Genomic DNA, 54227 nt, shown 5'->3' on the forward strand with positions numbered 1-54227 from the left:
GTAGTAGCCGGTGCCGTAGAACGGACCGCCGCCGATGCCACTGAAGCCGCCGAGCAGCGCGATGACCAAAATGATCAGAATGATTGTACCGATGGACATGCAAATCTCCTCCAGCCCTCGCAAAGAAGGGTCGTTGTCTTGACCAATTTTCGTCGGGGCAACTTGCCGTCGTAGCGAAAGTTCCTCGCTCGGATCATGATAAGAAGGCGTCAAGCAGGGGAACCTTTGTGTTCGAACGCGGCCTGATTTACATCAGTCGGCAGAGGACAATGTCATGTCAGCACCGCTCGTCGTTTCGATCCCGCACCGTCTCGGTCGCGAGGAGGCCGCGCGTCGTTTGAAATCCGGGCTTGGCCGCGCCGCAGCGAGCATTCCGGTGATGCAGGTCGAGGAGGAGCGCTGGGAGGGCGACCGCATGAATTTTCGCATCCGCGCGCTCGGGCAGGTCGCGACCGGTTTGGTCGATGTCGGAGAGGATCAGGTGCGGGTCGAGGTGATGCTGCCCTGGCTGTTGCAGCGCTTCGCCGAACTGGCGCAAGCCACGATCCGCAAGCGTGGGCAATTGTTGCTGGCAAAGGGCGATGGCAAGTAGAGTCTTGGCGTCAGGCGGGCGCGGGTTGCCGCGCGGCTCTTGCGGCACGCGCAATGCGAGCCTTCAGGACGGTTGCCGGAAACGAGCCAAAGGCCTGTGAGAGCCGCAGATCATGACCCTCGTGACCGGCGATCGCATAGCCCTTCGCGTCAATAATCGCATCGAGCGCTTCGAATGACGGCCATTCGCGGCCACCTTGCGTGAACGGTGCAAAGGCTCGCCCGACCAGGACGATCGCTGCGTCGCGTCCGTGGCGCCGCGCGAAAGCGATGACATGGTCGGCGTGCGGTCCGCTCACCACCAGAGGCTGGTAGTCGCCACGGGTAAAGACGTCGGCAAGCTCGGAGCGCAGCTTCAGGAGTTGCCGCGTCCAGGCGAGCTTCAGTCGACCGTCCGACCAGTTCCGGGCAAGACCGTTCCAGTCGGGGCGGTCCAGCGCGTCGAGCGCAACTTGTCGCTGGACAAAATCAACCGGACGGCGATTGTCCGGATCGACCAGCGACAGATCCCAGAATTCGGTGCCTTGATAAAAATCCGGCACGCCAGGGAGCGTTACCTTCAGCGTGAGCTGGCTCAGCGAATTCAGTGCACCGAGCAGGGCGAGGCGTCGCCCCAGCGTTTGAAGCGCCTCCAGGAATTCGGCGGAAACGGTGGGATCGAGAATCCTCGCAATGAAGTTCTGTACGCCTCCCTCATAGGCCTCGTTCGGATTGAGCCAGCTCGTCTCCTCCTTGCCTTCGCGGGCCGCTTTGAGCGCGTAGGCCTGGATGCGGTCGATGAAGCCCGCGTCAGGCGGCCCGGACATCCATGCGCCGAGCAGCGTCTGGTAGAGCATGTATTCGAACGTCGCCGACGGCGCGCGCATCTCGCCATGCGTTGTTATGTGAGGCACGTTCAGCACCTTCCAGCGTGCTACCGCGCTGGTCCATTCACCCGGGATTTCGCTGAGCGCGGCGAGCCGGGCCCGCGCATCCTCGCCGCGCTTGGTGTCATGCGTGGCCGTGGCCGTCATGCCATGCGGCCAATCCCTGGCGCGTGCCTTCATGGTCTCATGGAGGGCGGGTAATGCGAGAGCCTTTGCGGCGGGATCGCCGCCGACTTCGTTCAGCGCGAGCAGGCGGTGATAGCGATAGAAGGTCGTATCCTCCAGCGACTTCGCCAGCATCGGCCCGGTGAATTGCTGCACCTTCAGCGCAAAGCGTCGCACGCGCGGGGTACTGTGCGGCGGCCGATCTGGCTTGAGCAGATCCATGGTCAGGGCATCGCGCAGGAAGTCGAAAATGCCGTCGTCAGCCGCAAACCATTCCGCGCGAGCGCGCCCGATGGCCTCTTCGATCAGCCTGCGGTCGTGCGCCGTCGATCCGCTCGTCGTGATGTAGGTGCGGTAGACCGGGAAATGCAGCACGTAGAGCTCGAGCGCCTGCCGCAGGCTGTCGGCGGAAAAGTCGCGCGTCGAGTAGTGCCCGTTGGCGATGCGGGCGAGCAGGCGCGTCAGCACGGTGAATTCGCTCGTGAGAAGCGTATCCAGCACGCGTCGCTTGGCTTCCATCAGATAAGGTGCAAGCCGCGGCGAGCGGTTGCTGATCTGGCGCCAGGTTTCGTCGAGCGCGTCGAGCCCCTTGGCATCGACCAGTACCTGGGTGATGACGTTCATCCATTCATAGCCGGTCGTGCCGTGAACGCCGGCGAAGCGCGGCAGCCGTTCGTGCTCGCACAGGATCTTTTCGATCACGGTGTAGAACGGCTTTGCGGGGCCTTGCGCGTCGCGGACGATCCGGCGGAGCCGCTGGCAATATTGTGCGGGATCGCGCAAGCCGTCGATATGATCGAGCCGGATACCCTGCAGCCTGCCGTCCGCGACCAGCTGCTTGACCAGCCGGTGCGTGGCAGCAAATGTGCTCGCGTCCTCGACCCGCAGCCCGGCGAGACCGTTGACGTCGAAGAAACGGCGATAGTTGATATCGCTGGAGGCGAGCCGCCAATGGCCGAGCTTGTAGTGCTGGCGTTCGAGCAGATGATGCAAGGCAAGCGTTTGTGTCGGGCGGTCCTTGGCCGAACGATAGGCGGCAAGGCCTCGCTCCATGATTTCGGGCGCACCGGTGATCGCCCTCAGTTCGAGCCTGAAGGCCGGTGCCTCATCGCGGTTTGGATGGCGCAGTCCCTTGTAGCGTTCGGCGAGCTCAAGCAGACGCTTTCCAGCCTCGCTGCCGGCGGCATCCGCCTCCTTCACGATCATCCGCAGGACTTCGCCATAGCGCTCCGGCGCGATCGGCAGGCGATGCTCGAAGTACCACGCCGAAAAGCTGCCTTCGCCTGCATCAAAGCGCAGCTCGATCTCGCCACGCTCCAGCGCCTCGCCGTAGGCCGAGCCGAGGATCGGCAGCAGCACGCCGCCGCGGGCGCGATAAGGCAACTGGTCCCAGTCGATGTCGAAGGAGGCCGCGTGCGGCGACGCCTGTCCCCATTCCAGCACGTCGAGCCAGTACGGGTTATCCGCGAAGTGGACGCCGACATGATTCGGGACGAAGTCGATGATCAGGTCAAGGTCATGCTGCTTTAGGGTGTCGCTGAAACGGGTAAAGCCGGCCTCTCCGCCGAGCTCGGGATTGAACTGGCTGTGGTCGACGATGTCGTAGCCGTGGGTCGAGCCCTTGCGCGCCTTCATCAGCGGCGAGGCGTAGACATGCGTGATGCCGAGAGCCTTGAGATAGGGTACGACCCGGGCGGCGTCGTCGAAGTTGAATTCGGCCGTGAATTGCAGGCGATAGGTGGCGAGCGGAACGGCACGAGGCATGTTCACCTCACAAGGCGCCAGACCACGAACCAGGGCGGAAGTCGATCACCGGCATCGTCACCCCATATTGGCGTGCCAGTCATGTTTGGTGAGGTGACATCGCGATCCGACAGATTGGCGGTCAGGCGCAGAGTCGCGCCGTCCCCCAAGCGCCAATGCGCGGTCAAGAGGCCGCTCTCCTCAACTTTGGCGTCGCCAAAGGCCGCGCCGGAAAGCCGTGGCATGATTTCGGTGCGGCGAATGCGCAGGAGCTCGCGCACCAGCGACAGCCGCGCGTCGTGCTCCGGGATACGCGAGTCCCAGTCGAGCACGGCGGATTGCGGCGTCGCCGGATCGAGCGGATCGGGCACTTCGTCGCCATATTTCTCGTAAGCCCAGGCATATTCCTGGCGCCGTCCGTTGCGAACGGCATCGGCGAGATCGCCGTGGAAATCGCAGAAGAACGGGAACGGCTTCGTCGATCCCCACTCCTCGCCCATGAACAGCATCGGCACCATTGGCGCGAGCAGGGTAACGGCGAGGGCCGCCTCGATCGCTCGGGGGTTCGCGATGCTCTCCAGCCGATCGCCAAATGGCCGGTTGCCGATCTGATCGTGGTTCTGCAGGAAATTGACGAAAGTGTCCGGGGGAAGCTGGCGGCTCGGCTCGCCCCGCGGCTTGTTGCCCCAGAACGCTGAGACCTCGCCCTGATAGACGAAGCCCGACGCCAGCGCGCGGGCGAGGTCGCCGCGCGGCGAGCGCTGATAATCGCCATAATAGCCAGAGGATTCGCGCGTCAGCATCACGTGCCAGACGTGATGATAGTCGTCGTTCCACTGGCCGCGATATTTTCCATTTGGCGGCTCCTCGGTGGGATCGAGCAAGCTCGCGCGATTGTCGCCATTCTCCAGCACGAGATGAATGTGCCGCCCGGTCGCCGCCGCAAGCTGGCCCGCTGCAATGCTGAGATCGTGCAGCACCGACTGCTCGCCCGGGATCGCCATGATGTGATTGGCGGCGTCCAGCCTCAGGCCATCGAAGCGGTAGTCGCTGAGCCAGCAAAGCGCGTTCTCGACCGCGAAGGCGCGGACCTGCGGCACACGATAATCGATAGCGCTGCCCCACGGCGTATGCGCATCGGTGAAGAAGTTCGGCGCATAACGGCCAAGATAGTTTCCCTCGGGGCCGAAGTGGTTGTAGACGACGTCGAGAAAGACCATCAGACCGCGCAGGTGCGCTTCGTCGATCAGCGTCTTCAAGTCTTCGGGCCGGCCATAGGCGCTGTCGGGCGCATACCACAGCACGCCGTCATAGCCCCAGCCGCGCTTGCCGGCGAAGTCCGCCAGCGGCATCAACTCCAGCGCGGTGATCCCCGTCGCGACGAGGTGATCAAGCTTGCCGATCATGGCGCGATAGTTTCCTTGCGGCGTGAAGGTGCCGACATGGGATTCCAGCAGCACCGTCTCATGCCACGGACGGCCGCGCCAATCTCTGGCGCGCCACTCGAAACTGTCGTGGTCGATCACTTCGCTCGGCCCGAACACATCCTCCGGCTGGAAGGCGGAAGCCGGGTCCGGTACGTCGAGTTCGTCGTCGATTCTGAACCGATAACGGGTTCCCGCCGTCAGCCCGGGAATGTCGGCCACGTACCAGCCGTCCTCGCCGCGCCGCATCGCATGGCGCTTGTCGAGCACGAGGTCGACGTGCCTTGCACCGGGCGCCCAGAGCCGGAACGATACGCCCTCCTTGCTCGCCTTGGCGCCGAAGGATGGCCTCATAGCGCGCCTGCAAAGGCGAGCACCGAGCGCGGCGGCGCCTTGCTGTCGGTGCCGGGCAGGAAATCGACAGTGTTCAACTTGGCATCGGTCGTATTCAGGATCTGCTGCCAGCTCTTGTAGTCGGCCATCTTGGGCAATTTGAATCCGATCTCTTCCGGTGCGGCGTTCAGGACAATAAAGATCGCGGGCACGCTGGGTTCCAGCGGGCCGAGCACGTAGGCGAGAAATCTCCCTTCTGGGAAATTCCAGTCGCCCTCCTTCATCTCCTCGGCTGCCGGCGTCAGCCACAAGACGCCATAGGAGCCGTCGGCGCGGCGGCCGTCGAGCCAGCGCTGGCTGCGGAGCTGCGAGAAGCGACGGCGGATCTCGGCGAGCTGGTTGACGAACTCAACCATGTCCTCACCGTCCTTGCCGAGATTGTCCCAGAGCACCCAGCCCACCTCATTGTCCTGGCAATAGGCATTGTTGTTGCCAGATTGGGTGTTGCCGACCTCGTCGCCGGCAAGCAGCAGCGGCGTGCCCTGTGCAAGCATCAGGCAGGCGAGCACGTTCTTGCGGAGCTGGCGGCGCAGCGACAGGATTTGCGGATCGTCGGTCGGGCCCTCGACACCGCAATTGTTGCTGTGGTTGTCGTTGGAGCCGTCGCGATTGTCCTCGCCATTGGCTTCGTTGTGCTTCTGGTTGTAGCTGAAGAGGTCGGCGAGGGTGAAGCCGTCGTGCACCGTGATGTGGTTGATGCTGGCGCGCAGCTTGCGGCCGTCATGGTGGAACAGGTCGGATGATGCCGTCATGCGGCTCGAGATGTCGCCGATCAGGCTGCCTTCGCCGCTCCAGTAGCGACGCATGGCGCTGCGGTAGCGGTCGTTCCACTCCGACCATTGCGAGGGAAACGCGCCGACCTGATAGCCGCCGAGGCCGAGGTCCCAGGGCTCGGCGACGAGCTTTACGCCCTGGAGCACCGGATCCTGGCGGACCGCGGTCAGAAACGAGCTGCCGCGGTCAAACCCGTTCGGTCCGCGTGCGAGCGTGGTGGCGAGATCGAAACGGAAGCCGTCGACATGGCAGACCTCGACCCAATAGCGCAGCGAATCCGTCACCATCTGGAGCACGCGCGGATGGGTGAGGTTGACTGATGAGCCGCAGCCGGTGAAATCGTCGTAGTAGCGCGGGTTCTCGCGGTTCAGCCAGTAATAGGAGGCGTTGTCGATGCCGCGGAAGGAAAGCGTCGGGCCGAGATGGTTGCCTTCGGCAGTGTGGTTATAGACGACGTCGAGCATCACCTCGATCCCGGCGTCGTGCAGGCGCGCTACGGTGGTGCGGAAGGAATCCAGCGGATTGTCCTGCGCGTAGCGCGGCTCGGGCGCGAAGAAGGCAAGTGTGTTGTAGCCCCAGTAGTTGGCGAGCTTCTTCTCCACCAGCACGCGGTCGTCGATGAAGCCGTGGATCGGCAGCAATTCGACGGTGGTGACACCCAATCGTTTCAGGTGCTCGATCATGGCCGGTGAGGACAGTCCGCCAAACGTGCCGCGCAGGTTCGGCGGCACGTCATCGCGCCTTTGCGTCAGCCCCTTGACGTGGGCCTCGTAGATGATCGTCTCGTCCCAGGGGATGTTCGGGCGGATTTCGCGCCGGCCCCAGTTGAAGGTCTCGTCGACGACCACGGCCTTGATCATGCCGCGCGCATTGTCGCGCCGGTCGAAGGACAAATCCTCGCGCGGGCTGCCGGTGCGATAGGCGAAATGCGCATCGCTCCACACCAGGCGTCCGGCGAGCCGCTTGGCGTAGGGGTCGAGCAGCAGCTTGTTGGGATTGAAACGGTGGCCGTGCTCGGGCTCGTAGGGGCCATGCACGCGGTAGCCGTAAAGCTGGCCTGGCGAGACGTCGTTGAGATAGCCGTGCCAGACGTCCTCGGTGCGCTCGGGCAATTCGATGCGCTCGAGCTCGCGCCGTCCCTGGCTGTCGAACAGGCACAGCTCGACCTTCTGCGCGTTGGCGGAGAACAGCGCGAAGTTGGTGCCGCGTCCGTCCCAGCTTGCACCGAGGCGTGCGGGCGTTCCGGCGGTCAGTCGCATGCGTCAGCTTTCCGGAACGAGGAAGATCGCGGCTAGCGGCGGAATGGTCAGGCGCAGCTCCGGCGTCTTGGCGTCAACCGCCAGCACCTCTCCGACGTTCCCGACGTTGCTGCCGCCATAGTGAGCGGAGTCGGAATTGAAGACCTCGTGCCATTTGCCGGCGAGCGGCACCCGGACGCGATAATTGCGATAGACGTTCGGCGAGAAATTCACGATCACGAGACAGCGCGCACGGGCGTCGAACCCCTTGCGCAGCCAGGCGAACACATTGCGGTTGGCATCATCGGTGATCAGCCACTCGAAGCCGGCCTGATCGCAATCCATCTGATGCAGCGCAGGCACGGCGCGATAAAGCCGATTGAGGTCGCGAACCAGCGACTGGATGCCGGAATGGTTCTTGTATTCGAGCAGATGCCAGTCGAGCGACTGGTCGTGATTCCATTCCTTCCCCTGCGCAAACTCGCCGCCCATGAACAGCAGCTTCTTGCCGGGATGGCCGAACATGAAGCTGTAATAGGCGCGCAAGTTCGCGAAGCGCTGCCATTCGTCGCCCGGCATGCGGCCGAGAATCGAGCGCTTGCCGTGCACGACCTCGTCGTGCGACAGCGGCAGGATGAAGTTTTCCGAGAAGGCGTAGTGCAGGCCGAACAGGATCTCGCCGTGATGGTGCTTGCGGTGGATCGGATCCTTGCTGATGTAGTTCAGCGTGTCGTGCATCCAGCCCATGTTCCACTTGTAGCCGAAGCCGAGGCCGCCATATTCGACGGGCCGGGAAACCTGCGGCCAGGCGGTGGATTCCTCCGCGGCGGTCGTGGCTTGCGGAAAGCGCGCGAACACTTCCGTATTGAAGCGCCGCAGGAACGCGATCGCCTCGATGTTCTCCCGCCCGCCATACTGGTTCGGAACCCACGCGCCCGCAGGGCGGCTATAATCGAGATAGAGCATGGAGGCGACGGCGTCGACGCGCAGTCCGTCGATGGCGTAGCGCTCCAGCCAGAACAGCGCGTTCGACACCAGGAAATTCGTCACTTCGGTGCGGCCGTAGTTGTAGATCAGCGTGCCCCAGTCGAGATGGCGACCCTGTAAGGGATTGGCATGCTCGTAGAGCGCGGTGCCGTCGAAGTGGCCGAGCCCGTGCGGATCATCGGGGAAGTGTCCGGGCACCCAGTCGAGCAGCACTCCGATGCCCTCGCGATGGCAGGCATCGACCAGCGCGGCGAAATCGTCCGGCGGCCCGAAGCGACTGGTCGGCGCATAGAGGCCTGTCGGCTGGTAGCCCCAGGAACCGTCAAAGGGATGCTCGCTGACCGGCAGGAATTCGAGATGGGTGAAGCCCATGTCGCGCGCATAGGCCGGAAGCTGCTCGGCGAGCTCGTGATAGGTCAGCCATTCGTTGTCGCCCTTGCGTCGCCAGGAGCCGAGATGCACCTCGTAGATCGACATCGGCGCCGAGAGCGCGTTGATGCCGTCGGGCGCCGGCCGCGGGCGCGGCAGGTGCGCTTCGTCGAACACGATCGACGCCGTCTTCGGCCGCAGCTCTGCGGCAAACGCCAGCGGATCGGACTTCAGCGGCAGATTGTGGCCGTGCGGTCCGACCATGTCGAACTTGTAGTGATCGCCGGCCTTTGCGTGCGGGATGAACAGCTCCCAATAACCGACACCGCGCACGCGCATCGGGTGGCGTCGCGCGTCCCAGAAATTGAAATCGCCGACCACGCTGACCCGCCGTGCATTTGGCGCCAGCACGACGAAGCCGACACCATCGACCCCGTCGAGCGTCATCGGATGTGCGCCGAGCTTGTCATAGAGCCGCTGATGCGTGCCTTCGCCGAGCAGATAGAGATCGAAATCGGTCAGGATCGGCGGAAAGCGATAGGGATCTTCGAGCTCGACGACATTGCCGCCGAACGTCGCGCGCAACTGGTAGCGCTTGGCACCATTGGGCAGCGCGCCTGCGAACAGGCCGGACTCGTGAATGCGATCGAGTTTCGCCACCTCGCCATGCTCGCCGACGGCCTCGACATTGGAGGCCTCGGGCAGGAAAGCGCGCACCACGCTTTTGCCGCCTTCGGGATGGAGCCCGAGATAATGGAAGGGATCGGAGTGGCGGCCCTCGATGATCGCATAGGCCTCGGCGGACAATTTAGGCATGTGCTTCGCTCTCCGCATTGGACAGAATGCGAAGCAGCCCGGTCAGCGGCGCACTGAGCGCCTCCGGCCGGTGGGACAGTTCGTACTCCACCTCATCGAACGCTCTATCAAGCAGGAAAAATCTTAACAGGCCATCCGCCGAATGTGGATGATTTGTCCGCAGGCGCCGGTCGGTCATGGCCTCGCGATAGGCGGTGAGGAACGTCGCCGTGGCGCGCTCGCGCCATTCGCCGAGCGCGGTCGCGAGCCGTCCCTGTTCGTCCGGCGCGCCCTTGAGCGCGCGGTCGACCGCTGCGATCACGGCCAGGTCGATCGAGCAGACGAGGCTCGCGACGTCGCGCGCCGCGGGTGCCTTGCGCCGCCGCTCCGCCAGCGGCAGATGGAGGTTGCCATCGAAGTCGATGATGAAGATGTCGTCCTTCACGATCAGAATCTGCCCGAGGCGGAAGTCGCCATGATGACGGATGTTCAACCCGCCGATGTCGGATGGCAATAGCTTCGTGAGCACGTCGGAAAGGGCCGGGCGCCGGTCCAGGAGCTGGTCGACCAGCGGGCGATCTGCCTCCCGCAAGCCGTTGCGGCTTTGGGCCAGCGTTTCAAAGGTACGTTCGGCGCGCTTGAGGAGATCCGTGGTCCATTGGGCGACGTGCGCAGACGTGACCGGCTCGGGCGCGAGATCGGCGCCCTCGGCCCGGGCGAGCGCGATATGCAGCTCAGCCAGCCGCCGACCGGTCTGGGCGAGATAATGCAGATAGGGCACCTGGTCCTGGTTCTCGCGCGGCGCTTCGCTTGCGGCGAGCAGACGCTGCTCGTCGATGTAGCGGTCGAGATAGCCCGACGTCACCGCCCAGCCGTCACCCTGGTTCGCGACATAGGCATGCACGACGGCGACGGCGCTCCGCCCGCTATCCTCCACCAGCTCGGCGCTGCCAAGCAGCGCGGGCGTATTGGCGAACTGAGCGACCTCGGTGAGGTAATAGCCGAGCTCGATCTCGGGGTTGGTGCCGGCTTCGAGCCGGCGATAGATCTTGGTGACATACTGATTGTCGACCAGCGCGGTGCTGTTGGCCTGCTCGATGGCACGGATCTGCTCCGGCTGCTTGATGGTGCCCGCGCCGAAGCGGCTGGTCGGCCTGAAGTCCAGCCGCATATTGTTTTCCTCGACGATCAGGGACTGGCTGAGATTGCGCAGGAACAGGCCGATGAAGATCTGGTCGGTCGCGACGTCGAGCAGCGTTCCCTCCCGCGCGCCCTGGCGCACCGCGGCCAGTGCCCTCGGGTTGAAGCGTTCGCGGTCGAAGCGAACCCATTCGATCTGCATCGGCATCACATAGCGCGACGTGACGCCGCGCTGCGTCGCCTCGAAGAATGCGAGCCAGGGCCGGTTGTCGCCAATGTCGCAGAACGGGACCGCAGAAGTCAGGGTCGGCCGGATCTGCTTGGGATTGCGCTCCGGATACCAGCGGGTCCGCGACAAAAATCCCGGCAGCACGTCGCGCTCGAAGACGCCGCGCTCGCGCGCAAGGGAGACCCAGGTCGAGTTGACCGGCACCACCAGCGTCTCGAATTCGGGCACCGCGCGCGGCGTCACCGGCTCGGACTTGTCGCGCTCCCGTAGCTGGAACCAATAGTAGCCGTACGGCCCCAGCGTGATCATGTAGGGCAGCTCGCCGATCGCAGGAAAGCGCGTGCGGCCCAGCATCTCCTGCGGGACCCGGTCCTTCCACGGCGACAGATCGAGCTCGGTCGCCTGTGCCGCGCGCGAGAGGTTGGCGACGCACAGGATGACCTCGTCGCGATATTGCCGGACATAGGCCAGCACGGAACGATTGGCCGGGCGTATGAAGGTCATGGTGCCGCGGCCGAAGGCGAGCGTCGACTTGCGCACCGAGATCAGGCGCTTGGTGGCGCTGAGCAGCGAGGACAGGCTGCGCGACTGCGCCTCCACATTGACCGCTTCATAGCCATAGACGGGGTCCATGATCAGCGGCGCATAGAGGCGGGCCGGGTCGCAGCGCGAGAAGCCGCCATTGCGGTCCGGGCTCCACTGCATCGGCGTGCGCACGCCGTTGCGGTCGCCGAGATAGATATTGTCGCCCATGCCGATCTCGTCGCCGTAGTAGATGATTGGCGTGCCCGGGAACGACAGCAGCAGCGAGTTCATCAGCTCGATCTTGCGCCGGTCGTTGTCCATCAGCGGCGCTAGCCGCCGGCGGATGCCGAGATTGATGCGGGCCCGCGGATCGTTGGCATAGGTCGACCACAGATAGTCGCGCTCGACGTCGGTGACCATCTCCAGCGTCAGTTCGTCATGGTTGCGCAGGAACAGTGCCCATTGGCAGCTCTGCGGAATGTCCGGCGTCTGGCGCAGGATGTCGGTGATCGGAAAGCGGTCTTCCTGGGCGATCGCCATGTAGATGCGCGGCATCAGCGGGAAATGATAGGCCATATGGCATTCGTCGCCGCGGCCGAAATATTCCTGCACGTCCTCCGGCCATTGATTGGCCTCGGCCAGCAGCAGCTTGCCCTTGGAGTAGGCGTCGAGCTCCTGGCGCAGGCGCTTGATGATGGCATGCGTCTCGGGAAGGTTCTCGTTCGAGGTGCCCTCGCGCTCGCAAAGATAGGGGATCGCGTCCAACCGGAATCCGTCGACGCCGGCGTCGAGCCAGCGCTTCATCACCTGGATGATGGCACTGACCACCCGCGGATTATCGAAATTGAGATCAGGCTGGTGCGAGAAGAAACGGTGCCAGTAGAACGCGCCGGCCTCCGGATCCCAGGTCCAGTTCGACTTCTCCGTGTCCGTGAAGATGATCCGCGTACCCTGATATTTCTGATCGGTGTCGCTCCAGACATACCAGTTACGGGCGCTCGAGCCCGCCGGGCTCCGTCGCGCGCGCTTGAACCATCTGTGCTGATCGGAGGTGTGGTTGACGACGAGCTCGGTGATCACCCGCAAGCCGCGCCGCTGTGCCTCCTGGATGAAGCGTTTGAAATCCTTCATCGTCCCGAAATCGGGATTGACCGAGCCGTAATCGGCGATGTCGTAGCCATCGTCGCGGCCGGGCGAAGGATAGAACGGCAATAGCCACAGCGTGGTGACGCCGAGATCCTGCAAATAGGGCAGTCTTTCGGTCAGCCCGGCGAAGTCGCCAATGCCATCATGATTGCTGTCGGCAAACGCCTTGACGTGGAGCTGGTAGACGATCGCGTCCTTGTACCAGAGCTCGTCCACGACCTCGGCAGCTTCGACCTTCTTCTCGTCAACGGAGGGAAGAACGTTCATGCCGCGATCCTCACGCCAGGCAGCGGAACAAGAGCGCCGGATCGCGATCGGGATCGATGCGCAGCCGGATTCCGCCCCATTCGATTACGGACTGCTCGCCGGTGAGAAGGTTCTCAACGCGCGCGATGTGGCGACGTTCCCCGTTCACGCTGGCCATGACGTCGCCAAGCGGGAGCCAGATCTCCCGTACGTCGGGCGACAGCGCGATGGCGACGAGAACGGTGTTCGTCCTGTCGATCGACTCCTTGACGAAGGCGATCACGTCGCCATCGTCGATGCCGAGAAAGCGCAAATTCGACGCCTGTTGCAGCGCATCGTTGTCGCGGCGGATGCGATTGAGCACGGCGATGTAGGGCTTGATGTTGCCGGGCTTGTCCCAGTCGCGAACCCGGATCTCGTATTTTTCTGAGTCGAGATATTCATCCAGCCCGGGAACGGCCTGGTGTTCGAGCAACTCGAAGCCGCTATAGATGCCGTAACTGCCCGACAACATGGCCGCCAGCGCGACACGCGACTTGAACATCCAGGGCTCGCCACTCTGGAGGTGATACGGCAAGACGTCGGGTGTGTTGACGAACAAATTGGGGCGATAGAAGTCGCGCTCGGGATAGCCGGTCATTTCAACCAAATATTGCTCCAGCTCCCATTTTTGCGTTCGCCACGGAAAATAGCTGAAGGACTGAGCGAAGCCGAGCTTGGCGAGGCCCTTCATCAGTTTCGGCCGGGTGTAGGTCTTGGAGAACAGGATCACCTCGGGATGCCGGCGGCGGACGTCGCAAATCAACCACTCCCAGAAACTGAAGGGCGCGCTGTCGTGATTGTCGATCGCAAAGATAGTCACGCCATGGTCGATCCAGAACAGCATGACGTCACGGAAGGCGTTCCACAATTCGCTTCGGGTCAGACAGGAGAAATCGGGCACGACGATGTCAGAATAGTCAGCCGTCCGCATCGAGCCGTCCGGCCGCCATTTGAACCATTCCGGACGCTGCGTCAGCCAGGGATGATCCGGCGAACACTGAACCGCGAAATCGAGCGCGAGCTCGACGCCGTATTCCAGGCAGGTCGCAACCAGCGCTCGGAAATCCTCGATCGTGCCGAGCTCCGGATGCAGTGCATCGTGACCGCCCTCGGACGCGCCGATGGCGTAGGGGCAGCCCGGATCGCCTGTGACGGCGACCGGGGAATTGTTGCGGCCCTTGCGGCGGGTGCGGCCGATCGGGTGGATCGGCGTGAAATAGAGCACGTCGAAACCCATCGCGGCGATATCGGGGACACGCGCGATGCAATCCCTGAGCGTGCCGTGCTGGCCCGCCACCTTGCCCTGGCTGCGCGGCATCATCTGGTACCAGGTGCTGAAGCGTGCCTCCTCGCGGTCGACGACCAGCGGGAAGAGGGGCGAGCGGGTGAGGTCGAGCTGCAACTGGCTGTCGGCCATGGCATCTCTCAGCTCATCCGCCATCAGCGGGGTGACCTCGCCGGTTTCCAGGAAATCCTCGCATTGTCGCAGGATGATGGCCGCGGCGTCATCGTCTGCGCCATGGGCCTTGGTCAGAAGGGCGGCGCCCTCGATCGCATCGAGCGTGACATCGGCTCCTGATCGCTGCCTGAGCGCCAGTCCGTGACGCCAGGTCGCGAATTCGTCGGTCCAGGCCTCGACGGCGTAGACATATTGGCCCGGCTCGGGCGGGATGAACGCGGCGACCCAGCGGTCATTGCCGTGATGGAGCATCGGCGTGCGCTGCCATTCCCGATCCTGCTCGCGGCGCCAGAGCAGCGCGGCGCCGACCGCGTCGTGGCCGCCGCGGTAGATGTCCGCCCAGACATCGACGCACTCGCCCGCGACGCGCTTGACGGGGAAGCGTCCGCCATCGACTAGCGGATAGACGCCTTCAATAAGGAAAGCGCCGCCGGCTGCGACACTCTCGACAGTTTGAATTGTCTTGTTCACGGTGATGCCATTGACAACAAAGCAGCGTCTCGTGTCCCTTGTCGGGAACCGACGCTTGGTACCTATATAGAAAGCCTCTTGTGTGTCATTAGTTCCCGCCAGGAACGATAGCCGCAGTCAACGCGTTAGTCTCGACTATCCTATTCCTCCGCCTCATAAAAATGAATGCCGCCGTCTCATGGTGGCCTGCAAACTGCGTGCCGAATGGATCTTTTAGCTGAAGCCAGAACCAAGGGCGTCCAGTCCGAATTCGTCGATGCCCTGGGCAAGCTGCGGGTCACCGCGCCCGATGCCCTCACATCGATCCTCAAGGCTCTGCCGGAGAAGCGCGCCTACCGCTTCGTCAGCGGTGCTGTCGTGGTCCGCACCGGCAGACAGCCACGCACCGACCTCAGCGAGGCTGCCAAGCTTCCGCTGCGTTGGTCCATTGCCAACGGCACCGTGCCAGTCGCGCAGGGCGAGGCGCGCGAGCGCGCCATTGTCTGGCCCGACAACCTGCCGTCGGGCTACCACCGGCTGAAACTCGTCGATGCGTCCGGGGCAGTAGAAGAGGCGCCGCTGATCGTGGCGCCCGAGCGCGCTTTCACCGGCGATTTCGACCGCGGCTGGCTGCTCGCGGTGCAGCTCTACAGCGTCCGTTCCGCGCGCAACTGGGGTATCGGCGATTTCACGGACCTTGCCGCTCTCGTTGTGCTTGCCAAGGAGCTCGGCGCAGATGGCGTCGGCCTCAACCCGCTGCATGTGCTGTTCGACGACCGGCCGTCCGACTGTAGCCCCTATTCGCCGAACAGCCGGCTGTTTCTCAATCCGCTCTACGTCGACGTCGAGAAGATTCCGGAGTTTGCGCTCCACCTGCTGCCGGAGGCGGGCGCGACCGCGGCATCCCTGCGCGAAGGCGACCGCGTCCGATATCGCGAGGCGGGGCCTCTGAAATGGCGCGGCCTGCGCGCCGCGTTCGATGCGTTCAAGGCCGAGGCCGGCCTCGGGCGCCGAGAGGCATTCGATGCCTTCCGCCTCGAGCGGGGTCCGCTGTTGTCGCGCTTTGCCTGTTTCGAGGTGCTGCGCCATCGCTACAAGGGACGACCGTGGTGGGAATGGCCGTCAGAGTGGCAGCGGCCGGACGAGACGAAATGCACGGAGCTGCGCGCAGGCCCCGATCACGACGAGATCGAGTTCGTCGAGTTCGTGCAATGGACGGCCGATCTGCAGTTGGCTGCGGCCAAGGAGCTCGCGGGCCGGCTCGGCATGAAGGTCGGGCTCTACCTCGATGTTGCCGTCGGCGTGCAGTCCGACGGATTCGATGCCTGGAACGAGCAGGGCGCGATCTCCCGCCATCTCGCGGTCGGTGCACCGCCCGATGTACTGAACACGGTGGGCCAGGATTGGGGCCTCGCCGGCTTCAATGCCGGTGGCCTGGAGGCGCAATCGTTCGTGCCGTTCGCTGACATGCTGGCCGCCTCGATGCGCCATGCCGGCGCGATCAGGCTCGATCACGTGCTCGGGCTGAAACGGCTCTACCTCGTGCCGCGCGGCTTCAGGCCGGACAATGGCGCCTATGTGCAGATGCCGTTCGAGGCGCTGCTGGCGGCAGTTGCGCGTGAGAGCGCCGCTCACAAATGTATCGTGATCGGCGAGGACCTCGGCACGGTGCCGGAAGGATTTCGCGAGACCATGCAGGATTGGGGCATCTGGTCCTATCTCGTGATGATGTTCGAGCGAGATGACGCCGGGCGTTTCCGCAATCTCGATCATTACCGGTCCAACGCGCTCGTCACGTTGAACACGCATGATCTGTGTACCTATGCCGGCTGGCGCTCGTTCAGCGATCTCAAGATGAAGCTCTCGCTCGGGCTCGATCCCGGCGAGAACGAGGAGGCACGCTGGTACGCCCTCGGCATGCTCGACGAGATCCTGCGCTTCAATTCCATTCAGGCCAATGATCTCTATTCGGTGCTGGCCTTCCTGTCCCGGACGCCCTCCCGCCTTCTGGCGGTGTCGCTCGAGGATCTCCTGGGCGTGGTCGACCAGCCGAACATCCCCGGCACGATCGACGAGCACCCCAACTGGCGCCAGCGGCTGCCGGTCGCGCTTGACAAGATCGCGTCGAGCATCGATCGCGCCGCACTGAAAGCAGCAACGCGGGAGCGCTCGCACAGTTAGCGTATGATCCGGAAAAGTGTGAAGCAGTTTTCCGAAAAGATCATGCTCAAACAATAACCTAAAGCGCGATGATCGCGCTTTGGAGTCCAGCCACGACAATTTCAGGTGGGTTACAAGGAATTGTCACAGAAGATCGAAGACTATGCGCTGATCGGAGATTGCGAGACCGCGGCCCTCGTCGGCCGCGACGGCTCGATCGACTGGCTGTGCTGGCCGGCCTTCGATTCCGACGCCTGCTTTGCAGCAATCCTCGGCACCAGAAGGAACGGCCGCTGGCAGATTGCGCCGAGCGAAGCGGTCACGGCTTGCTCCCGCCGTTATCTCGCCAACACGCTGATCCTCGAGACCCGTTTCGAGACGGACGGCGGTTCCGTCGCCTTGATCGATTTCATGCCGCCGCGCGGCAAGGCGTCCGACATCGTGCGGCTGGTGCGCGGCCTGAAGGGCCGCGTCAAGCTCAGGATGGAGCTCATCATCCGCTTCGGCTTCGGCGTCGACATTCCCTGGGTCAGGCGAACCGAGGATCGCTCCGCCGTGCTTGCGATCTGCGGCCAGGACATGACGGTGCTCCGCACACCCGTCGAAACCCGCGGCGAGGATCTGACCACCGTCGCCGAGTTCGAGGTCGCCGGCGGCGAGACCATCCCCTTCGTGCTGACCTATGGCCCGTCGCATCTTGATCCGCCCGAGGCAATTGACCCCGAACGCGCATTCGCGGAGACGGAAGCCTTCTGGAAGGACTGGTGCAGCCGATCAAATCGCGACGGCGAATATCACGATCTAATCATACGCTCGCTGATCACGTTGAAGGCCCTGACCTTTGCCCCGACCGGCGGCATCGTCGCAGCGCCAACCACCTCGCTGCCCGAGAAGCTCGGCGGCGCCAGAAACTGGGACTACCGCTTCTGCTGGCTGCGCGATGCCACCTTCACGCTGCTCGCGCTGATGAACTCCGGCTATACCGAGGAGGCATCGGCTTGGCATAGTTGGCTGCTGCGCGCGGCCGCCGGCGCGCCGGACCGCATGCAGATCATGTACGGAATCTGGGGCCAGCGGCGGCTGCTCGAATGGGAGGCCGAATGGCTCGACGGCTATGAGGGCGCGAAGCCGGTTCGCGTCGGCAATGCCGCCCACGCGCAATTGCAGCTCGACGTCTATGGCGAGCTGATCGACGCGTTCCACCAGTCGCGCATGGCGAAACTGAAGCTCGACGACGAGAGTTGGGCGTTGGAATGTGCCGTGCTGAAACACCTCGCCGAGGTCTGGGATCAGCCCGACAACGGCATCTGGGAGCGCCGCGGCCAGGCCAAGCACTATGTCTTCTCGAAGGTGATGACCTGGGTTGCCTTCGACCGCGGTATCAAGAGCGCCGAGACCTTCGGCTTCAAGGCGCCGCTGCTGCATTGGCGTACCTTGCGCGATGCCATCCAACGCGACGTCTGTGAGAGAGGCTTCGATGCAGAGGCCAACGCTTTCGTCGAGTCCTATCGCTCGAAGGTCCTGGATGCCAGCGTACTGTTGCTGCCCGCGGTCGGCTTTCTTCCGGCAAACGACCCGCGCGTGCGCGGCACAATCGCGGCGGTCGAACAGCACTTGATGCGCGACGGCTTCGTGCTGCGGCATGATCCGCGTGAGGTGTCCGAGGAGACGCAGCCGATCGAAGGGGCGTTCCTCGCCTGCAGCCTGTGGCTGGCGGATGCTCATGTGCTTGCCGGCGACCTCGACAAGGCGCAGGTGTTGTTCGATCGCGTGGTCGGCATCGCCAATGATGTCGGGCTGCTGGCCGAGGAATACGATTCAGTGGCGCGGCGTCAGACCGGCAATTTTCCGCAGGCGCTGACCCATATCGCGCTGATCAACACGGCCCATAATTTGTCCGCTGCCAGGACCCGCAGCGAGAAGCCCGCCGTGCAGCGGTCGCAGTGACGGAACTTCAGGCCGCAGTGCTTGTCGTGCCGGATGCCTGTGGCGCGAGATCCGGGCACAGCACGAGCTTGCCCTCCAGGCCACCGGCTTCGAGGCGTCGGTGCGCATGAGCAACTTCATCGAGCGATATCCGCGCGGCGATGCGCGGCTGGATGGCGCCACTGGCAAGCAGAGCGAACAGGCGCTTAAGGTCTTCGGTGAACCATTCAGGATGTTGCAGCCGCATCGCGTTGATCGAGTAGAAAAAAGCCGACCTGCCGCCAGGCAACCACCTCCAGAGATAAAGTCGCGCGATCCACATCAGCATGGTGAGCATCCGTCGCCGATCCTGCGCGCCCGCCGAGTAGCCATAGGCGCAGAGCAGACCGCCACGCTTGAGTGCCGAAAATGACCGGCGATAGCCATCCTCCCCGATGACATCGAACACGACGTCAAATCCACCTGGCAAGACGCGCGTGAAATCTTCGCGCTGATAATCAAGCGGCGTAGCCCCGAGCTCACGGATCAGCGCAGCGTGCCTTCCATGAGCTCCGCCCCATAGCTGAAGTCCAGCCATGCTACCGAGTACGAGAAGCGCCTGTCCGACCGCTCCGGCAGCACCATGCACCAGCACACGCTGCCCCGGCTGCACCCGCCCAGCGCGGTGCAGGAGCTGATATGCCGTCATCCAGCTGAGGATCAGCGCGGCCGCTTGCGCCGAATCAACGCCCATCGGCACGTGGGTCAAGTGACGCGCCTGGAGCGTGCGATAGGCCGCATTCGATCCGAGCACCGTCATGTCGGCCACACGGTCACCAAGCTGAAATCCGCTCACGCGATCGCCGAGCTGATCGATTTCTCCAATAACATCGTAGCCCATTACCAGGGGTGGCCGACGGGAGGCAGTTTGCGGGTAGAGGTGCCGTCGGATCAGAGTATCGGTGTACTCGAGCCCCGAGGCGAGCACACGGATCCGTACCTCGCCCGTACCGGCCGTCGGCAGCGGAGCGTCGACGACTTCCAGCTCCTCAGGTCCGCCAAAGCGACGAAGTTGAACTACGCGGTTGCGCGCTTCGATCACACGCCGATCCCCGCAATCTCAGATTCGAGAAGTGCATCACGAGTGTTGCAATTGGATGGTCTGACACCACCAAGTCTGTTGCAAAGAATCAGCTCGAAATCGGGCCTTGTAATTGATGCAGATCAATTCGGCGCGTGGCCCATGCCAGCCGCCCGGTCGTCCATTGTCTGCTTCTCGGCAGCAGAGCGGACATCCCAGAAATGTTGCTAACGATGAGCAAGCGCCTTAGTCGATCCCGTTGCGCTTCAGGATCATCTCGATGGCGCCGGCAAAGCCTTCCTGCTCGTTGCTCGTCGTGACGTAAGTTGCCTGCTGCTTGACATTGTCCGCTGCATTGCCCATCGCGATCGACAGGCCGCTGACGCGAAACATCGCAAGGTCGTTCTGCATGTCGCCGATAGTCGCGACCGCATCGGTCGAGATGCCGAGCCGTCGCGCCATCGACTGGACGAAGGTGCCCTTGTTGCAGCCGGGCGGGGTGACGTCGAGATAGTAGGTCTGCGAGCGAATCGCCTCGGCTTCAGTCCCCAGCGCTTCCTGCATCACTTTTTCGCAGGCCTCCAGATGCGGCGCGTCGGCGCTGGCGCCGACGATCTTGCATGCGCTCGAAAGATAGGACGTGAAATCGCTGACGATGGTCGGATCGGCGCGGATCGTGTGCTGCTCGTGACCGACGTACTTCCCATCCGGATTGCGGATCAGCCACTTGTCCGACGTGAACAGCCAGATATCGACGCCGAACTCGTCGAGGATCTTGATGCTGCGCTCGGCGGCTGAGGCGGGGATCAGATGCTGCTCGACCGGCATCATCTGCGGATCGACGATAGAGGAGCCGTTGAAGGCACCGATCGGCAGCGAGAGCGCCAACGGCTCGATCAGGAAGCGCATGCCGATGCTGGGGCGGCTGGAGGTGATGGTGAAGCCGATCCCGGCATCACGCAGTCGCTGCACCGCGGCCCTGGCGCGCTCGGTGAGCGTCTTGTCCTTGGTCACCAGGGTGCCGTCGACGTCGGAGACCACAAGTGAGATGGGGGTCATGACATGGCCTTGTGCTTCTCGCTGCCGAATCTCAACTGCCGCAACACGCCATCTACGATCGCCTCGACGGTCTCGTCGATCGAGACTGTGATCACGTGTTCGCTCGCTTCCGGCGGCTCCAACGTTGTGAACTGGCTGGTCAGCAGCCCGGGTGGCATGAAGTGGCCCTTGCGGAGGGCGAGGCGGTCGGCGATCAGCTCCTGGCTGCCCTTCAGGAAGACGAAGCGGACGTCATCACGTCCACGCAAGAGCACGTCGCGATAAGTGTGCTTCAGCGCAGAGCAGGCGATGATGACGTGCTCGCCAGCCTTGCAGGCACGCGCGATCTCGTCGGCGATGGCGTTGAGCCAGGGCCAGCGGTCCTCGTCGGTGAGCGGCTGGCCGGCGCTCATCTTCGCGACATTGCTCGGCGGATGGAAACTGTCGCCGTCCTCGAAGCGCCAGCCGAGCCGCTCACCCAGTGCTTCCGCAACCGTGCTCTTGCCCGAGCCCGACACACCCATCACGATCAATGCACAAGGTGCTTCACTGCCCGCCACGAATCCCCTCCGGGAGCGCGGCCTGGTCGACCAGCCAGACGGTCTCACCATTCGAGCGCGCGCGTACGGCCGGCAGGTTCTCGCCATTGAGGAGCCGCGTCAAGATCGCTTGCTTGTCGGACCCGGCAATCTCGAACAGCATTTCGTGGCATGATGCCAGAGCGGGCAGGGTGAGCGAGACCCGCGGCACGAAAGGCGCGACATTGGCCTTGGGTACGCCGACGACCCAGCGCTCTGTCTCCTCGACCGCGGGATAGCCGGGAAACAGCGAAGCGGTGTGGCCGTCCGGTCCCGCGCCCATCAGGACCAGGTCGAACAGTGGGCGCGACGGATCGAGCTGGTCCCCACCATAGAAGGATTGGAGCTCGTGCTGATAGGCCTCGGCGCTCTGATTAGGATTCTCGGTCGCGGTGGGGATCGGGTGGACATGGCCGGACGGTGCGCTGCGATCGAGGAGGATCGTGCGCGCTACCGTCATGTTGCTGAGGGGATCACCGTCCGGCACGAACCGCTCGTCGCCGATGAACCAGTGCACGCGCTCCCAGGGAATCTTGTCTCGCCAAGCCTCGCTGGCGAGCAATTGATAGAGCTTCTTCGGGCTCGATCCGCCGGTGAGGCAGATCGCAATGCGGCCCGGGTTGGCCGCAATGCGCGCCATCACGCGTTCGGCCGCGGCCCGCGCCAGCGCATCGGCGTCGGCTTCGACGATCAGTTTCGGCTGGTCGGCCGCAGCCATCACGAATATTTCCGCCAGCTGCGCCCATCGCGCCGGAGTAGCTCGTCGGCGCAGGAGGGGCCATCACTGCCGGCACGATAAGTCTCGATGCCGTTGGTGCCCGCCTTCTTCCAGGCATCGAGGAACGGCTGCACGGCTTGCCACCCGGCTTCGACGCCGTCGGCGCGCTGGAACAGGATGTTGTCACCGATCATGCAGTCGTAGATCAGCGTCTCGTAGCCGGTGCTCGGATCGGCCTTGAAATAGTCGCCGTAGCGAAACTTCATCTCGACACCGTCGATCGTGACGCTCGGTCCCGGAATCTTCGCATTGAACTGCAACTCGATGGTCTCGGTCGGCGCAATACCGATGGTCAGGAAATTCTGCGACAGGCGATCGACCGTGGTGCCGCTGAACATCGACAGCGGCGCCTGCTTGAACTTGATCGCAACCTCGGTGCGCTTGTGAGCCAGCGCCTTGCCGGTACGCAGATAGAAGGGCACGCCGGCCCAGCGCCAGTTGTCGATCAGGAGCTTTAGCGCCACGTAGGTCTCGGTCGTGCTCCCGGACTTGACGTCCTCGGTCTTGCGATAGTCCGGGATATCGGAATCGCCGACGCGGCCTGCCAGATATTGCGCGCGCACCGAACTCTTCAGCGCTTCCTCTTCGCTCGGTTGCTGGATCGCGGAAAGAACCTCGGCCTTTTCGGAGCGGACGGAGTGCGCATCGAAACGGCTCGGCGGCTCCATCGCGACCAGCGACATCAGCTGAAACAGATGGTTCGGCACCATGTCGCGGAGTGCGCCGGTGGCGTCGTAGAAGCCGCCGCGATGACCGACGCCGAGCCGTTCCTCCACCGTGATCTGGATGTGGTCGATATGGTTGCGATTCCAGATCGGCTCGAACATGCCGTTGGCAAAGCGCAACACCAGGATGTTCTGCACCGTCTCCTTGCCGAGATAGTGATCGATCCGATAGATCTGGTGCTCCTCCATGATCTTCAGGAGCTCGGCATTCAGCGCGCGGGCCGAGGCAAGGTCGGTGCCAAATGGCTTCTCGACCACGAGCCGCCGCCAGGCGCCGTTGTTCTCCTTCATCAGTCCGGTGCGGCCGAGCTCGCGCGCGGTCGGTGCAAACGCCGCCGGCGGGGTCGCCAGATAGAACAGCCGGTTGCCGCCGGTGCCGCGGGAGCATTCGAGCGCGTCCAGATGCTCGTGTAGTTTATCGAAGGACGCTGGATCCTTCGTATCGGCCTCGACAAAGGTCACGCATTGCAGGAGTTGCCGGGCGACGACGTCGTCCACCGGACGGGTGGCATGCTCGCGCAGGCCCTTCAACAGGCCGTCGCGCAGCTCGTCATTCGACATGCCCTTGCGCGCGACGCCCACCACGCAGAATTTCTCCGGCAGCAGGTTCTCGGCGGCGAGATTGTAGAGCGATGGGATCACCAGGCGATGGGTGAGATCGCCGGTGACGCCGAAGATGACGAAGGCGCAATTTTCGGGCTTGCGTTTGGGCTGCGGGTCTTTTGTCACGAATGGCGGGCCTTCAGGCTTTGGGCTTGGGTGCGCCCGGTTGTTTCGGCTCCTTGTGCCCCCCGAATCCGGCACGCATGGCGGAGAGGATTTTCTCCGCAAAGGTATGCTCCTTGCGTGACCGGAAGCGGGCAAACAGCGCCGCGGTCAGCACTTCGGCCGGCACCGCCTCGTCGATCGCCGCATTCACGGTCCAGCGCCCTTCGCCGGAATCCTCCACGAACCCCGAATATTCCGCCAGCGCCGGGCTGTCGGCGAGAGCGGTCGAAGTCAGGTCGAGCAGCCAGGACGGGATCACGCTGCCGCGCCGCCAGACCTCGGCAATGTCGGCGAGATCGAAATCGAAACGATGATCCGCCGGCAGCGCCTCGATGTCAGCATTCTTGAGGATGTCAAAACCCTCGGCATAGGCCTGCATCAGGCCGTACTCGATGCCATTGTGGATCATCTTGACGAAATGACCGGCGCCGACCGGGCCGGCGTGGATGTAGCCCTGCTCGATGCGGGGATCGCGGCCCTCGCGTCCGGGCGTACGCGGGATCTCGCCCGCGCCCGGCGCAAGCGTGCCGAAGATCGGATCGAGCCGGTCGACGACGGCTTTGTCGCCACCGATCATCATGCAATAGCCGCGGTCGAGCCCCCAGACGCCGCCGGAGGTGCCGACGTCGACATAGTGGATGCCACGCTCCTTCAGCGCTTTGCCGCGGCGGACGTCGTCCTGCCAGAAGGTGTTGCCGCCGTCGATGATGACGTCACCGGCTTGCATCAGCTTTGCGAGCGTCTCGATCGTCGTCTCGGTGATGCGGCCGGCGGGCAGCATCACCCAGGCGGTGCGCGGCTTGTCGAGCTTGGCGACGAACTCTTCCAGCGTGCTCGCGCCTTGCGCGCCGTCCGCCGCAAGGTCGGCGACGGCCTTGGCGTCCTTGTCATAGACCACGGCCGAATGGCCATTCCGCATCAGCCGGCGGACAATGTTGCCGCCCATCCGGCCGAGGCCGATCATGCCGAGCTGCATTGACCTATCCTCTTTCAGTTCAACGCTTGGGAGAGCGCGGCGTTCAGCGCGGCAAGGCCTTTCTTCAGCCCGCCCTTCAGGTGCACGCGGAGCGCGCGTCGTCCGCGCTCGGTGAGAACATCGAAGTCGCCGCGCGCCTGCGCCGCCTTGATGACGCCAAAGCTCGCCTTCTGGCCCGGCACCGGAAGGTCCTCGGCGTCGTCGGTCGTGATTTGCAGGAACACGCCGCTGTCGGGCCCGCCCTTGTAGGCCTGTCCGGTCGAATGCAGGAAGCGCGGACCGAATTCAGCGGCGGTGGCGACACGGCGCTTTTCGAGCACCTCCGTCCGCATCGCCTGCAAGGCTTCGATCGTGGCCTTGTCGCGCGCGATGTAGCCGAGCAGGGCGACATAGTCGCCTTGCCGGGAGCGGTCGAGATGCGCTCTCAGCCAGGAGGTGAGGTCGCCGTTCGCGCCGGCGGCACGGAGCGCTGCGGCATTGGCGTCGTCGGTGTAGAGATCGGCGTCCGCGGTGCTGACGACCGGCTCCTCCGGCGGCAGCGCGCCGGTCTTCTCGAACGCGGCGGTGAGCTCGCGGGTCTTGATCTTGGCTGCTTCCACGTCGGGCTGGTCGAACGGGTTGATGCCGAGGATGGAGCCCGCGACCGCCGTCGCCATCTCGAAGCGGAAGAACTCCTGGCCGAGATGGTCGACCGACTTCATGAGGATGCGCACCACGGGATGGCCGGCCTTCTCGAGCGCGGAGAGCATCCCGTCATGGACGGCATCTGCTTCACCCTCGGTGCGGATGTCGATGAAGAAGCGGTCGTCTCCATAGACTGAATGATCGACCAGCGGCTCGCCGTCGATCGGGATCAGGCCCTTGCCTTCCTTGCCGGTCGATTCGGCGATGAGCTGCTCGGCCCAGGCGCCGAAATCGGCGATCTTCTTCGAGGCGTAGATCGTCACCTTGTCGCGGCCTTCCAGGCCTGCAAGGCCCATCGCGAGGCCGAGCTGCACGCCGGGATTCTCTTGCGGCGGCACGTCCGGTCCGCATGAGCGAGCCATCGCGAGCGCGTGCCCGATGAAGCTCTTGACGTCTATGCCAGCGGTCGCGGCGGGCACGAGGCCGAACGGCGAAAGCACCGAATAGCGTCCGCCGATGGAGGGTTCGCCGTGGAAGATGCGGGCATAGCTGAGCTTCTTGGCAGCCTTTTCCAGCGAGGAACCGGGATCGGTGACCGCGATGAAGCGGTGGCCGGTCTTCACCGACGGCCCGACCGCCTTGGCGACGCGGTCATAGAAATAATCCTTCATCGCGTTCGGCTCGGTGGTGCCGCCGGATTTGCTGGAGACGATGAAGACGGTGTTGGCGATGTCGATCTTGGCTTCCATCGCCCGTACCTGCGCCGGGTCGGTCGAGTCGAGCACGTGCAGCTTGGGGAAGCCGGCTCTTCTCGCGAACGTCTCGGCCAGAACTTCCGGACCGAGACTCGATCCGCCCATCCCGAGCACGACTGCGTCGGAAAAATGCTGGCCCCTCACCCGGTTCGCATAGTCGGCGTAGTCGGCGACATCGGCCTTCGCCGCGCTGTCGAGCCAGCCGAGCCATTTGTTCTCGTCCGTGCCGGTCCAGACCGACTTGTCGCGCTGCCAGAGCCTGCGGATTTTCGCCGACGCCCGCCAGTCTTCGGTGCTCTTGGTCACGGCCTTGCCGAGCCCCTCGCCCAGCACAAGCTGCTGGCGGTTGATCGCCGTCCCTAGCACGGTGGCGCGCTTATGGGCGACCGCGCCATAGAGCTTGTCGGCGGCGTCGGCAAACAGCTTCACGCCGTCCCTGACGAGCTCCTCGGTGATCTCGTCAAGAGAGATGCCGGAGCGCTCGAGCTCCTCCAGCACGTGGGCGGCCTCCTCGACATTCTCCTCCAGGCTGTCGCGCAGCTTGCCGTGGTCGCGGAACGCATCGAGCGTCGCCGGCGGCACGGTGTTGATGGTGTTCGGGCCGATCAACTCCTCTACATAAAGGACGTCGCTATAATCCTTGTTCTTGGTGCCGGTGGAAGCCCACAGCATCCGCTGCGGCTTCGCACCCTTGGCGGCGAGCTTGTCCCAGCGTGGCCCGGAGAACAGGCGCTTGTAGTCCTGGTAGGCGACCTTTGCATTTGCGATCGCGACCTTGCCCTTGAGCGCCGCGAGACGCTCTTTTTCGCTGGGATCGTTGGCGCGGGCGATCTTGTCGTCGAGCTGCTTGTCGACCACGGTGTCGATGCGGCTGACGAAGAAGCTTGCGACGCTTGCCACATGCGACGGATCGCCGCCGCCAGCCACGTATTTCTCAAGGCCCGCAAGATAGGCCTCGGCGACCTCCAGATAGACCTCCTTGGAGAACAACAGGGTGATGTTGACGCTGATGCCTTCGCCGATGAGCTGTTCGATGGCCGGCAGGCCCTCCGGCGTCGCCGGCACCTTGATCATCAAGTTTTTGCGATCGACATCCTTCCAGAGCCGCCGGGCTTCGGCGACCGTCCCTTTGGTGTCCATGGCCAGATAGGGTGACACCTCCAGGCTGACGAAGCCGTCCTGGCCCTTCAGGTGGTTATAGACCGGGCGCAGCACGTCGGCGGCGTTCTGGATGTCCTCGACTGCGAGCTGCTCGAAGAGGTCGGCGACCGGACGGTCGCCGCGCTTCAGCGCCTTGCCGATCGGGGCGTCATATTCGTCCGAGCTGCCGATCGCCTTTTCGAAGATCGACGGGTTGGAGGTGACGCCCTTGACGCCGTCGGTCTCGATCAGCCGCTTCAGGTCGCCTTCGGCGATGAAGCCGCGGGCCAGGAAATCCAGCCAGACGGCCTGTCCGTGCTTTTCCAGTTCTTTGACGGGATTCATGATCACTCTTTTCTCCGAGCCGGTGGCAGGCGAGGGGTTCCCGCGCCGGTCCTGACGCGCTATGGTGTGTTACCATGGCCTTGGGAGGGAACCAATCAAGGGTATGTGCGTCGTACTCTCGGCATAACTCCGTTGAGAGCGTAGCGATCCAGTTGATCGGGCGCGTCGTTGCGCGAAAGTCGTTGGCCGCCAAGTTTATCGGCCTGAGACCGTAGCGTAGCGTCAGCCTTGGCTGAGCGGAGTTTCGTGTCGCTGGCTCAAGCATTTGCCCGTGCGGCGGGTTGCCTCAGTTCATTCATGAACTGCCGTGCTGGCGGATAAGCATGCACGCAAATTTTGACGACCTTGCGATTGCCGTCACGCCGCGTCCATCTGCCTTTCCTGCCGATCTCGACGTGTCCAACGATCTCGATGTCGGTCATAGCTTTTCCCGCCTCGCAGAGCCGATTGTGCTGGGGTTTGTCATGCCCCTTTTCAGCGCCGCGCTTGCCTTCGAGTTGTGCGGCGGCCTTGGCGCCTGTGAGCGGGCGGCGGGCCGCGCGGGTGTTCTGCTGTTCGGGCTCGTCATCTGCCGACTGATCTGGATGTCGCTGGCCGAGCGGTGCGCGACCGTCAGCCACCACCGCATCCGCGATCTGCGTGCCGGCGATGAATTCCTGCTCTGGGACTCGATCGAAGACGTTTCGGTGCGTGAAAGCTACGGATGCAAAACCGTTATGCTGACGCCGGCGCTGCGGCGGCAACTTCGCAGCGTCAGGAGCAGAGGCGCGATCTCGCCGCGGAATGACACGGATTTCAGCGTCATCGCTCCGGCCGGGCCGGCGACGGACTTCGCGACGCTGCTGCGAGCCTGCCTGGCTTGCCACGACGCGAGCAAGCTGCGCGCCGCATTGCAGCAGAAGAGCCATCACGACGTTCAAGGCTTCGCCGTCAAAGCGTCATAAGTTTGCCGTCGGCGGGGCAGCTATGTTGCGCTGCCGGATGGACCAATCCCCGGTAACGCCCGGATGTTGCCGCGGGGCGACATTTGCTGGAAATTAGCACGTACGGGTATAGATTCGCATAAATAACAGGCAAGTGCCTGTTCGTAACTCACCCGGTGCCTACGTAGTGCGTTGCGCCAACAAGGTGCTCGGGTGTCCAATGATCGTCATGTGCTCACGCTGATTCGAGACGGGCGCTGAGGAACGGTCCGGTAACTGCTTTCGTTTCAGCTTGAGTGGCGGAAATCACGCGGAGAGGGATCATGTACAACGATTCTTTGTTCAACGCTTTCGCTCGGTCGTTCGAGGCGAGAAGCCAGCACGACATGTCGATGGCGGAATATCTGGAATCGTGTCGAAGCGATCCCATGAAGTACGCGAATTCAGCCGAGCGACTACTAGCTGCGATCGGTGAACCCCAGACGATTGACACGGCCAAGGACCCACGCCTTGGCCGTATCTTTTTGAACCGCACGATCCGCACCTATCCGGCCTTCGCCGGCTTCTACGGCATGGAGGAAACGATCGAGCGCATCGTTGGTTTCTTCCGTCACGCCGCGCAAGGGCTCGAAGAACGCAAGCAGATCCTCTATCTGCTCGGCCCGGTCGGCGGCGGCAAATCATCGCTCGCCGAGCGGCTCAAGTCGTTGATGGAGGTGCAGCCCATCTACGTGCTGAAGGCTGGCGATGAACTGAGCCCGGTGTTCGAAAGCCCGCTCAGCCTGTTCGATCCCGAGCAGCTCGGACCGATGCTGGAAGAGAAGTACGGCATTCCGCGCCGGCGTCTCACCGGTCTCATGAGCCCGTGGTGCTACAAGCGGCTGGAGGCCTTCGGCGGCGACATCTCGCAATTCCGCGTCGCCAAGATCCAGCCGTCGCGGCTGCGCCAGATCGCGATCGCCAAGACCGAGCCCGGCGACGAGAACAATCAGGACATCTCCTCGTTGGTCGGCAAGGTCGATATCCGCAAGCTCGAGACCTATGCGCAGAACGACCCGGATGCGTACAGCTATTCCGGCGGTCTCAACCGCGCCAACCAGGGCATCCTCGAGTTCGTCGAGATGTTCAAGGCGCCGATCAAGATGCTGCACCCGCTGCTCACTGCGACGCAGGAGGGCAACTATATCGGCACCGAGAACATCGGTGCGATCCCCTTCACCGGCATCATCCTCGCGCACTCGAACGAGGCCGAGTGGGCGAGCTTCAAGTCCAACAAAAACAACGAAGCCTTCATCGACCGCATCTGCGTGATCAAGGTGCCTTACGTCCTGCGGTACACCGAAGAGCAGAAGATATACGAAAAGCTGATCCAGGGCTCAGAGCTCGCCTCGGCACCTTGCGCGCCTGCGACGCTGGAGACGATGGCGCGGTTCTCGGTGATGTCACGTCTGCGCAAGCACGAAAATTCCACGCTGTTTGCCAAGATGCGGGTGTACGATGGGGAAAGCCTGAAGGAATCAGATCCCAAGGCGCGCAGCGTTCAGGAATACCGTGATGCCGCCGGTGTCGATGAGGGCATGGACGGCGTTTCCACTCGCTTCGCCTTCAAGATCCTGGCCGCGACCTTCAACCACGATCCGCAGGAGGTCGCTGCCGATACCGTGCATCTGATGTACGCGCTGGAACAGGCGATCCGCCGCGAGCAGCTTCCCGAAGAGACCGAGAAACGCTACCTGGAGTTCATCAAGGCCGAGCTTGCGCCGCGTTATGCCGAGTTCATCGGTAACGAGATCCAGAAGGCCTATCTCGAATCCTACTCGGACTACGGCCAAAACCTGTTCGATCGCTACGTGGACTATGCCGATGCCTGGATCGAGGATCAGGACTTCAAGGATCCCGATACGGGACAGCTCCTGGATCGCGAACTCTTGAACCAGGAGTTGACCAAGATCGAGAAGCCGGCCGGCATCGCCAACCCGAAGGACTTCCGGAACGAGGTGGTCAAATTCTCGTTACGGGCCAGGGCTCAGAATAGCGGCAAGAATCCGAACTGGACCTCTTACGAGAAGATTCGCGACGTGATCGAAAAGCGGATATTCTCTCAGGTCGAGGACCTGCTTCCGGTGATCTCGTTCGGTTCGAAGAAGGACGGCGAGACCGAGAAGAAGCACGGCGAGTTTGTCGCACGCATGGTGGAGCGCGGCTACACCGAGCGTCAGGTTCGCCGGCTTGTCGAATGGTACATGCGTGTGAAGCAGGCCGGTTGAGGCGGATGAGACAGTGGCCCACATTATTGACAGGCGCCTGAACCCGGGCGGCAAGAGTCTTGAGAACCGCCAGCGGTTCTTGCGTCGGGCCAAATCCCTGGTGCAGGGCGCCGTCAAGAAGACCTCGCAGGAACGCGATATCAAGGACGTCCTGGAAGGGGGGGAGGTCACGATCCCCCTCGACGGGATGCACGAGCCGCGCTTCCGCCGCGAGGGTGGCACGCGCGACATGGTGTTGCCGGGGAACAAGAAGTTCATCGAGGGCGACTATCTGCAGCGTTCGGGGCAGGGCGGCGCCAAGGACTCCGGTCCCGGTCAAGGTGACAGCGAGGATGCCTTTCGCTTCGTCTTGAGCCGCGACGAGTTCGTCGATCTCTTCCTCGACGATCTCGAGCTTCCCGACCTCGCCAAGCGCAAGATCACCCAGACCGAGAGTGAGGGCATCCAGCGCGCCGGCTACACCACGTCTGGCTCACCTGCGAACATCTCCGTCAACCGGACCGTCCAGCTCGCGCTCGCCCGCCGTATCGCGTTGCGCCGTCCGCGCAAGAGCGAGATCGATGAGCTGGAAGCAAGGATCGCCGAATGCGCCGACGAGGACGAGCGCGCGGCGCTCCTCACTGAGCTCGAGAGGCTGAAGGCGAAATCCAAGCGCATCCCCTTCATCGATCCGCTCGACATCCGCTACCGCCGCTTCGAGACGGTGCCGAAGCCTGTGGCGCAGGCGGTGATGTTCTGCCTGATGGACGTCTCCGGCTCGATGTCCGAGCACATGAAGGATCTCGCCAAGCGTTTCTACATGCTGCTCTACGTCTTCCTGAAGCGCCGCTACAAGCACGTCGAGATCGTCTTCATCCGCCACACTGACCGCGCGGAGGAGGTGGACGAGCAGACCTTCTTCTATGGTCCGGCCTCGGGCGGCACGCTGGTGTCGAGCGCGCTCCAGGCGATGCATGAGATCGTGCGCGAGCGCTTCAATCCGTCGGACTGGAACATCTACGCAGCCCAGGCCTCCGACGGTGACAACTCCTATTCCGACGGCGAGCTCGCCGGCATGCTCCTGACCGAGAAGATCCTGCCGGTCTGCCAGTTCTTCGCCTATCTCGAGGTCGGGGAGTCCGGTGGCAGCGCGTTCGATCTCTCCGACTCCTCGCTCTGGACGCTTTATGACCGCCTGCGCAACAGCGGCGCGCCGCTGTCGATGCGCAAGGTCAGTGAGCGCAGCGAGATCTTCCCGGTGTTCCACGACCTGTTCCAACGCCGCGAAAATCAGGAGAAGGCCGCTCCATGACGGACAAGACCGGGCGATTGTTCGAGGGCGCGGATTGGGACTTCCACACCTTGCAGCGTATCCACGATGCCTGCGAGGATGTGGCGAAGAAGGAGCTCGGCCTTGACGTCTATCCGAACCAGATCGAGGTGATCACCGCCGAACAGATGCTGGACGCGTATTCCTCCGTCGGCATGCCGCTGTTCTACAAGCACTGGTCGTTCGGCAAGCACTTCGCCTTCCACGAGGCCTCCTACCGCAAGGGCCTGATGGGCCTCGCCTACGAGATCGTCATCAACTCTTCGCCATGCATCTCCTATTTGATGGAGGAGAACACGGCGACGATGCAGACGCTGGTGATTGCGCATGCTGCGTTCGGCCACAACCACTTCTTCAAGAACAACTATCTGTTCAAGCAGTGGACCGATGCCGACGGCATCCTGGACTATCTCGACTTCGCCAAGACCTACGTCTCGCAATGCGAGGCGCGTTATGGCCGCGTCGAGGTCGAGCGCACGCTCGACGCGGCGCATGCGCTGATGTCGCACGGCATCGACCGGTATCCCGGCAAAAAGAATATCGATCTGCGGGCTGAGGAAAAGCGCGCCGGCCGCCGCCGTCAGCACGAGGAGGAGGTCTTCAACGACCTCTGGCGCACCGTGCCCAAGGGGGCGGCCAAGAGCCGGTCGGTGCTGAGCATCGAGCGTCGCCGCAAGCTGCTCGGTTTACCGCAGGAGAATCTGCTCTACTTCCTGGAAAAGAGCGCGCCGCGGCTGGCGCCCTGGCAGCGTGAATTGCTGCGCATCGTCCGCCACATCGCGCAGTATTTCTACCCGCAGAGCCAGACCAAGGTGATGAACGAGGGGACAGCGACCTACGTCCACTATCGCATCATGTCGACCCTGCATAAGCAGGGCCGCATCACCGACGGCAACTTCCTCGAATTCCTCCAGTCACACACCAACGTGGTGTTCCAGCCCGAGTTCGACGATCCGCGCTTCTCCGGCTTCAATCCCTATGCGCTCGGTTTTGCGATGATGCAGGATATCGAGCGGATTGCGACCAATCCGGAAGCTGAGGACCGAGAGTGGTTCCCGGACATTGCCGGCAAGGGCGACGCCATCGGCGTGCTGCGCGACGTCTGGGCGAATTACCGCGACGAGAGCTTCATCGGGCAGTTCCTCAGCCCCAGGCTGATGCGGCACCTGCGCATGTTCCATCTCCACGACGACCCCGAGGAGCGCGCCGGCATTCGGGTCGACGCCATCCATGACGAGCGCGGCTTCCGTCGCGTCCGCCGCGAGCTGGCGCGGCAGCACGATGTCGGCTTCATCGATGCCAATATCGAGGTGGTCGACGTCGATCTCGCCGGCGATCGTCGGCTGATCCTGCATCACCACGTCATCAAGGGTTCGCAGCTCAGCGAGACCGACGCCAAGCGCGTGCTCCAGCATCTGGCCGATCTCTGGACCTACGACGTGTCGTTGATAGAGGTGGATGCCAACGACAAGGTTTTGCGGGAGTACGTCGTGAGCCCGCGGCCGATCCCCGCAGCGGCGTAACGCTCACGCGTGAAGCGTGCCCCGCGATGGAGTCCGGCAAGCCGCATCCCCATTTTCGCCGTCATGCCCCGGCTTGACCGGGAAATCCAGTACGCCGCGGCTTCTCGATTGAGAGACGCCGTCTCTGGAATGCTGGATCGCCCCGTCAAGCCGGGCGATGACAGCTGAGCTTGGGGCGGCGACACCAACCTCCGTCGACATCACGGCCGCAAATACAAATACCCCCGCGATTGCAGCTCCGCGAGGCGAACTACGCCGCCTTTTTCCGCGCTGACGAAGCCGGGCAAGAGATCCTTCAGCGTGATGTTCTGCGCCTTCATGGTGTTGCCGCAGGCGGCGAGCTCCACGCCGTCCCGGGAGAAATCGCCGACGCGCTTGCTGACGTCGGGATTGGCTTGCGCCGAGTGAAACGCCTTGAGCGCCGGCCCGTGGATGACGAGCGCGATCGTCACGTGCTCCGGGCCGCCGACGCCGTCGATATGGTTCTGGATGTTGCCGAGCACGAAGTTGACCTTCTCGGCATCGCTCAGATGATAGACCACCTTCAGCCTGTCTGCTGGCGTCGGTTCGGTCGCGGCCTTCGCGCGCGACGCGGCGAAGGCCGCGCCCAACGTTGACACTGCGCTCCACAAGATATTACGTCGATTCATCGCGTGCTCCGAAGTTCGGGTCGAACCTATCACTTGTGGCGAAGCGCGGCGAGTTCCTTGCGGTCGGTCACGAGCGAGGCGCACTCGCTGGTGTCGGTGCGGTCGAGTCGGAAAATCTTGTCGTCGGCGCCGGCGACCAGCGATTCCTTGGCGTCGTCGTCAAGTTTGTTGTTCTGCCAGACCTTGATGCGCTCGAGCCGCACGATCGCCGATTTATCATCCTTCGCCAGCGCGATCCCGATGCCGCCGCCGTCGCAATCGACGCCGCAGCCGAAGCGGACCTCGTCGCCATTGTCCTGAAACAGCGCGTGACCGCAGGAGCCGGAGGTGTCGAAGTCGCCCGAGCGGTGCCGATATCGGAAGCCGAGGCGGAAGGCGTAGTGCAGCTCCTTGTCTTCTTTCTCGTATTCGGCCGAGACCAGCAGCTTCATGGACGCAACCTTCTGCTTCGGATGCCGGTCCAGATGGTCGGCATCGTAGCGGCGGACGAAGCAGGCATAGGCCTTGTGGCCGGGCGCGCCTGCAAACATTCGCGCGTCAAAAGCATCGGACTGGACCTTGCTGGCCTCCTGGGCGTGGCCGGTGCCGCCGAGAGCGGCGAGGGTGAGGGCGACGAGAAGGGGGTGTTTCATGTGTGGTCCAGAGCTCTCTTCGAACCGAAGTGTCCGGCTGGTGGTCGGGCAGGGTATTTGGCGGTTAGTCGCTACGCGGGCGGGATGCGTTCACCTGCCCTCGATGACCCGGCACGTCTGGCGCGCCCGGATTTAGTTATCCCCCGGATGGCCGAATGCTGATACACGCGCGTGATGCAGTCGACTTTAGCCAATCCGGGCCACTCATGATCCGGCGTGCCTTCATCCGGGCTATCGGGCTCCTGGCGGCCGCGCCATGGCTTGCGGTGAACGCCCAGCCGGTCCCGCGCAGGAAGCTCGTCGGCATGGTCTCCTCGTTCAGCGAGCAGCAATTGCTGCCGCTCCGCGCTGCGCTCCTGGACCGGCTGCGCGAGCTCGGCTGGCGTGATGGCGACAATCTGGAGTTCGACCTGCGGCTGGCGAAGCCGATGTCATCCTCCCTGTCGGAGGCCTCGGCTTCGTTGGTGCAACGGAAGCCGGACCTGCTGATCGCACAGGGAAGTCCTACGCTCGAGGCAATGCGCAAGTACTCGGGCGCGATACCCGTCGTATTCCTGTTGGTGGCTGATCCGGTCGAGCTCGGCGTGGTGGCGTCCCTGTCACACCCCGGAGGAAGCCTCACCGGCTTCACGAATTTCGAACTCGCGGTCGGGGGCAAATGGGTCGATCTGCTGAAGGCCGTCGACACGACGATCGAGCGCATCGTCCTGATCGCCAATCCCGACAATAACACCAGCGCCCCGTTCGCGCGCCAGATCGAGAGCGACGGACGCGAAAGCGGCGTGAACGTGCAGACGGTTTACGTCCGCGATGCCGGCGAGATCGAGCGCGCCGTTCGCGGTGCAGGAGGTTTGCCCAGGGCTGGGCTGATGACGCTGCCCGACTCCCTGCCGATCCTGCATCAGGATCTGATCGTCGGCTTGACCAACGAGCTGCGCATTCCCAGCATCCATCCGTTCCGCAGCTTTCCGACAAGCGGCGCGCTGATGTCGTACGGGCTGGATTTCCCGGACTTGTTCCGCCAGGTCGCTTCCTATGCAGATAGCATTCTTCGCGGAACGAAGCCGGCCGATCTTCCGGTGCAGGCGCCGACAAAATTCGAGCTGGTCATCAATTTGAGGACGGCGAAGCTGTTGGGGATCGCGGTGCCGCCGGCACTGCTGGCGAGCGCCGACGAAGCCATCGAGTGAGTGAACGCTCGCTTGGCGAGAAGTTCCGTTGCGAGCTTTAGTCGCTCGCGACATGAGGAAAGTTCAAAGCACCCAGCGAGCATTTTCGCTCGGAACCCATGCCGACGCTTCGCGAGAAGCTCTGATCTAGTCGCACTTTGCTTGTTCCTCGCGGGCGATGTGATAGCCTGCAGCTTGCACGTTGAGCTCTTCGAGAGCTGAACGTGCAAGCCGCCATTTGCAAGTTTGTGGAGCCCCAGTAATGGGTGAAATTCGCAACTTCAAATCGGGGAATCAGGGTGAGCCGCCGCGTAACGCGATGCCTCGCCGCCTCGCCGCCATTATCGTCGGTGACATCGCCTCCTACAGCCGTTTGATGCAGGCCGACGAGGAAGGCACGCATGTCCGCGTCAAGCGGATCGAGCGCGATCTGATCCAGCCCAGCATAGTCGAGCACCACGGCACGCTGATCAAGACGACCGGCGACGGCTTCATCGCGATTTTCGACAGTCCCGTCGAGGCCGTTCGGTGCAGCATCGTCATCCAGCAAAATCTCGTCGGCCGCAACGCCACGCTTCCGAATCATTCCCGGATCGAATACCGGATTGGTGTCAATCTCGGTGATGTCATCGTGGAGCCGGACGACGTCTACGGCGACGGCGTCAATATTGCGACGCGGATCGAAGGGATTGCCGAGCCCGGTCAGGTCTTCATCTCAGGCGCGATCTATGAGCAGATCAAGCACAAGGTGGTGTGCGGCTACGAGTCGCTCGGGGATCGCAAGGTCAAGAATATCACCGATCCAGTGCGCGTCTATCGCGTGCTGCCGGACGCTGACGCCGTCGGCAGGACACGAGGTCGGCGCGAGAACATCCTGCTGTTTCTCCTCGGCCTGACGTTGCTCGTGATCGCGAGCGGCGTGCTTTGGTACCTGCTCGTGCAGCAACGCCCCCGCCTCGATCAACACGCGGCAGCTCCCCCCGCCGCGGCTCCCGCATCCCCGGCGCCGCAATCCGTTCCAACAGAATCCGGTTCGATGGCGCCGGCGCCGCAGGCCGCCCCCGTTGCCTCTCCGTCGCCGACAGCAATGCCATCGCCGGCGCCTGCGCCTCCACCGGTCCCGGCGCAATCCACGGCACAGGTCCAGGAGCCGGAAATGATCGCGATCCGCGCCGGCAGTTTTGCGATGGGCAGCAACGAGGATCCGACGGAAAGACCGATCCACCAGGTTGCGATCAAACCGTTCGCGATCGGGAAATATCCAGTGACTGTCCGTGAATGGAACGAATGTGCGGCGGCAAAGGCCTGCGGATTTACGGCAACCGGAAAGGACGACGCCGCCGTCACGAATGTAAGCTGGACGGACGCGCAGCAATATGCGGGCTGGCTCGCGCAGGCGACGAAGAAGCCGTACCGGCTTCCGAGCGAAGCCGAATGGGAATATGCCGCCCGCGGGGGTACCCAGACCAAGTACTGGTGGGGCGACAAGCCGCAGTCGGGCATGGCGGCTTGCAAGGATTGCGGAGACGTATCGGCTGATCAGCCGGTCAAGGTCGGCAGCTTTAAGCCCAATCCCTTTGGACTCTACGACATGGGAGGCGGCGTCGATCAGTGGGTCGCGGATTGCTGGCACAAGAACTACCAGGGCGCTCCGGCCGACGGCTCGGCCTGGAGCGGCGACTGCACTTCGCATGTTCTGCGCTCGGGGTCCTGGAAGAACGACGCGCGCTATGTGCGACCGGCGAACCGCGACAGCTACGATACCAATGTTCGCTATCCGACCCACGGCTTCCGCATAGCGCTTGGTCCGTAAGCGCGGAAGGAGATGCGATGAAGATCGTCTGCTGCCTCGCGCTTTCAGTGCTGCTCGCATCGTCCTCCAGCGCAGCCTATTCGCAAGGCAAGCCGGCGCCGAAGGACGCAAAGCTCTATTTCATCACGCCGCGCGATGGTCAGAAGATCAAAGGCGGATTCTGGGTCCGGTTCGGCCTCCGCAACATGGGCGTGACGCACGCCGGCGACGACTACCAGAACAGCGGCCATCATCATCTGCTGGTCGACGTCAACGAGCCGATCGACCCCAAGGAGCCGATTCCGCAGGACAAAACGCATCTTCATTTTGGAGCGGGGCAGACCGAGACCTTTCTCGAGCTTCCGCCGGGCACCCATACGCTTCAGCTGGTGCTGGGCGATGCGAAGCACTATCCGTTCGACCCGCCCGTTGTGTCGAGCAAGGTCAGCGTTCGGGTCAGATAGGATTTCGTCCGGTCTGTTGGCTAGCGCAGGCCGGCGTTGATCTTGTCCAGCACGGCCGAGCCCGGGCACAGCGCGTCCGCTTCCAGCGTGTTGAGGGGCGTCTCGACCGTGTTGAGATGCTCGTGCATATCGTCCGCGTCGGGGTCGACATACAGCAGGCCTGTGACGATCTGTCCCTTGGCGGCGTGCTTCTGCAGGAAGTTTTGGGCGCCGAGCCGGTCGTGCGGATCGTAGTCGGCATCGATTTTGCGCAGCGCGATCTTGCTGCCGTCATGCTGCTCGACGACCTGCACGGAGCCAGGGGCGTAGTCGACGCTGATCGGATCCCGCCCGACCAGCACGTCGAGCCGGTTCACCGCGTCATTGTGCTCGCGGACATAGTCAAAGCTCTTGGTCGAGCCGGCGTGATTGTTGAAGGCGATGCAGGGACTGATCACGTCGATGAACGCCGCGCCCTTGTGGCGGATCGCGGCGGCGATGAGTGGTACAAGTTGCGTCTTGTCGCCGGAGAAGCTGCGCGCGACGAAGGTCGCCCCCAACTGCAGCGCGATCGCGACGAGGTCGATGGCGTTGTCGGTGTTGGTGACGCCCTTCTTGGATTTCGAGCCGCGGTCGGCGGTGGCCGAGAACTGGCCCTTGGTCAGACCATAGACGCCGTTGTTCTCGACGATATAGGTCATGTTGACGCCGCGCCGGATCGAATGTGCGAACTGGCCGAAACCGATCGAGGCGGAATCGCCGTCGCCGGAGACGCCGAGATAGATCAGGTCACGATTTGCGAGGTTGGCGCCGGTCAGCACGGAAGGCATACGACCGTGCACTGAGTTGAAGCCGTGCGAATTGCCGAGGAAGTAGTCGGGCGTCTTCGATGAGCAGCCGATGCCGGAAATCTTCGCCACCCGGTGCGGCTCGATCGAGAGTTCGTAACAGGCCTCGATGATCGAGGCCGTGATCGAGTCGTGACCGCAGCCGGCGCACAGCGTCGAGATCTTGCCCTCGTAGTCGCGATGCGTGTAGCCGAGCTCGTTCTTCTTCAGGCCCGGGTGATGAAATTTCGGCTTTGCAATGTAGGTCATGACACGGCCTTGCGGAGCGGGGTCACCTTGAGGTGATCCTGGTGGTCGCCAATGGCTTTTGCGATGAAGCGGGCGGTGATGGGCGAGCCGTCGTAATGCACGATCGGCACGAGACGCACCGGGTCGATGCCGTTCTCGTTGACGATGAGCTGACGGAGCTGGCTGTCGCGGTTCTGCTCGACGACGTAGACGAAATCGTGCTCGGCGAGGAAGCTCGCGACGCTCGAATGGAACGGGAAGGCACGGATGCGCAACCGGTCGAGCTGATGCCCGCGGACTTCCAGAAGGCCGATCGCCTCGTCCATCGCCGGCGCCGTGGAGCCGAAATAGATCACGCCATATTTGGTCGGCCGTTCCGCATTGGCCTGGAGCGGCCGCGGCACGAGATCCTGCGCTGTCTCGAACTTGCGCACCAGGCGCTGCATGTTGTCGGCATAGACCGTGCCCTCCTCGGAGTAGCGCGCATAGCGGTCGCGCGAGGTGCCGCGGGTGAAGTAGGAGCCCTTGGTCGGATGCGTGCCGGGATAGGTGCGATAGGGGATGCCATCACCGTCGACGTCGAGATAGCGGCCAAAGTCGCGGCCTTCTTCCAGCATTTCCGCGGTCATCACCTTGCCGCGGTCATACTGCCGCGCGTCGTCCCACTTCAGCGGACGGCAGAGGCGGTGGTTCATGCCGATATCGAGATCGAGCATCAGGAAGATCGTGGTCTGAAGCCGTTCGGCGAGATCGAACGCGGCTGCCGCGAACTCGAAGGCCTCAGCCGGATCTTCCGGGAACAGCAGCACGTGCTTGGTGTCGCCATGCGAGGCATAGGCGCAGGCGATGATGTCGCATTGCTGTGTGCGGGTCGGCATGCCAGTCGAGGGGCCGGCGCGCTGGATGTTCATGATCACGGCCGGAATCTCGGCGAAATACGAGAGGCCGATGAACTCCGTCATCAGCGAGATGCCGGGGCCCGACGTTGCGGTGAAGGCTCGCGCGCCGTTCCAGGAGGCGCCGATCACGATGCCGATGGAGGCGAGCTCGTCTTCGCCCTGCACGATCGCGTATTTCGCCTTGCCGGTCTCGGGATCGTGCCGGTACTTCTTGCAATGGCTGGTGAAGGCTTCCGCAACCGACGAGGACGGTGTGATCGGATACCACGCGCACACCGTCGCGCCGCCATAGACGGCACCGAGCGCCGCGGCACTGTTGCCTTCGATGAAGATGCGGTCGCCGACCTTGTCGGCCTTCTTCACCCGCAGCCCGATCGGACATTTCAGATTCTGCAATGCCCAGTCGCGACCGAGATGCAGCGCATGGACGTTGGAGGAGAGCAGCTTCTCCTTGCCCTTGTACTGCTCGCCGATCAGCTGCTCGATCACCTTGGGATCCATGTCGAGCAGCGCCGCGAGTGCGCCGAGATAGATGATGTTCTTGAATAGTTGTCGCTGGCGCGGATCGGTATAGGTCGAGTTGGTGATCGCGGTCAGGGGAACGCCAATAACGGTGATGTCGCCTCGGAATTTCGTCGACGGCATCGGCTTGGTGGAATCGTAGAACAGGTAGCCGCCGGGCTCGATGCCGGCGACGTCCTTGTCCCAGGTCTGCGGGTTCATCGCCACCATCATGTCGACGCCGCCGCGGGCGCCGAGATGGCCGGCTTCGGTCACCCGCACTTCATACCAGGTCGGCAGGCCCTGGATATTGGAGGGGAAGATGTTGCGTGGGGAGACCGGCACACCGTGGCGCAGGATCGCGCGGGCAAACAGCTCGTTGGCCGAAGCCGAGCCCGAGCCGTTGACGTTGGCGAAACGGACGACGAAGTCGTTTACGCTGCTGATCGGCTTTTTGTCGGACATGATGATCCTGCGTAGGTCATATCGATGAGGTATTTCTGCATGTCCCAGGCTCCGGTGGGACAACGCTCGGCGCACAGCCCGCAATGCAGGCAGACGTCCTCGTCCTTCACCATCACACGCCCGGTCTTGAGATCGCCGGAGACGTAGAGATCCTGGTCGGGATGCATCGATGGCGCCTTCAGGCGCTGGCGCAGATCGGCCTCTTCCCCGTTCTCCGTGAAGGTGATGCAATCCATCGGGCAGATGTCGACGCAGGCATCGCACTCGATGCACAGAGAGGTCGAGAATACGGTCTGCACGTCGCAGTTCAGGCAGCGATGCGCCTCGCCGAGCGCGAGCTTGACGTCGTAGCCGAGCTCGACCTCGGCGCGGATGTCCTTCAGGGCCACCACCTTGTCGCGGTGCGGCACCTTGAAGCGCTTCTCCGGCGAGATGTCGTTGTCATAGCTCCACTCGTGGATGCCCATCTTCTGCGAGGTGACATGCACGGCAGGCAGCGGCCGCTCATTGATATCCTCGCCCGAGAGCAGCCTGTGGATCGACAGCGCGGCGTCGTGGCCGTGCGAAACCGCCCAGATGATGTTCTTCGGCCCGAAGGCGGCGTCGCCACCGAAGAAGACCTTTGGGTTGGTCGAGGCGAAGGTCTTGGGATCGACCTTCGGCATGTTCCATTTGTCGAACTCGATGCCGCAGTCGCGCTCGATCCAGGGGAACGCGTTCTCCTGGCCGACCGCCACCAGCACGTCGTCGCAGGGAATGGTCTGATCCGGTTCGCCTGAGGGGACGAGATTGCGCCGGCCCTTGGTGTCGTATTCGGCCCGGACCTTCTGGAAGGTGACGCCGATGAGCTTGCCGCCTACATGCTTGAATTCCACGGGCACCATGTAATTGAGGATCGGGATGTCCTCGTGGATGGCGTCTTCCTTCTCCCAGGGAGAGGCCTTCATCTCCTCGAAGCCGGAGCGCACAATGACCTTGACGTCCTGGCCGCCGAGCCGGCGCGCGGTGCGGCAGCAATCCATCGCGGTGTTGCCGCCGCCGAGCACGATCACGCGCTTGCCGATCTTGTCGGTGTGGCCGAACGAGACCGAGGACAGCCAGTCGATGCCGATGTGTATATTCGCGGCTGCCTCCTTGCGGCCGGGAATGTCGAGCTCGCGGCCGCGCGGCGCGCCGGAGCCGACGAAGATCGCGTCGTACTTGTCCGCGAGCAGGGCCTTCATGCTTTCGACGCGGTGGCCGCCTTTGAATTCGACGCCGAGATCGAGGATGTAGCCGGTCTCCTCGTCGATCACGGAATTGGGCAGGCGGAATTTCGGGATCTGTGAGCGCATCATGCCGCCGGCTTCGGGATCGGCATCGAACACCGTGCAGTGATAGCCGAGCGGTGCGAGATCGCGCGCCACGGTCAGCGACGCCGGGCCACCGCCAACCAGCGCGATGCGCTTGCCGTTCTTCGGCGAGGGACGCGGCAGGCGCTGCTTGATGTCATCCTTGAAGTCGGCCGCGACGCGCTTCAGGCGGCAGATCGCCACCGGAGTTTCCTCGACGCGTCCGCGGCGGCACGCCGGCTCGCATGGACGATCGCAGGTGCGTCCCAGAATTCCGGGAAACACGTTCGATTTCCAATTGACCATATAGGCGTCGCTATAGCGGCCTTGTGCGATCAGACGGATGTATTCGGGAACCGGGGTGTGCGCAGGACAGGCCCACTGGCAATCGACTACCTTGTGAAAGTAGTCGGGGGCCGCGATATCGGTCGGTTTCATTCCTACCCTGTCCGCACAGGCCCAAAGACCCGGCGGCCTTCTTGAGCTTGGCGAACGCTTACGCGTCGATATGGTTCTTAAATTGGATCATAGGCTTACCTTATTAGAACCAATCCGAAGCGCGCACAAAGGCAAATTTGGGCAATGCTGTGCTTTCATAGGAGCTACGCACACACAGCATTAACACTCGCGCATTCCATGCGGCGGTGCAGCATCCCGTGATGCGTGTGATAATTTCAGCCGCGTGCGATGTCGCTCTTCGCAAGATCCCACATCAGGCAGTAGGTGCCGACGGAAACGGGAAGCGACGACGGTGATGCTGCTGGACCGGTGAAGCGTTCGGCAATCACGGCAGAGACGGCGCTGACACGCGTGCCGTCGATCAGCACGAACCAATCGTTGGCGCCCGGGCTGCGCACCGGAATTTCCGCTGTCGGGCCGGAAAGCTCTGCATCGCTCTCGAGTAGATGCATGGAGATGATGCCGTCGTATTTTTCCGGCGCCAGCTTTTCCCGCAATGCATCGCGTAATCGTCCGGCATTGTCGGGCGTTGGGCGCAGCCGTACCACGCCGAGCGCGACACCGCGTCCGGTGCCGCGACTGATGGTGATGCACGCCACCGCGCGGATCATGTTCTCAAACCGTGCCATGGTCTGGCGCGACCAGTCGGTCGGGTTTGCAAGCCGCGCCCGATAAGCGGGACTGTCGAGCACGTCGAGCGTCGCAGTCGAATACAGGCAGAGATATTTGGGGCTGGCAGCGTGCGCGACATAGCGCCGCGCCTCCAGAAAGCCGTCGATCGCAACACGCTCCGCAAGATGTTCGCGATCATACCAGCGGTTGAAATCGGCCTCATGCTCCGCGTCGATGTTCATCGACGTCAGCAGCATGCCCTTCCCGGCGAGCGGCATTCTTCTTATTCCTTCCCTGCGAACACTCGACCCTCATGGTGAGGAGCCGCGAGCGGCGTCTCGAACCATGAAGGCCCAGCTGAGGCATCTCGGCCTTCATCCTTCGAGACGCGCTTCCGTGGGAAGCGCTCCTCAGGATGAGGGGACAGACCTTTATCGCGCGGCTTTCGAGCCGAGGTCCGCGATCGCTTTCATCACGGCGTCCCTCACGCCGGGATCATAGAGCGAATGCCCAGCCTCTTCCACGATGCGGATCTCGGAACCCGGCCACACTTTTGCGAGCGCCCAGGATGTCTCAGGCGGGCACAACAGATCATAGCGGCCCTGGATGATGATGCCGTGAATGCCGGCGAGATTGCCGGCATTTCGCAGCAGCTGATCCGGCGCCATGAAGCAGTCATTGATGAAGTAGTGTGCTTCCATGAACGGCGTCGCGGGCAGCGTGCGCCACACGTTGAGCGTGGCGAGATCAAGCCGCGTGCGTGCCGGCTTGTGTTCGGACAGCGTGCGCTCGGTATCATGCCAGGCCCGCGCGGCGGGGCCATGCTTATCAGGATCAGGATTGAGAATGCGGCGCCAATACGCCTCGATAGGCCGCTCTCGTTCTTCCGCCGAGAGCAGGCTCAAGAAGTCCTCGTTGAGCGCGGGATAGAGCTGCGGCAGCCGCGACGTGAAGCCGGTCTCGACCTCCGCTCGCGTGCCGAGAAAGGTTGCGCGCAGCACGATACCCGAAACGCGCTCGGGATGAGCTTCCGCGTAGGCCAGCGCAAGCGTCGCCCCCCAGGAGCCGCCGATCACGATCCAGCGTTCGAAACCGAACTTTTGGCGGATCAACTCCATGTCGGCGACGAGGTGCTGCGTGGTGTTGTGCTCGCGCGAGCCCTTCGGCCGGCTGCGGCCGGCGCCGCGCTGGTCGAACAGCACAGCATGGAAGCGTTCAGGATCAAAAAGCCGGCGATGGTCGGGCTGGCAGCCGCTGCCGGGACCGCCATGCAGATAGACGGCTGGGATGCCATCAGTGCGGCCGACGCTTTCGACATAGATCTCGTGGCCGTCCGAAACGGCAAGCATTTCCGAAGTCAGCGGCGCAAAGGGATCGGCGCGCTTGGCCGATTTGGCCGCGTCGGCGTCAGGCGCCATGCTTGCCGGACTCCACAGGGTCAGGCTCCAAAGTGCCACCGGCAAAGTTGCGGTAGAGGAAGCGGTTGGTCTCGCCTTCGGCTTCGCGTTCGGCCTGCTTGAAGATGGTCTCGTGCAGCGGCGACAGCGCGCAGGCCGGATCGGTATTGGCCGCATCGCCCGTCAGTGCAAAGGCCTGGCAGCGGCAGCCGCCGAAATCGATCTCGCGGAATTCGCAAGTTCGGCACGGCTCCTTCATCCAGCCGGTGCCACGATAGCGGTTGAAGGCGTCCGAGTTCTGCCAGATCCAGGCGATCGAATGATTGGAGCGCACGGATTCGAAGTCGAGCCCGGTGATGCTCTCGGCCGCATGGCAGGGCAGCACCTTGCCGGCGGGTGAGATGTTGAAGAACTGCCGGCCCCAACCGCCCATGCACTTCTTCGGCCGTTGCGCGTAGTAATCCGGCACGACGTAGTCGATCGCGAGCGTGCCCTTGAGACGCTCGCGCGCCTCCTCGACGATACGGGTGGTCTCGTCGAGCTGCGCGACCGTCGGCATCAGCGCGGCGCGGTTCTTCAGCGCCCAGCCGTAGTACTGGACGTTGGCGACCTCGAGCCGGTCGGCATCGAGATCGACCGCCATCTGGATGATGTCGGGGAGCTGGTGCAGGTTCTGGCGGTGCATCACCGCGTTCACGGTGAGCGGCAGATCGAGCTCTCGCGTCCACTTCGCGACTTCGAGCTTCTTGTGATGCGCGCCCTTGTAACCGGCGACGCGGTCGGCAGCGATATCTTCGGTGCCCTGAAAACTGATCTGCACATGGCAGAGGCCGGCATTCGCGAGCTCGCTCAGTCTGTCGCGCGTCAGCAGCACGGCGGAGGTGATCAGGTTGGTATAGAGGCTGGCGTCGCTCGCATGCTTGATGAGCTCGACGAGGTCTTTCCGCGCAGTCGGCTCGCCGCCGGAAAAATGGACCTGGAGCACGCCGATCTCGGCGAGCTCGGTCAAGACCTTCTTCCACTCCTCGGTCGTCAGCTCCTTGCCGGCGCGATCGAGCTCGACCGGGTTGGAGCAATAGGGGCATTGCAGCGGGCAGCGATGCGTGACTTCCAGCAGCACCGCCAGCGGAATGCCAAAAGTCTCTGCCGTCGAGCGCTGTTTTTCGAGCACGGCGAGGCTGTCGCTGACATCGTGGGGAACGCCGGGGTCGCCGAGTACGTCACTCATGACGTCTTCTCCCGTGCTTCGGTGAGAAAGCCTTTGTCCGCCAGGTCCTGCAACATGGCGACCACGTCGGCCAGGATCGCATCGCGCGGCGCAGCATACTTCGCGGCGAGCTGGTCGGCCACATTGCCGACGGTGCGGATGCCGTCGCAGAGCTGCAGAACCTCGACCGCGATCTCGTCCGGCGCCAGCACCCGTTCCGGCGCCAGGATCACCCAGACCTTGCGCGTCTCGTCGTATTTCAGCTTGGCATGCCGCGGCAGCACGGGCCGGCTCGCTTCGCTGACGCTGATGTGACGCGGCCCGGCCATTGCTTATTTCCTCTCAGCTCGCCTTGGGCGCGAAGGCGCCCGGCGGAATGTGCCCATCGACATAGGCATGATAGAGCGCGTCTAACTGCACCCACAGCACGTTGGTCTTGAAGATCAGCGCGTTGCAGACGGCCGCGCGTTCCTCCGGCGTCCTGGCGTGCTTCCTGACATAGTCGAGCGCAAAGTTCGCATCGCGCGGCGCCTGCGTCAGGCGGCGCTTGAAGTAGCTCATGATATCAGGGTTGACGAAGTCATAGTGCTCCAGCATGCCGCTGATGCGCTCTTCGTGCAGGTTCGGCGCGAACAGTTCGGTGAGCGAGGAGGCGATCGCCTCCAGCGGGCTCTTCTCGCGGCAGAAATGCACATAGGCCTCGACCGCAAAGCGTGTCGCCGGAAGGATGCCTTCGGTCGATTCCACATAGGCCGTGTCGAGGCCCAGGCCTTCGGTCAGCTTTAGCCAGCGCTCGATGCCGCCCTGGCTGCCGACATCGCCGTCATGATCCTCGATGCGGTGGCGCCACTCCAGCCGCGTGGCGCGGTCGCGAAAGCGCGAGATCACCACGGCATCCTTGAGCGGGATCGTGCTCTGGTAATAGTAGCGGTTGAGTGCCCAGGCCTGCACCTGGCCCTTGTTCAGCTTGCCGCCGTGCAGGAGCTTATGGAACGGATGCAGGCTGTGATAGCGCGTCGCGCCAATGTGGCGCAGCGTCGCCTCGAGCTCCTCGGCCGAGTTGAGCCTGATGTCCTTGCCGATCGAGAGTGCGGTCATTCCGGGAAGCGTCATGGCGTTCACAGCACGATCTCCGTTCCATCGGCGGGTATCTGCCAGCCCGCATGCTCGGCCGCCTTGCGCTCGGGCGAGGAGGGCAGCAGCGCCGGATTCGAGTTATTGATATGCAGAAATATCTTCCTGTCGATATCGAGGCCGGCAAGCCGCGCGAGGGCGCCGTCCTCGCCGGACATGGCGACATGTCCCATGCTCTTGCCGGTCTTGTGGCCGAGCCCGGCCCGGATCATCTCGTCGTCGCGCCACACCGTGCCATCGAAGAACACCAGCGATGCGCCGGCGATCTGCGCTCTCAGCGCGTCGGTGATCTCGGCACAGGCGGCGAGGAAGTAGAAGTTCTTGCCGGTCGACTTGTCGGTGATCTTCAGGCCCAGCGTATCGCCCGCACCACTGCTCCCGCCGGGATGCGCCTTGCCTTCCAGGTACCAGGCCGATTTGCCTGCTACCTCGAGTGCAACCACCTCGATGCCGGAGCGTGCGCCGTCCGGAAGGCGCGGCTCGAACGGTTCGTCGACCCCGATCGGCTGGCGCCTGACGTTCTTCTCATTCAGCACGTTGAAGATGCTGTTGGCCTTCAGGATCGCCAGCACCTTGTCATGGGCGTAGATCGTGAACGGCGAGCCCTCGCGCATCGACAAGAGGCCGGCGACTGCGTCCACCTCGCCATTGGTCAGGATCACGCCGGCAACCGGCGTGTGGCGCAGCGCGCCCGGCTTGGGGTGAAGCTGCGGCGTGGCGTTGAATTGCTGTCGGAGGTCGGGAGAGGCGTTGATCAGGAACCAGTTATCGCCGTCGGCGCTGAAGGCGACCGAAGCCTGGGTTCTCTGCAATTGTCGGGGTTCAGCGCGCGCTGCCCGGCAGCCTGTGCACCCGCAGTTCCACTGCGGGACCCCGCCGCCAGCCGCGGCGCCCAGGACGACGACGCGAAGCATAATTCCGTCTCCTGGAGACACGTGTCGAGGTGGATCTCAGGCTGACACAACCCCCTTCGTCCGGGAAAGTCACGCACCCGACGGATCCACCTGCGCTCAACGTGAAATTGCCGCCCTTACTTGCGGGTGGCGCTCACATACATGTTGATTTCCATGCCGCACGGCACTTCGACGATTTTCGGTGCTTTCCAGGCCATTGTGGCTCTCCTTTTCTGAGAAATCGGACGTGTCCGCCCCCGGTTAAACTACTGCGGGCGGAAAAGTTCGCCAGTTAAATCTTCCGGGACCTAGGTAGTAGACAGCTGCAATGCTGCGCTGCAAACACGAAAAGGCGCGATCACGCCGCGGAGATGACGCAAAAACAGCAAAACAACCCCGTGCAAAATACGACGATATGCAAAGAACGGACGATAGGGTGTCATCCCTGTCCGGATAAAGCAGTTGTGAGTAAGAAGCGGCTTTCAATCCTCTACAGGCGACCCCATTGGATCAAGGCATGCCCAGATATTTCTTCAACACCCGCATCGGCGACGAATTGATCGTGGACCCTGACGGCGAGGACCTGCGCAATCCCGATCGCGCCTGGGAAGTGGCGCGCCAGATGATTTTGGAAGTTCTGAAGTCGGAAGGGACGCAGCCGGCGCTGCTGGAGGCCGTCATCGAGGTCACCGACGACGACGGTGAGATCGTGCTGGAATTTCCCTTCACCGAGGCGCTTCTGGACATGCCGGACCAGTCCGCCACCCGGCACTGACGATCCGGATTCGGCCCCCGCGTATTGCGCATGGCTTTGCCGCCTGACCGGCGCTAAAAGACCCGGTCACACGGAGCATGCCATGCAAGATCTCTGGCGCTTGTCGGCCGCCGACCTCGCCACCCTCATTCGGTCGAAGAAGATTTCCGCCACCGAAGCTGCGAAGGCCGGCCTTGCCCGGCTCGATGCCGTCAATCCCAGGCTGAACGCAGTGATCGACCATCGGCCGGAGGACGTGCTCAAGCAGGCGGCGGCCGTGGATGGCAAGATTGCCCGGGGCGAGGATCCCGGCCTTTTGGCCGGCGTCCTCGTGACCGTGAAGGTCAATGTCGACCAGGAGGGCTTTGCCACCACCAATGGCCTGAAGATTCAGCGCGAGGTGATCGCGAAGGCCGACAATCCGGTTGTCGCCAATTTGCGCAAGGCGGGCGCCGTCATCCTCGGCCGCACCAACTGCCCGGCCTTTTCCTACCGCTGGTTCACCACCAATCTGATTCATGGCGACACCAAGAACCCGCGTGACGCCTCGCTGACCCCGGGCGGCTCGTCCGGCGGCGCAGGTTCGGCCGTAGCAGCAGGCATCGGCCACATCGCCCACGGCACCGATATCGCGGGCTCGATCCGCTATCCTGCCTACGCCTGCGGCGTGCACGGCCTGCGGCCGACCATGGGCCGGATTCCCGCCTTCAACGCCGCGCTGCCGGAGCGCCCGATCGGGCCGCAGATCAGCGCGGTCTCCGGGCCGCTGGCGCGCACCATCAATGACTTGCGGATTTCGCTCGCCGCGATGGCGGCCCGCGACGCGCGCGACCCCTGGTGGGTGCCGGCGCCGCTCGAAGGACCGGCGATGCCCAAGCGCGCGGCGCTGTGCCTCAACCCGGACGGGCTCACGACTGCGCCTGAGGTGAAGGCCGCGGTCAGCGACGCCGGCAAGCGGCTGGAGCGGGCAGGCTGGACGGTGGAGGTGATCGAGAACACCCCCCCGATGCGGGAAGCTGCTGATTGGCAGACCAAACTCTGGATCGGCGACGGCTACGAGGCCGCGCTCGAAGCCGCCGAGCGCGAGGGCGATCCAGGCGCGCTCGCCTGCCTGCGCGGCAACCGTGCCAAGGTCACCCCGTTCGACCAGGCGGCCTACGCCAAGGCGCTGATGCGCCGGGCAACGCTAACCCGCGAATGGATGCTGTTCTTCGAGACATACGCGGTGGTGCTGACGCCGGTCTCCGGCGAATTGCCCTTTCCTGACCATCTCGATCGCAAGGACGAGGCGTCCTTCAAGCGGGTCTGGGACGCGCAGTTGCCGCAGATCGCCATTCCCTTCATGGGACTGCCGGGCCTCGTGGTCTCCACCGGTCTCGTCGGCAGAGCGCCCGTCGGCGTGCAGGTCGTATCCGGCCGCTATCGCGAGGACCTCTGCCTGCTCGCCGGCGAGGCGATCGAGGCCGGCGGCGTGCCGCCGTCACCGATTGATCCCGTGGGCTAAAGGACAACGATGTCGGCGATCTACGATTTTTCGGCCAACTCGCTTCTCGGCGAGGACGTGCCGATGCGACGCTTTGAGGGACAGGTGCTGCTCATCGTCAACACGGCGAGCAAATGCGGCTTCACGCCGCAATATCGTGGGCTGGAGGACTTGCACCGTGACCTTAGCCCGCGAGGCTTCTCCGTGCTCGGCTTTCCCTGCAACCAGTTCGGTGGCCAGGAGCCGGGCAAGGCAAGCGAGATCCAGGAGTTCTGCAGCACGCAGTATGACGTCACCTTCCCGTTGTTCGAGAAGATCGACGTCAACGGCGCCAATGCGCATCCCCTCTATGAGTACCTGAAACGTCAGCAATCCGGCCTGTTGGGTGCCTCCATCAAATGGAATTTCACGAAATTCCTGGTGGACCGTGCAGGCAAGGTGGTGGCGCGCTATGCGCCAACCGCGCGGCCCGAGGGGCTGCGCCAACAAATCGAGACAATGTTGTGAGCGAGACAATCATGAGCGACGAATTCCCGGACCGCCTGTCAGTCGATCCGAACAGCCCGTACTACAACGCCGACATCCTGGCGCGCGACGTCGGCATCCGCTTCAAGGGCATCGAGAAGACCAATGTCGAGGAGTATTGCATCAGCGAGGGCTGGGTCCGCGTCACGGCCGGCAACGCCAAGGACCGCCACGGTAATCCGCTGACGATCAAGGTGCATGGGTCTGTCGAGCCGTATTACAGGGATAAGAAATAAGCTCGGCGCTCGGGGCGCGCCGCACATTTCCGCCGTCATGCCCGGGCTTGTCCCGGGCATCCACGTCTTCGAACTTGCTCAGTGGCAAGGGCGTGGATGGCCGGGTCAAGCCCGGCCATGACGAGAGGAAAGAGCAGGCCAGGAGGAGAGGAAACCCATGTCCGTCCGCATCGTCGACGTCCGCGAGATCACCAAGCCGATCTCCTCGCCGATCCGCAACGCCTATATCGATTTCACCAAGATGACGACGAGCCTGGTCGCCGTCGTCACCGACGTCATGCGTGACGGCAAGCGCGTCGTCGGCTACGGCTTCAACTCCAACGGCCGCTACGGGCAGGGTGGCCTGATCCGCGAGCGCTTTGCCGCGCGCATCCTCGAGGCCGAGCCGAAGTCGCTGCTCGACGAGGCCGGCGAAAATCTCGACCCCGACAAGGTCTGGGCCGCGATGATGACCAACGAGAAGCCGGGCGGTCACGGCGAGCGTTCGGTCGCGGTCGGCACCATCGACATGGCGGTGTGGGATGCGGTGGCGAAGATCGCCGGCAAGCCGCTGTTTCGCCTGCTCGCCGAGCGCCACGGCGTCAAGGCCAATCCACGCGTGTTCGTCTACGCCGCCGGCGGCTACTACTATCCCGGCAAGGACCTCTCGATGCTGCGCGGCGAGATGCGCGGCTATCTCGATCGCGGCTACAACGTCGTCAAGATGAAGATCGGCGGCGCGCCAATCGAGGAGGATCGTACGCGCATCGAAGCGGTGCTGAAGGAGATCGGCGAGGACGCGCAGCTTGCGGTCGATGCCAACGGCCGCTTCGATCTGGAGACCGCGATCGCCTACGCAAAGATGCTGCGGGACTATCCGTTGTTCTGGTACGAGGAGGCCGGCGATCCCCTCGACTATTCGCTACAGGCCGCACTTGCAGAATTCTATCCGGCGCCAATGGCGACCGGCGAGAATCTCTTCAGCCACCAGGATGCCCGCAACCTGATCCGGCATGGCGGGATGCGGCCCGATCGTGATTGGCTGCAATTCGACTGCGCGCTGTCCTACGGCCTCTGCGAATATCAGCGCACGCTGGAAGTTTTGAAGACCCATGGCTGGTCGCCCAGCCGCTGTATCCCGCATGGTGGCCACCAGATGTCGCTGAACATCGCCGCCGGCCTCGGCCTCGGCGGCAATGAGAGCTATCCCGACCTGTTCCAGCCCTATGGCGGCTTCCCCGACGGCGTCCGCGTCGAGAACGGTCACATCATCATGCCGGACTTGCCGGGCATCGGGTTTGAAGGGAAGTCGGATCTCTACAAGGAGATGAAGGCGCTGGCGGAGTAGCGGTCGGACTCGCCAAGCTTTCAGTAGCCATACCCCGCGAAGGCGAAGGCGAAGGCGTCCAGTACGCCGCGGCTTCTCCGTATTCGTCGCTGCCTCGGGAATACTGGATCGCCCGAACAAGTCGGGCGATGACACCATACGTGCGTTCAGGATAACCGCATATCCAACAGCCGTCGCTCGCCCTTGAGCAGCTTCTTCACCGCGCTCGACGCGACGACCGTGCCGTCGTTGGCGTAGGCTTCGTGGTTCTTCTCGATGTCCTCGAGGCGGTAGAGATAGTTGACCATGACACCGGCGGATTCGCGCAGGCCCTTGGGCGAGAGGTCTCCCAACCAGTTGATGCGCTCCAGTCGTGCGCCATTGCCGAGATGGAAGCGGGCGACCGAGTCGATCAGCCGGCCCTTCGACGTGCGTGCTTTCAGGAAATAATAGGCGGCGAGCGGTTCGATCACGCCGCGCAGCTGCGCGGTCAGCTCCGCGTCCTCGAACCATTTCGGCTCGTCGAGATGCTTCAGCACCTCGCGATCTTCCTCCGACAGCGGCAGGTCCTTGTCCTGCTTCAGCCACGGCATGAAGCCCGGCACCGGCGACAGCGTCACGAAGGTGTCGAGCTTGGGCAGCTCGCGGCGCAGCTCCTCGACCACCTGCTTGATCAGGAAGCTGCCGAAGGAGATGCCCCCCAAGCCTCGCTGTGTGTTCGAGATCGAGTAGAACACGGCGGTGCGTGCGCGCTCGATCGGCACCGGCTCGCGGTCGACCGCGAGCAGCGGCGCGATTGCGCCGGGGATCGTCTCGGTCAGCGCCACCTCGACGAAGATCAGGGGCTCATCGACTAGCGCCGGATGGAAGAAGGCGTAGCAGCGGCGGTCGACCGGATCGATACGGCGGCGCAGATCGTCCCAGTCGCTGATCTCGTGCACGGCCTCGTAGCGGATGATCTTTTCGAGGATGTTGGCCGGTGTCGACCAGTCGATCCTGCGCAGCACGAGAAACCCCCTGTTGAACCACGAACTCAAGAGATGCACGACGTCGCGGTCGAGCGCGGCGAGGTCGGTGTGCCCGTTCATCATGCCGAGCAGGTCGGCGCGCATGGCGACGAGATCGCCGGTGCCGCCAGGGGCGCGGTTGAGGCGACGGATCAGCTCCTGCCGCCGCGGCTCCGAGGCGAAATGCAGGTCACTGGCGTCCTCGTCGCTCGGCTGGGTGCGCCATTTCTCGACCGTCTGGGCAAGCTTCTCGCGGTCCGGCCCGAAATCACGCACGAGCGCCGCGAAGAAGGCGCGGCGTCCGGTCGCATCGAGGTCCTGATAGTGGTCGAGCACCTCGCGCGCCATCGCGGTGCCCGAGGCCTCGCCTCGACCCGACAGCAGCGCCTCGCACAGCTCGATCAAGCCATCGGCGTCCTGTCTTGTGTCCGAGGCGTCACCGCGCCGCAGCAGCGTACGGCCGCGCTCGGAGATCGTGGCGAGCAGGTCGGAGAAAAAGGCGTTGGCCATCTGGGCTTTTCGAATCCGGTTTGTGCGGTGCGGAAGCTTACACGGGATTTAGGTGGAAGCTTATCACAATCAAGCGCAAGTGGGATGCATGTGAAGCAGTGCCATGCGCTTCAAAGAAAGCTGTCATGCCCCGGCTTGACCGGGGTATCCAGTACGCTGCGGCCGGTCGGTTCGATCACCGCCGTCTCGGAGTACTTGTATGGGCTTGGTCAAGGATGAGTGGTTGTTAGATCATTTCAGATCATCTCCTTGTTCGAAGGAGGCGGACG

Annotated in this window: 42 protein-coding genes (1 of these 42 only partly in view); 15 read left to right on the forward strand and 27 right to left on the reverse strand. The window is 63.4% G+C overall.

Annotation, left to right across the window (positions count from 1 at the left end):
* Positions 1 to 99, reverse strand: partial view of a DUF3309 family protein gene (locus SO140_RS20920; RefSeq protein WP_211384334.1) — the 5' portion only. The gene continues 66 nt to the left of window position 1, outside the view; the window shows 99 of its 165 coding nt (coding positions 1-99); its start codon is at positions 97 to 99; its stop codon lies off the left edge, out of view.
* 175 nt (positions 100 to 274) lie between these two features.
* Between SO140_RS20920 and SO140_RS20925 the strand changes: the two genes are divergently transcribed.
* On the forward strand, positions 275 to 592 hold the full coding sequence (locus tag SO140_RS20925; protein ID WP_449381087.1) for a polyhydroxyalkanoic acid system family protein: 318 nt from the start codon (positions 275 to 277) through the stop codon (positions 590 to 592).
* 10 nt (positions 593 to 602) lie between these two features.
* Here SO140_RS20925 and treY read toward each other — a convergent pair whose 3' ends face one another.
* Genes treY through SO140_RS20955 form a run of 6 tightly spaced genes read right to left on the reverse strand, consistent with a single transcriptional unit; the run spans position 603 to position 14603 of the window.
* Positions 603 to 3386, reverse strand: coding sequence for a malto-oligosyltrehalose synthase (gene treY / locus SO140_RS20930; protein ID WP_449381086.1), 2784 nt, complete (start codon positions 3384 to 3386; stop codon positions 603 to 605).
* Between the two features lie 2 nt (positions 3387 to 3388).
* Positions 3389 to 5143 (reverse strand): malto-oligosyltrehalose trehalohydrolase, encoded by a 1755-nt coding sequence (treZ, locus tag SO140_RS20935; protein WP_449381085.1) that lies wholly within the window; start codon positions 5141 to 5143, stop codon positions 3389 to 3391.
* A complete protein-coding gene (glgX, locus tag SO140_RS20940; protein ID WP_449381084.1) occupies positions 5140 to 7215 on the reverse strand; it encodes a glycogen debranching protein GlgX in 2076 nt (691 codons plus the stop codon). The genes treZ and glgX overlap by 4 nt, the downstream gene beginning before the upstream one ends.
* 3 nt (positions 7216 to 7218) lie before the next feature.
* Positions 7219 to 9366 carry a 1,4-alpha-glucan branching protein GlgB gene (gene glgB / locus SO140_RS20945; protein ID WP_449381083.1) on the reverse strand — a complete coding sequence of 716 codons (2148 nt, stop codon included), beginning with the start codon at positions 9364 to 9366 and terminating at the stop codon, positions 7219 to 7221.
* Complete coding sequence (gene treS, locus SO140_RS20950; RefSeq protein WP_449381082.1) at positions 9359 to 12652, reverse strand: maltose alpha-D-glucosyltransferase; 3294 nt, start codon at positions 12650 to 12652, stop codon at positions 9359 to 9361. Before treS ends, glgB begins: the two co-directional genes overlap by 8 nt.
* Before the next feature lie 10 nt (positions 12653 to 12662).
* Positions 12663 to 14603 carry a maltotransferase domain-containing protein gene (locus tag SO140_RS20955; RefSeq protein ID WP_498543077.1) on the reverse strand — a complete coding sequence of 647 codons (1941 nt, stop codon included), beginning with the start codon at positions 14601 to 14603 and terminating at the stop codon, positions 12663 to 12665.
* A 204-nt stretch (positions 14604 to 14807) separates the two neighbouring features.
* Between SO140_RS20955 and malQ the strand changes: the two genes are divergently transcribed.
* Both malQ and SO140_RS20965 read left to right on the forward strand, forming a co-directional pair.
* Positions 14808 to 16763: a 4-alpha-glucanotransferase gene (malQ, locus tag SO140_RS20960; RefSeq protein WP_449381080.1), complete on the forward strand. Its 1956-nt coding sequence runs from the start codon at positions 14808 to 14810 to the stop codon at positions 16761 to 16763.
* Between the two features lie 120 nt (positions 16764 to 16883).
* Positions 16884 to 18689: a glycoside hydrolase family 15 protein gene (locus SO140_RS20965; RefSeq protein WP_449381111.1), complete on the forward strand. Its 1806-nt coding sequence runs from the start codon at positions 16884 to 16886 to the stop codon at positions 18687 to 18689.
* A 7-nt stretch (positions 18690 to 18696) separates the two neighbouring features.
* Here the strand turns inward: SO140_RS20965 and SO140_RS20970 are convergent, their stop codons facing one another.
* The 7 genes from SO140_RS20970 to SO140_RS21000 form a co-directional block, all read right to left on the reverse strand.
* A complete protein-coding gene (locus SO140_RS20970; RefSeq protein WP_474799642.1) occupies positions 18697 to 19749 on the reverse strand; it encodes a medium chain dehydrogenase/reductase family protein in 1053 nt (350 codons plus the stop codon).
* Positions 19750 to 19974: 225 nt separating this feature from the next.
* Positions 19975 to 20787: an HAD family hydrolase gene (locus SO140_RS20975; protein ID WP_449381078.1), complete on the reverse strand. Its 813-nt coding sequence runs from the start codon at positions 20785 to 20787 to the stop codon at positions 19975 to 19977.
* The gene (locus SO140_RS20980) at positions 20784 to 21326 is read right to left on the reverse strand and encodes a gluconokinase (RefSeq protein WP_449381077.1); all 543 of its coding nucleotides are present in this window, start codon (positions 21324 to 21326) and stop codon (positions 20784 to 20786) included. The genes SO140_RS20975 and SO140_RS20980 overlap by 4 nt, the downstream gene beginning before the upstream one ends.
* The gene (pgl, locus tag SO140_RS20985; protein WP_449381076.1) at positions 21313 to 22062 is read right to left on the reverse strand and encodes a 6-phosphogluconolactonase; all 750 of its coding nucleotides are present in this window, start codon (positions 22060 to 22062) and stop codon (positions 21313 to 21315) included. Before pgl ends, SO140_RS20980 begins: the two co-directional genes overlap by 14 nt.
* A complete protein-coding gene (zwf, locus tag SO140_RS20990; protein WP_449381075.1) occupies positions 22062 to 23576 on the reverse strand; it encodes a glucose-6-phosphate dehydrogenase in 1515 nt (504 codons plus the stop codon). Before zwf ends, pgl begins: the two co-directional genes overlap by 1 nt.
* Before the next feature lie 13 nt (positions 23577 to 23589).
* Positions 23590 to 24591: a phosphogluconate dehydrogenase (NAD(+)-dependent, decarboxylating) gene (gnd, locus tag SO140_RS20995; RefSeq protein ID WP_449381074.1), complete on the reverse strand. Its 1002-nt coding sequence runs from the start codon at positions 24589 to 24591 to the stop codon at positions 23590 to 23592.
* A 14-nt stretch (positions 24592 to 24605) separates the two neighbouring features.
* Positions 24606 to 27455 carry a bifunctional transaldolase/phosoglucose isomerase gene (locus SO140_RS21000; RefSeq protein ID WP_474799638.1) on the reverse strand — a complete coding sequence of 950 codons (2850 nt, stop codon included), beginning with the start codon at positions 27453 to 27455 and terminating at the stop codon, positions 24606 to 24608.
* Positions 27456 to 27736: 281 nt separating this feature from the next.
* Between SO140_RS21000 and SO140_RS21005 the strand changes: the two genes are divergently transcribed.
* From SO140_RS21005 to SO140_RS21020, 4 genes are all read left to right on the forward strand, one after another.
* Positions 27737 to 28399, forward strand: a complete 663-nt coding sequence (locus SO140_RS21005; RefSeq protein WP_449381072.1) for a hypothetical protein — start codon at positions 27737 to 27739, stop codon at positions 28397 to 28399.
* A gap of 302 nt (positions 28400 to 28701) precedes the next feature.
* Positions 28702 to 30645, forward strand: a complete 1944-nt coding sequence (locus SO140_RS21010; protein WP_449381071.1) for a PrkA family serine protein kinase — start codon at positions 28702 to 28704, stop codon at positions 30643 to 30645.
* Between the two features lie 13 nt (positions 30646 to 30658).
* Positions 30659 to 31936: a YeaH/YhbH family protein gene (locus tag SO140_RS21015; RefSeq protein WP_474799635.1), complete on the forward strand. Its 1278-nt coding sequence runs from the start codon at positions 30659 to 30661 to the stop codon at positions 31934 to 31936.
* Positions 31933 to 33477, forward strand: coding sequence for a SpoVR family protein (locus tag SO140_RS21020; RefSeq protein WP_449381069.1), 1545 nt, complete (start codon positions 31933 to 31935; stop codon positions 33475 to 33477). Before SO140_RS21015 ends, SO140_RS21020 begins: the two co-directional genes overlap by 4 nt.
* A 200-nt stretch (positions 33478 to 33677) precedes the next feature.
* On the opposite strand, the gene SO140_RS21025 is transcribed toward SO140_RS21020, so the two are convergent.
* Positions 33678 to 34127 (reverse strand): DsrE family protein, encoded by a 450-nt coding sequence (locus SO140_RS21025; RefSeq protein ID WP_449381068.1) that lies wholly within the window; start codon positions 34125 to 34127, stop codon positions 33678 to 33680.
* Positions 34128 to 34156: 29 nt separating this feature from the next.
* A complete protein-coding gene (locus SO140_RS21030; RefSeq protein ID WP_449381067.1) occupies positions 34157 to 34759 on the reverse strand; it encodes a hypothetical protein in 603 nt (200 codons plus the stop codon).
* Between the two features lie 206 nt (positions 34760 to 34965).
* On the opposite strand from SO140_RS21030, the gene SO140_RS21035 reads away from it, so the two are divergent.
* The 3 genes from SO140_RS21035 to SO140_RS21045 all read left to right on the forward strand — a co-directional run bounded on the left by SO140_RS21035 (position 34966) and on the right by SO140_RS21045 (position 38184).
* Complete coding sequence (locus SO140_RS21035; protein WP_449381066.1) at positions 34966 to 35949, forward strand: ABC transporter substrate-binding protein; 984 nt, start codon at positions 34966 to 34968, stop codon at positions 35947 to 35949.
* 241 nt (positions 35950 to 36190) lie between these two features.
* Positions 36191 to 37741 carry an SUMF1/EgtB/PvdO family nonheme iron enzyme gene (locus SO140_RS21040; RefSeq protein ID WP_449381065.1) on the forward strand — a complete coding sequence of 517 codons (1551 nt, stop codon included), beginning with the start codon at positions 36191 to 36193 and terminating at the stop codon, positions 37739 to 37741.
* 17 nt (positions 37742 to 37758) lie between these two features.
* The gene (locus tag SO140_RS21045; protein ID WP_449381064.1) at positions 37759 to 38184 is read left to right on the forward strand and encodes a DUF4399 domain-containing protein; all 426 of its coding nucleotides are present in this window, start codon (positions 37759 to 37761) and stop codon (positions 38182 to 38184) included.
* A gap of 20 nt (positions 38185 to 38204) precedes the next feature.
* Here the strand turns inward: SO140_RS21045 and SO140_RS21050 are convergent, their stop codons facing one another.
* The 10 genes from SO140_RS21050 to pqqA form a co-directional block, all read right to left on the reverse strand.
* Positions 38205 to 39260: a 2-oxoacid:ferredoxin oxidoreductase subunit beta gene (locus SO140_RS21050; protein WP_449381063.1), complete on the reverse strand. Its 1056-nt coding sequence runs from the start codon at positions 39258 to 39260 to the stop codon at positions 38205 to 38207.
* The gene (locus SO140_RS21055) at positions 39257 to 41104 is read right to left on the reverse strand and encodes a 2-oxoacid:acceptor oxidoreductase subunit alpha (RefSeq protein WP_449381062.1); all 1848 of its coding nucleotides are present in this window, start codon (positions 41102 to 41104) and stop codon (positions 39257 to 39259) included. The genes SO140_RS21050 and SO140_RS21055 overlap by 4 nt, the downstream gene beginning before the upstream one ends.
* The gene (locus tag SO140_RS21060; RefSeq protein ID WP_449381061.1) at positions 41074 to 42873 is read right to left on the reverse strand and encodes an FAD-dependent oxidoreductase; all 1800 of its coding nucleotides are present in this window, start codon (positions 42871 to 42873) and stop codon (positions 41074 to 41076) included. Before SO140_RS21060 ends, SO140_RS21055 begins: the two co-directional genes overlap by 31 nt.
* A gap of 236 nt (positions 42874 to 43109) precedes the next feature.
* Positions 43110 to 43784, reverse strand: a complete 675-nt coding sequence (locus SO140_RS21065; RefSeq protein WP_449381060.1) for a hypothetical protein — start codon at positions 43782 to 43784, stop codon at positions 43110 to 43112.
* Positions 43785 to 43937: 153 nt separating this feature from the next.
* Positions 43938 to 44924, reverse strand: a complete 987-nt coding sequence (pip, locus tag SO140_RS21070) for a prolyl aminopeptidase (protein WP_449381059.1) — start codon at positions 44922 to 44924, stop codon at positions 43938 to 43940.
* The gene (gene pqqE / locus SO140_RS21075; protein WP_449381058.1) at positions 44914 to 46131 is read right to left on the reverse strand and encodes a pyrroloquinoline quinone biosynthesis protein PqqE; all 1218 of its coding nucleotides are present in this window, start codon (positions 46129 to 46131) and stop codon (positions 44914 to 44916) included. The genes pip and pqqE overlap by 11 nt, the downstream gene beginning before the upstream one ends.
* Positions 46128 to 46439, reverse strand: coding sequence for a pyrroloquinoline quinone biosynthesis peptide chaperone PqqD (pqqD, locus tag SO140_RS21080; protein WP_449381057.1), 312 nt, complete (start codon positions 46437 to 46439; stop codon positions 46128 to 46130). The genes pqqE and pqqD overlap by 4 nt, the downstream gene beginning before the upstream one ends.
* Positions 46440 to 46452: 13 nt before the next feature.
* Entirely contained in the window at positions 46453 to 47208 is a 756-nt protein-coding gene (gene pqqC / locus SO140_RS21085) for a pyrroloquinoline-quinone synthase PqqC (protein WP_449381110.1), read from the reverse strand.
* 20 nt (positions 47209 to 47228) lie between these two features.
* Positions 47229 to 48158 (reverse strand): pyrroloquinoline quinone biosynthesis protein PqqB, encoded by a 930-nt coding sequence (pqqB, locus tag SO140_RS21090; RefSeq protein ID WP_449381056.1) that lies wholly within the window; start codon positions 48156 to 48158, stop codon positions 47229 to 47231.
* A gap of 116 nt (positions 48159 to 48274) precedes the next feature.
* Positions 48275 to 48355 carry a pyrroloquinoline quinone precursor peptide PqqA gene (gene pqqA / locus SO140_RS21095; RefSeq protein ID WP_007595659.1) on the reverse strand — a complete coding sequence of 27 codons (81 nt, stop codon included), beginning with the start codon at positions 48353 to 48355 and terminating at the stop codon, positions 48275 to 48277.
* A 299-nt stretch (positions 48356 to 48654) separates the two neighbouring features.
* Here pqqA and SO140_RS21100 point away from each other — a divergent pair, with 299 nt between their 5' ends.
* The 5 genes from SO140_RS21100 (at position 48655) to tarD (ending at position 52462) form a co-directional block, all read left to right on the forward strand.
* On the forward strand, positions 48655 to 48912 hold the full coding sequence (locus SO140_RS21100; protein WP_449381055.1) for a DUF6894 family protein: 258 nt from the start codon (positions 48655 to 48657) through the stop codon (positions 48910 to 48912).
* Between the two features lie 82 nt (positions 48913 to 48994).
* Entirely contained in the window at positions 48995 to 50395 is a 1401-nt protein-coding gene (locus tag SO140_RS21105) for an amidase family protein (RefSeq protein WP_449381054.1), read from the forward strand.
* A 9-nt stretch (positions 50396 to 50404) separates the two neighbouring features.
* Positions 50405 to 50881: a glutathione peroxidase gene (locus tag SO140_RS21110; protein WP_449381053.1), complete on the forward strand. Its 477-nt coding sequence runs from the start codon at positions 50405 to 50407 to the stop codon at positions 50879 to 50881.
* 11 nt (positions 50882 to 50892) lie between these two features.
* Entirely contained in the window at positions 50893 to 51135 is a 243-nt protein-coding gene (locus tag SO140_RS21115; RefSeq protein WP_449381052.1) for a DUF3297 family protein, read from the forward strand.
* Between the two features lie 157 nt (positions 51136 to 51292).
* Positions 51293 to 52462 (forward strand): D(-)-tartrate dehydratase, encoded by a 1170-nt coding sequence (gene tarD, locus SO140_RS21120; RefSeq protein WP_449381051.1) that lies wholly within the window; start codon positions 51293 to 51295, stop codon positions 52460 to 52462.
* Positions 52463 to 52608: 146 nt separating this feature from the next.
* Here the strand turns inward: tarD and SO140_RS21125 are convergent, their stop codons facing one another.
* Positions 52609 to 53958 (reverse strand): malonyl-CoA decarboxylase, encoded by a 1350-nt coding sequence (locus tag SO140_RS21125; RefSeq protein ID WP_449381050.1) that lies wholly within the window; start codon positions 53956 to 53958, stop codon positions 52609 to 52611.
* Between the last annotated feature and the right edge of the window lie 269 nt (positions 53959 to 54227).

This window comes from Bradyrhizobium sp. UFLA05-108, assembly GCF_059803455.1.

Bases quoted from the DNA above. Each gene is read 5' to 3' on its own strand.
- SO140_RS20925 (WP_449381087.1), top strand. From the start codon at position 275: ATGTCAGCACCGCTCGTCGTTTCGATCCCGCACCGTCTCGGTCGCGAG.
- treY (WP_449381086.1), bottom strand. From the start codon at position 3,386: ATGCCTCGTGCCGTTCCGCTCGCCACCTATCGCCTGCAATTCACGGCC.
- treZ (WP_449381085.1), bottom strand. From the start codon at position 5,143: ATGAGGCCATCCTTCGGCGCCAAGGCGAGCAAGGAGGGCGTATCGTTC.
- glgX (WP_449381084.1), bottom strand. From the start codon at position 7,215: ATGCGACTGACCGCCGGAACGCCCGCACGCCTCGGTGCAAGCTGGGAC.
- glgB (WP_449381083.1), bottom strand. From the start codon at position 9,366: ATGCCTAAATTGTCCGCCGAGGCCTATGCGATCATCGAGGGCCGCCAC.
- treS (WP_449381082.1), bottom strand. From the start codon at position 12,652: ATGAACGTTCTTCCCTCCGTTGACGAGAAGAAGGTCGAAGCTGCCGAG.
- malQ (WP_449381080.1), top strand. From the start codon at position 14,808: ATGGATCTTTTAGCTGAAGCCAGAACCAAGGGCGTCCAGTCCGAATTC.
- SO140_RS20975 (WP_449381078.1), bottom strand. From the start codon at position 20,787: ATGACCCCCATCTCACTTGTGGTCTCCGACGTCGACGGCACCCTGGTG.
- pgl (WP_449381076.1), bottom strand. From the start codon at position 22,062: ATGGCTGCGGCCGACCAGCCGAAACTGATCGTCGAAGCCGACGCCGAT.
- gnd (WP_449381074.1), bottom strand. From the start codon at position 24,591: ATGCAGCTCGGCATGATCGGCCTCGGCCGGATGGGCGGCAACATTGTC.
- SO140_RS21000 (WP_474799638.1), bottom strand. From the start codon at position 27,455: ATGAATCCCGTCAAAGAACTGGAAAAGCACGGACAGGCCGTCTGGCTG.
- SO140_RS21010 (WP_449381071.1), top strand. From the start codon at position 28,702: ATGTACAACGATTCTTTGTTCAACGCTTTCGCTCGGTCGTTCGAGGCG.
- SO140_RS21020 (WP_449381069.1), top strand. From the start codon at position 31,933: ATGACGGACAAGACCGGGCGATTGTTCGAGGGCGCGGATTGGGACTTC.
- SO140_RS21025 (WP_449381068.1), bottom strand. From the start codon at position 34,127: ATGAATCGACGTAATATCTTGTGGAGCGCAGTGTCAACGTTGGGCGCG.
- SO140_RS21030 (WP_449381067.1), bottom strand. From the start codon at position 34,759: ATGAAACACCCCCTTCTCGTCGCCCTCACCCTCGCCGCTCTCGGCGGC.
- SO140_RS21035 (WP_449381066.1), top strand. From the start codon at position 34,966: ATGATCCGGCGTGCCTTCATCCGGGCTATCGGGCTCCTGGCGGCCGCG.
- SO140_RS21040 (WP_449381065.1), top strand. From the start codon at position 36,191: ATGGGTGAAATTCGCAACTTCAAATCGGGGAATCAGGGTGAGCCGCCG.
- SO140_RS21045 (WP_449381064.1), top strand. From the start codon at position 37,759: ATGAAGATCGTCTGCTGCCTCGCGCTTTCAGTGCTGCTCGCATCGTCC.
- SO140_RS21050 (WP_449381063.1), bottom strand. From the start codon at position 39,260: ATGACCTACATTGCAAAGCCGAAATTTCATCACCCGGGCCTGAAGAAG.
- SO140_RS21055 (WP_449381062.1), bottom strand. From the start codon at position 41,104: ATGTCCGACAAAAAGCCGATCAGCAGCGTAAACGACTTCGTCGTCCGT.
- SO140_RS21060 (WP_449381061.1), bottom strand. From the start codon at position 42,873: ATGAAACCGACCGATATCGCGGCCCCCGACTACTTTCACAAGGTAGTC.
- SO140_RS21065 (WP_449381060.1), bottom strand. From the start codon at position 43,784: ATGCCGCTCGCCGGGAAGGGCATGCTGCTGACGTCGATGAACATCGAC.
- pip (WP_449381059.1), bottom strand. From the start codon at position 44,924: ATGGCGCCTGACGCCGACGCGGCCAAATCGGCCAAGCGCGCCGATCCC.
- pqqE (WP_449381058.1), bottom strand. From the start codon at position 46,131: ATGAGTGACGTACTCGGCGACCCCGGCGTTCCCCACGATGTCAGCGAC.
- pqqD (WP_449381057.1), bottom strand. From the start codon at position 46,439: ATGGCCGGGCCGCGTCACATCAGCGTCAGCGAAGCGAGCCGGCCCGTG.
- pqqC (WP_449381110.1), bottom strand. From the start codon at position 47,208: ATGACCGCACTCTCGATCGGCAAGGACATCAGGCTCAACTCGGCCGAG.
- pqqB (WP_449381056.1), bottom strand. From the start codon at position 48,158: ATGCTTCGCGTCGTCGTCCTGGGCGCCGCGGCTGGCGGCGGGGTCCCG.
- pqqA (WP_007595659.1), bottom strand. From the start codon at position 48,355: ATGGCCTGGAAAGCACCGAAAATCGTCGAAGTGCCGTGCGGCATGGAA.
- SO140_RS21100 (WP_449381055.1), top strand. From the start codon at position 48,655: ATGCCCAGATATTTCTTCAACACCCGCATCGGCGACGAATTGATCGTG.
- SO140_RS21105 (WP_449381054.1), top strand. From the start codon at position 48,995: ATGCAAGATCTCTGGCGCTTGTCGGCCGCCGACCTCGCCACCCTCATT.
- SO140_RS21110 (WP_449381053.1), top strand. From the start codon at position 50,405: ATGTCGGCGATCTACGATTTTTCGGCCAACTCGCTTCTCGGCGAGGAC.
- SO140_RS21115 (WP_449381052.1), top strand. From the start codon at position 50,893: ATGAGCGACGAATTCCCGGACCGCCTGTCAGTCGATCCGAACAGCCCG.
- tarD (WP_449381051.1), top strand. From the start codon at position 51,293: ATGTCCGTCCGCATCGTCGACGTCCGCGAGATCACCAAGCCGATCTCC.
- SO140_RS21125 (WP_449381050.1), bottom strand. From the start codon at position 53,958: ATGGCCAACGCCTTTTTCTCCGACCTGCTCGCCACGATCTCCGAGCGC.